Raw genomic sequence first — 47,232 nt, 5'->3', positions numbered from 1 at the left:
AACAGCAACCGTCCCAGTGGCGGTGGTGGTCATGGTGGTGGTGAGGGTGGCGGCGGCGGTGGTGAGGGTGGCGGTGACCCGGAGAACACCAACCGTCCCAGCGGCGGTGGTGGCCACGGCGGCGGTGACGGTGGGGGTGACGGAAACGACGGAGGCAGCCAGGAGAACATCGGTCGGCGTCCCGGCGGTGTCGGTGAGCCCGGCGGTGGTAACCGCATCATCGTCCAGGGCGGCCTGCCCGCCTCGGGCGAGAGTGACAGCGGTGATCACATCATTGTCCAGGGCGGCCTGCCCGCCTCCGGCCTCGGAAACGCCGCCACGCACCTGCCGGACTCCGGCCCCGCCGCGGAAGGCGACGCAGGCTTCGACGGCGGAACGTTCGCCAGCGGTTCCGGCGCGGGCTGAGCCAGCCAATGCTCTGCCATGTCTGCCGCGTCCACGTGCGACGCGACTTCCCGTACTGCCTTCACTGCGGCACCCCGCGCCGGGGTGCCGCACCGACGTCGTACGCCGCGCCCCAACTGCGCGGCCTCGACGACCCCACACGGCTCGTCCCGCTGACCGGCCCCGTCACCACGCTGGGCCGGGGCGAGGACAACGACGTGGTCCTGTCCGACACCAGCGTCTCGCGCCGCCACGCCCGCATCATCCGCACCGCTGAGGGCTTCCGGATCGAGGACCTGGACTCCTTCAACGGCACCTCCGTCGGCGGCGTCGACCTGCACGGCGGCACGGCCGGCCTCGCCGACGGCACCGAGCTGTCCATCGGCGACGTACGCCTGGTGTTTGAGCAGCCCCGCGACTCCCGGATCGGCTCGCGCACGATGGTCGTCGGCACCCAGCTGACCCAGCTGCCCACCGCCGGACAGGCCGGGCAGGAGGAGGCCCCCGAGGCGAACGGCCCGCTCACCGCGCGCCCCCGCCGCCGTTCCGGCTGGGCCCTCAAGCAGATCCCCACCGAACGCGGCACACCCCGCTGGGTGCTCAGCAGCACCCGCACCGGCCGCTATCTGGAACTGGACGAGCGCCAGGTCTTCCTGTGGCACGCCGTCGACGGCGAGAACACCGTACGGGACCTGCTGTTCGCCTACGCCGACCGCTACGGCGAACTCGCCCTGCCCCGCATCGAGTCCGCGCTGGCCGCGTTCGCGGACGCCGGGCTGCTGCGCGGCCTGCCCGGGCGGCCGGAGGAGGAGCGGCCGAAGGGCTGGCGGCGGGTGGGGCGTGCCGTGTACCGGGCGCTGCTGAAGCTGGAGGTGTCCGTCCCCGGCCTCGACCGGCTGGTGACCCGGCTCTACCAGGCTTTCGGCTGGCGGCTGTTCACCCGGACCGGGGTGCTGCTCGCCTGGCTGTCGGTGGCCGGCGGCCTCGTCGCGTTCTTCGCCGCGCAGGGCCGGCACCATCTGCTGGACTTCGGCGGGGCGGGCGTGTGGGGCCCGGTCCTGCTGGCCGCCGGATATGTGACGGTGCTGCTCATCCACGAACTCACGCACGCGCTGGCCGTGAAGTCGTACGGCCGCAAGGTCAGGCGCGGCGGGTTCCTGCTGATGATGGGCATGCCGTTCGCGTTCGTGGACACCAGCGACATGTGGTTCGGCTCCCGCTGGTCACGGGTCGTGGTGGCCCTGTCCGGGCCGCTGTCCACGGCGGCGCTGGCCGGCTGGTGTGCCACGGGCGCGGCCCTGCTGCCCGCCGGACCGGCCTCCGCCGTTCTCTACCACTTGGCCTTCGGCCTCTACCTGAACACTCTCTACAACTTCAACCCGCTGATGCCGCTGGACGGTTACCAGGCGCTGACCGACGCCCTGCGAGTGCCCCGGCTGCGCGAGGAGGCGAGCGCCTACTTCCGTACGGGCCTGTGGCGGGACCTGCGCGCGGGCAACCGGCCGGGCCCCCGTCAGGCCGGCCTGGCCGCCTACGGCCTCGCGGTCGTCGTGGGCACCTACGGCTTCCTCGGCCTCGCCCTGCTGGCCTGGCGCTCCCGCATCGGTGACCTGCTGGAGGGCCGGCTACCCGAGCCGTGGACCACGGTGATCGAGGCGGCCGTGGTCGCCCTGGTCGCCTTCCCTGTGTGGTCCGCGCCCGTGCGCTGGCTGCTGCGCCGGGTACGGCGCCGGCGGGACGCGAAGGCCGTACCGCAGGGCGCCGGGCTCCCCGCGCCGGTGGAGGGGACCGCATGACCCAGGACACGCACACCCCCGACGGCGGCTGGGCCGTACCCGGCTACGCGGCCGTCCGGACGCTCGGAGAGGGAGCCGGCGGCCGGGTCGTCCTCGCCCGGCACACCGCGACCGGCGTGCCCGTCGCCGTCAAGTACCTGAGCGAACGCCTGTGCGCGGACCGGGAGTTCCTGGCCCGCTTCCGCGCGGAGGCCCGGCTGCTCGGCGAGTTCCGGCACCCGTGCGTGGTGCGGCTGTACGAGTACGTCGAGGCACGCGCCGGTGCCGCGATCGTGATGGAGGCGGTGGACGGCGTCAGCCTGCGCCAACTGCTGCGCCGGCACGGGGCGACCGGCCCCGAGGCCGCGCTCGTCCTGCTCAAGGGCTCCTTGCTGGGGCTGGGCGCGGCCCACACGGCCGGGGTGGTGCACCGCGACTACAAGCCGGAGAACGTCCTGGTCCGCGCCGACGGCACCAGCGCGCTCGTCGACTTCGGCATCGCGGTGCGCAGCGGCCGGGAGACCGAGGCCACGGGCACGCCCGCCTATATGGCGCCGGAGCAGTGGAACGGCGAGCCCGCCGGCCCGGCGGCCGACGTCTACGCGGCGTCCGTGGTGTTCTTCGAGTCCCTGACCGGCCGGCGGCCGTTCCCCGGCGACGACGTGACCGCGCTGCGCCTGCAGCACCTGAACGCGCCAGCCCCGCTGGACGACGTACCCGCGCCGGTGCGTGCGCTGCTGCGCGCGGGCCTGGCGAAGGACCCGGCGGACCGGCCCGGCATCGAGACGTTCCTCGCCGACCTGGAACGGTCCGCCACGGAGGGCTACGGCGCCGGCTGGGAGGAGCGCGGCCGCCGTCGGCTGGCCGAACTCGCCGCGCTGCTCGCCCTGCTGTTCCCGTTCACCACGACCGCGACCCTTGAGGGCTCGGCCAGTGCGCTGACCCTGCTGGGCCGGCTGAAACGCGGGGGATGGAAGGTGGCGACCGGTGGGGTGGCCGCGCTGGTGGTCGTCGCGGGCGGAGCGACGTACGCGACGGGCCGCCCGCATGAGACATCGACGACGGTGGCGAGTTCAACCCCTTCGCCGGTCAACTCGCCGACGGAGCCGGGCACTTCACCTTCCGCATCCACCTCGCCGACCGTCGCCCCGCCGCCCACGGCCGACGCGCCGCCCTCCGTCACGCCCTCGGACAGCCCGTCTTCCTCGCCGCCGCCTTCGACCTCGCCGAGCCCGTCCACGGCGACGACCCCGACCGCCGAGCCGCCGGCCACCGCGTCCCCGAGCGCGGCCACCCCCGGCACGGTCACCCTCACCATCGGCTCCTGGCAGCGTGGCCAGAGACCCGGCACGCTCATCGCGGCGGTGACGGTCGAGACGACGGGCACCGGTCCGCTGACCGTCACCGCGAACTACTACGTCGACACACCCGCCGACGCGTACGGCTCCCAGTTCCAGCCCCTGTCCGGGAGCACGCGGTACGACCTGACCTTCGAGGCCGATTTCTCCAACCACCCGTGCCGGGGGACCTGGGACGTCACGCTCAGCAGCGACCCGGCGGCAGCGAACGGTCCCCAGACGGCCTCCCTGGACGCACCGCCGTGCTGACCACGCTCCCGAGGGACCCGAGAGCCACTCCCCGCCGCGACGAGAACGGATCGACATGACGACAGCCACCACAGTGGCCGACCGGCCCCTGTCCGGCTGGTCACGGCACACGCGCTACGGCACCTGGCACGCCCTGCTCCCCGCCCGGTCCGGCGAGCGCACCCTCGGCGCGCTGCGCATCGATCGAGCCCTGCTGGCGCCCGAGGGCACACGCGAGCGCCTGGCGGCCGTGGTGCTCGCCACGGCGAAGCTCAGGCTGCCCGGACTGCTCGGCACGGTCGACCTCGTGGCCGAGGCCGGTGAGGTGTGGCTGCTCACGGCCCGGCCACCGGCCCCCACCCTGGCCGACGTCCTGTCGTCGGCCAACGGTCCTCGCCCGGACGCGGGCAGCGTGGCCAGCATCCTCAACGAGACCGCGCAGACCCTCCTCGCCCTGCGCACGGCAGGCCTGACCCACGGCTCACTCGGCCCCGACACCGTGGTGATCGCCCCGGACGGGGTCGCCCTACTGGCCGAGGCGGAGCTGAGCATGGTGCTGGGCGACGCGGCCGCCGTACCGGTGTCGGGCGACACACCGCACGCCGAACGCCAGGCAGTCACCACCGCTGCCTGGGCCGCCCTGGCCCGCACCCTCGGTGCCGCCTGGACGCAGCCCGGAACCCCCGCGGCGGACCTGATCGCCCGCTGCTCCGCCGCCGCCGAGGCGCAGGGGCTGGCGGCGGCCCGGGCCGCCCTGGTGGCCGGACGCGCGGCGCTCCCGGCGGACTTCCTGCGCCGCACGGCGCTCCGCGCGGCGACGGCCGCGTCGACCCCGGAGTTCGCGCCGCCGAAGGCACCGGAACCGTCCCTCGCAGTGGCCCCCGGTCGCCCGGCTCCACGGACGGACACTCACCCGGCGCCGACCACAACCGACCCCGCCCCACTCCCCACCGCCCCCGAAAACCCAGCTGCCGCGCCCGACCGCCCGTCCCGCCCTTCAGGCACCGTCGGCCAACCCGCCACCGCGGCCCATGCCCACAGCTCCGCAGGCCCGGACCCGCGAGCCCCCCTGGTCGCCCCCGGACCTCACCCATCAGCCGTCGCCGACCAGCTCACCACCGTCGGCCGCGCTCACCGTTCCACCGCCCCGGACACCCAGGCGACCGTCCTCGGCAAGCGCAACCGTGTCACCTTGCCTCCGGTGGCGGCAGGGGAGGACTCCGGTGGGATCCTGCTCCGGTTCGGGCCCGGGGTCCCCGTGGAGGAGCAGGACGTCCTGCGTGCCCGATGGCGGACCGAGGCGGCGGTGCCGGCCTCCCCGCGCTCGCGGCGCGGACGACGGGGCTGGATCGTCACCACCGCCGTCGTCGCGATCGCCGCCGTCCTGCTCTGGCTGCTGCTGCGCCCGGCTCCCGCTCCCGAGGTCGTCGCCGTCCGGGTCCAGGCCCCCGCCGGGCCGTTGCACTGCGGTCAGACGGCCGACCTGATCGGTGTCGTCACCACCGACGGGCACGGCGGCCTCGTCACCTACCGGTGGCTGCGCGCGGACGGTCAGGACTCGGGCGAGCTGGTCCACACCGCCCACCGCGGTGAGCGCCGGGTCAGGGTGCACCTGCGCTGGACGGTCCGCGGTCCGGGCCGCTTCCGGGGGACCGCCCGCCTGAGGATCGCGCACCAGCCGGCCCCGATGGAGGCGGAGGCGAGCTTCACCTACGTCTGTCCTTGAGGCGTCTGTCTTTTGGGCGTCCGTCCTTGGGACGGTGTCGGGGTGAGCCGCGTCGCATCGGAGCGAGACAGGCTTGCTATGCAACGAGTTGCATAGAAGGATCGGCGGCATGGCACTCGAACACGCGATCCTGGTGTCGCTTTTGGAGAAGCCAGGATCCGGCTACGAGCTGGCCCGGCGCTTCGAGCGGTCCATCGGCTACTTCTGGACCGCGACCCACCAGCAGATCTATCGCGTGCTCAAGCGCATGGAGACCGACGGTTGGGTCGACGTCCGGGACGTCCCGCAGCAGGGCCGGCCGGACAAGAAGGAGTACTCCGTCGCCGACCTCGGCCGGGCCGCGCTGTCCTCCTGGCTGCAGGATCCGATCGAACCCGAGAGCGTCCGCCACGACCTGGCTGTGAAGATCCGCGGCGCCGCCTTCGACGATCCGGCCGCCCTTGTCCGCGAGGTGGAGCGACACCGCCAGGCGCACCGGGACCGGCTGGCGCACTATCTCGCAGGAGAGGCGCGCGACTTCACGGCGCCCGAAGCAAGCACGGCCGGTCCTAAGGCGCCGCTCGACGCGGAGCGAGAGCTGCAGCACGTCGTCCTGCGCGGCGGCATCGCGTACGAGCGGATGATGATCGACTGGCTGGACGACGTGCTCGCCACGCTGGCCCGGTTCGGTCCGGGCCGCTGATCGCCGCCGAATCCGCCGCCGGTCCGCACGATCCGGCCCGTCCAGCCGTCAGACCTCCCGTTACCCATCCCACCCGTCCACCAGCCGAAAGGCGTCATCCCATGGCCGACCAGCTGCTGTTCAACCCGCGCACCTACGACCCCGCGCACTTCGACCCCGAGACGCGCCGCCTGCTGCGTGCCACCGTCGACTGGTTCGAGGAACGCGGGAAGGGGCGGCTGATCGAGGACTACCGGACCCGCGCCTGGCTCGGCGACTTCCTCGCCTTCGCGGCGAAGGAGAACCTGTTCGCCACCTTTCTGACGCCGTCGTCCGCCGTGGGCGAGGGCGAACCGGACAAGCGGTGGGACACCGCCCGGATCGCCGCGCTCAACGAGATCCTGGGCTTCTACGGCCTCGACTACTGGTACGCCTGGCAGGTCACCATCCTCGGCCTCGGCCCGGTCTGGCAGAGCGACAACGCCGCCGCCCGCGCCCGCGCCGCCGAACTCCTCACCCAGGGAGAGGTGTTCGCGTTCGGCCTGTCCGAGAAGGCCCACGGCGCCGACATCTACTCCACCGACATGCTGCTCGCACCTGACGGCAACGGAGGCTTCCGCGCCACCGGCTCCAAGTACTACATCGGCAACGGCAACGCCGCCGGACTCGTCTCCGTCTTCGGCCGCCGCAGCGACGTCGAGGGCCCCGACGGCTACGTGTTCTTCGCCGCCGACAGCCGTCACCCGGCCTATCACCTGGTCAAGAACGTGGTCGACTCCTCGAAGTTCGTCAGCGAGTTCCGCCTGGAGGACTACCTGGTAGCGGCCGAGGACGTCCTGCACACCGGCCGCGCCGCCTTCGACGCCGCCCTCAACACCGTCAACGTCGGCAAGTTCAACCTGTGCACCGCCTCGATCGGCATCTGCGAGCACGCGATGTACGAGGCCGTCACCCACGCCCACAACCGCGTCCTCTACGGCCGTCCCGTCACCGGCTTCCCGCACGTGCGGCGCGAGCTGACCGACGCGTACGTCAGGCTCGTCGGCATGAAGTCGTTCAGCGACCGCGCCGTCGACTACTTCCGCTCCGCCGGGCCGGACGACCGCCGTTACCTTCTCTTCAACCCGATGACGAAGATGAAGGTGACCACGGAGGGCGAGAAGGTCATCGACCTGATGTGGGACGTCATCGCCGCCAAGGGCTTCGAGAAGGACAACTACTTCGCCCAGGCGGCTGTGGAGATCCGCGGCCTGCCGAAGCTGGAGGGCACGGTCCACGTCAACCTGGCGCTGATCCTGAAGTTCCTGCGCAGCCACCTCCTCGACCCGGCCGACTATCCCGCCGTGCCGACCCGCCTCGACGCGGCCGACGACGACTTCCTGTTCCGGCAGGGGCCGGCCCGCGGCCTCGGCTCGGTGCGCTTCCACGACTGGCGACCCGCCTTCGACGCGCACGCGCACCTGCCCAACGTGACCCGCTTCCGCGAACAGGCCGACGCACTCTGCGAGTTCGTCGCCACGGCCGCTCCCGACGCGGAGCAGAGCCGGGACCTCGACCTCGTCCTCGCGGTCGGCCAGCTCTTCGCCCTCGTCGTGCACGGACAGCTCGTCCTGGAGCAGGCCGCCCTGACCGGCCTCGACGAGGACGTGCTCGACGAACTCTTCGCCGTCCTCGTACGGGACTTCTCCGCGCACGCCGTTGAACTGCACGGCAAGGACTCGGCGACCGAACAGCAGCAGGAGTGGGCGCTGGCTTCGATCCGGCGGCCGGTCGTCGACGAGGCACGCACGGAGCGGGTCTGGCAGCGGGTCGAGGCGCTGTCCGGCGCGTACGAGATGGCCCCGTAGGCGCGCCGTACGCATCACCGGTGGCCGGGCCGCGCGGGCCCGGCCACCGGCCGGCAACGGTTCAGCGCCGTGAGGCGGAGCCGGTGACGCCCGTGGCCTGGTCGCGTCTGCGTACGCCCGTGACGCGCCGCGGCCGTGGGATCGTGCCCGGGATCAGGGATTCGATGGACGATCACGTGGCTCATGGTGTCGGCGCTCCGTGTCCGCTCAGCAAGCTGGGCTGGGCGGGGATGCGGGGGACGGAGCCGTAGCGGCGGGTACGGCGGGCGTACTGCTCGATCGCGTCCCACAGGGTGCGGCGGTCGACCTCGGGCCAGGGGGTGTCGAGGAAGAGCAGCTCGGCGTAGGTGGCCTGCCAGGGAAGGAAGTTGGAGGTGCGCTGGTCGCCACCGGTGCGCAGCAGCAGGTCGACGTCGGGCAGTTCGGGGACGTGCAAGTAGCGGGCGAAGGCGTGCTCGGAGACCGAGGCGGGGTCGATCCTTCCGGCGGCTGCTTCCTGGGCCAGTTTCGCCGCGGCCGCTGTGATCTCGGCGCGGCCGCCGTAGTTCACGCACACCGTCAGCGTCAGTCCGGTGCGGTCGCGGGTGGCCTGCTCGTCCTGGAGGAGTTGCTCGATGACATCGGCCGGCAGGCGGGAGCGGACTCCGGCCCAGCGCATACGGACGTCCAGAGCGTGGTCCACCAAGTGGCGCATGCTCTTGGGGATCTCGTACATCAGTGTCTGTAGTTCGTCGGCGGGGCGTTTCCAGTTCTCGGTGGAGAACGCGTACACCGTCAGGTGTTTCAGGCCGATCTCCAGGGCGCCGTGGACGACGTCGATCAGTGCTTCGGTGCCCGCGCGGTGGCCGTCGGTGCGCGGCAGGCCGCGGGCGGTGGCCCAGCGGCCGTTGCCGTCCATGACGATCGCGACGTGACGGGGCATGGCTTCGGGCGGGAGCTGGGGCGGTCGGGCGCCGGACGAGTGGGGAGGCGGAGGTGTGATCGCCCGCTGCTGGACAGCGCGTGCGCATGCCTCCTCGGCCTGGCCGGACCCTTCGGGTGCGTCGGCCGCTGCGGGTTGTGGCGGCGGGCTGGGCTGGATGGGCAAGGGGAACAGGGCCCAGGCCAGTGCGGCCTTCGTCCGCGCGGGCAGCAGCAGGCGCAGCCGCGCGTTCCGGGGCAGGACCGGGCGGCGGCGCAACAGGGCGGCGGGGGCGTCGGCGGCGGCCTTGAGGCGGAGCCGGTACAGGTCGGTGTAGGTACCGAGGGCGACAGCGACTGCGGGGTGCAGTACGGGTGGGAGCGGGGTGTGGTCCAGCCAGGTGCGGGCGCGGTCGGTCAGGCGGCGCACCAGCTCCTCGAACGCAGGGGTGGTGCGCCGGGCCAGCAGGTCCGCGCGGCGTACGCCGGCCTCGTCCAGGGCTTCCTGCGGCAGGGGTACGTGGCCGCGGCCCAGGTCGTCGGAGAGGTCGACGAGGGCGTCGGTGAGGTAGATCGCATCGACGGCGGTCTGCCACGCGATGGCCATGCCCGGCACGCTCGCGGCGATCGTTTCCGGTTCGGCGGACAGGCCCGCGGCCCGCATCAGCAGTGTGCCCGCGCGGAGCACGAGCGGGGTGTTGACCAGGCTGTTGTAGCGCCGCCATTCCTGCCAGGTGGCGAACTGCCGTCCGTGGACGTCCTGACGAAGTTCCTCGAACAGCGTGTGCAGGAACCCCGGCGGCAGGTTCCAGGTCAGCATGGTGTGGATCAGCGCCTGCCGTACCGGGTCGCTGCCGCGGCCCTCGCGCAGGTCCGCATCGAACGCCGAGATCCACGCCTCCAGCCGTCCGGCTCGCCAGGGATCGGCTCCTTCGGCGGTTCCGGGTGCGTCGGCCAGGTCGTCCACGGCCCGTACGGCGCCGTACAGCGCCCAGGTGGCGATCCGCAGCGGTGGCGGCAGCAGCAGTGAGACGGCGTACTCGATCTCGCCCGTCGCGCGGGTGGCGCGGCGGCACGCCTCGTAGCCGCGACGCAGGGCCGGATCGTGAATCCCGCTGCGCCGGTAGGCACCGGCAGGTGGCACTGCGGGGGAACGCACCTCAGGACTCCTCAGGGTTCGAAGGCGCCTGCCGGGGGATCCAGGCCAGGGCCAGGGCGCTGCCGACGGCGGTGAGCAGGAAGCCCAGCAGCAGGCCGCCGAGGTTGGCGGCGACCAGCGTGACCAGGGACAGCACGGCGGCCAGGACGCCGGAGAAGTAGCGCAGGGCCGGGTTGTGCCACGTCGTCACGCCGGATACGACGAACACGGCGCCCAGGGTCCATGAGGCGGCGCCCGCTGTGCCGGTGAACCGCAGGAATCCCAGCCCCACCCAGGAGACGCAGATCAACTCCAGCCCACCGAGTCCCAGCAGAAGCCCCGCCGCGAACGGGCGGTCCCGGCGCCACCTGCGCCACCGGGACCGCCAACCGGGTCGCATCGCCGTGGTCATCGGGTCGCTCCCGGCCCGCATCCGCCTTCTCCCCGGCGCAGCTCGATCGCGACACCCTGGGACGTGATCGTTCCGGCGGTGAAGGCATGCGGCTGCACGGTCACGCCGCTGCCGCTGACGTTCGCGGCGCCGACGGTGAACAGGCCCGTGGGCCGGTCCAGGGACACCCGCGGGGTGTTGAACTTCGCGCCGGAGAGACTCACCGACCGGGCTGTGGCCATGCCCGCCTCCACCGTCAGGTCGGTGGCGGAGGCTCGCTTGATACGCACGACGGCCGTCACCGCGCCGATGACCGGCAGGTGCGCGGTGGAGGTCACGCAGGCGTCGTCCACGGTGGCTTTCTCCATGTCCGTGGCCAGCGCCGGCAGCAGCCCGCCACGCCCTGAAGCACCCGGGGAGGCCGACACACCTGACCCTGACACCCGCGCGGCATGGACCGTGACCGGCACCTCCCCCGCGAACGCCACGGACACGGCTCCCGCGGCGCTCCCGGCCAGCAGGACACAGGCACCCACGAGCACAGGCGCCAGCGCCAGGGCGAATCGCAGGCCGCTGGTCCGGCCGCCAGGCGTCAGTGCGGAGGAGTCGTTGACGATCACGTGCAGCCCAACGACCGTCCCGGGCAGAAGTACCGACCCTCCTTCCATCGGTTGATCGCACCACCTCTGGTTGCCGTTGACCGGGGTGCTCGGCCGGTCGACCGCTTGGGGGGGGCAGGTCATGGGCATCGGGCCGGGGGAGATGACGATGCGGGCGTGCGGCCGGTAGCGGTGTGCCGGCACGGTGCCAGCTGCCAGCTGCCAACGGGCCGCGATGGTGGCCACGGCGGTGAGGAGCTGGTTCGTCGTCAGGGCGTCGCCGATGCACTTGCGTACCCCCGCGCCGAAGGCGGTGTGCCGTGATCCTCGCCTGGGCGTAGTCGCGGGCGTCGGTCACCAGCAACTGGTAGAGGAGTTCGGGTGAGTTGACCAGGTGGACGTCGGGTGTGAAGCTGGGCCCTCTCTGACTGATCGGATCACGTGAGCCGCACCCTCTTCACCCGCCTGGCCACCAACCGTGCCGTTCTCCGTATCGCCCCGTATGTGCTGCCGCCCTGCGACCTGTTCATCCATCGCCTGACCCGAGGACGGCTGCTGCCGAGCAAACTCGTCCTGGACACCATCGTGCTGGGCACCACAGGTCACCGCACCGGACGCCCACGCGCCACGCCTCTGGCCGCACATCGGGCCGCGGACGGCACCTGGCTGGTCGTCGGCAGCAACTTCGGCCGCCCCCACCACCCGGCCTGGAGCACCAACCTGCTCCACCACCCCCACGCCACCGTCACCGCCCAAGGACGCTCCTGGCAGGTTACGGCTCGCCGGCTCACTGCTTGCGAAAAGGAACGGCAACGCAACCGCATCCTGCTCGCCATCCCCTTCTACGACACCTACGCCGCCCGCACCAGCCGCGACATCCGGGTCTTCTGCCTCACCCCGATCACTGCCCCACATCGCCTTGCGGGCTGACCGGACTGTTGCCGCCCGGTTGGAGGGCTTGAGCCGGGCGTATTGGCCGGTGGTCTGGTGACCTGTTCGGTGATCCGGTGGACGTCGTCGGCGACGATGTTGCGGAGGTTGACCGCTGCTGCCTTGCCGTCCCAGGCATCCACCGCGCCACTGATACATCAGACTGATACGTCCGACGCCTCACCGACCATCCGCCCATCGCGACACCGCCCCTCATCCGAAAGGAATCCGATGACCCAGCCTTCCGCCGCTCCGACCGTCGAGCGGAACGATGCCGAGCGCCGGTACGAAATCCTGGTCGACGGCGAGCGCGCCGGACTGACCGCCTACCTCGACCACGGCGAACAGCGCGTCTTCTACCACACCGAGGTCGACGACGCCTTCGCCGGACAGGGACTGGCCTCCCGCCTGGTCCAGGAGGCGCTGACCGATGTGCGCCGGTCCGGCAAGCGGATCGTGCCTGTCTGCCCGTACGTGGCCAAGTTCCTGAAGAAGCATGAGGAGTTCGCCGACATCACCGACGTCGTGACCCCCGACGTCCTGAAGTGGCTGGACACCGAAGTGGGCTGACCGCCCGCCCCGCCGAGCCGGCCGCCCGGTCACCCGCGGTGCCCGGGGTTCAGAACGGGTAGTCGGCGATGTCCGGTCGGACGGTGAGCCACTGTGTCTCGGTGAAGGCCTCGACATTGGCGGCGGCTCCGCCGAACCGGGACCCGGTGCCGGAGGCCTTGACCCCGCCGAAGGGGGCGTTGGGCTCGTCGCTGACGGTCTGTTCGTTGATGTGGACCTTGCCGGAGTCGATCCGGTCGGCGAGCTTCATCGCCGTGCCGACGTCACCGAGGATGCCGACGGACAGCCCGTACTCGCTGTCGTTGACGATCCGCGCGGCCTCCTCCAGTGAGGAGAAGCCGATGACGGGTGCGACGGGCCCGAAGATCTCCTCGCGCCAGGCAGGCATGTCGGTGGTGAGGCCGGTCAGCACGGTGGCGCGGTACCCGGCGCCCACGATCTCACCGCCCGCGGCCAGTGTCGCGCCCGCCGCGACGCTGTCGGTGACGATCCCGTGCACCCGCTCCAGCTGCCGCCGGTCGATGAGCGGGCCCAGCGCCACGTCCTCCCGGGCGGGGTCGCCCACGGGCAGCGCCTCGGCCTTCGCCGTGAGCGCGGCGGTGTACTCGTCCAGGAGCGACTCGTGCACGATGTGACGGCCGGTCGTCATACAGATCTGCCCCTGGTGCAGATACGTGCCGAACGCACCGGCCGAGGCCGCCTTCTGCACGTCCGCCCCGGGCAGCACCACCAGGGCGTTGTTCCCGCCGAGTTCGAGATGGGCCCGCTTCAGCAGACGGCCGGCCCGCTCGCCGATCGCCCGTCCGACCGGCGTCGATCCGGTGAAGGAGATGACACGCACCTCGGGAGCCTCGACGAGCGCCTGGCCGACCGAGCCGCCGCCGGGCAGCAGATGGAGCACACCGGCGGGCAACCCCGCCTCCTCGAAGACCCGCGCGATGACGACACCACCGCTGACCGTGGTGCGCGGGTCCGGCTTGAGCAGAACGGCGTTGCCCAGCGCCAGCGCCGGCGCCACCGAGCGCAGGCCGAGGATGAGCGGGAAGTTGAACGGCGCGATCACGCTCACCACACCGGCCGGGCGGCGCCGGGCGAGCGACCAGCGCGCGTCCTCGGATGTGAGCACTTCACCCTGCGGGTGCGTCGGCAGCGCCGCGCATTCGAAGCACTCACCGCGCGCCAGCTGCAGCTCGAAAGCCGCCTTGGCCCGTACCGAGCCCGCCTCCCGGACCAGCCAGTCCTCGATCTCGGCGGCGTGCGCGGTGAACAGCTCGCCCGCGCGCCGCAGTACGGCCGCCCGCTCCTGCGGAGGAGCGGCCGCCCAGGACTGCTGCGCCTCGGCGGCGCGGGTGGCGGCGCGGCCCACGTCCTCGGCGGTGGCCAGGCCCACGGTGCCGAGCTGGGCACCGGTCGCCGGCTCCAGCACCGGCTGCTCGCGGGTGGCGTCCCGCCAGCCGTCGCTGAAGAGCTTCTTGCCCCAGACGACGCTGTCCAGAAGTGTCATGGGTTTCCCTTTTCCGTCACCTGTGACGGGTGAACTCTCTGCGGAGCGTCCCGAAGGGCACAGGCGTTCCTTTCCGACGTGACGCAGCACACAGTAGGGAGCGCGCGACCTGGTCACCTCTAGATGTTGGCGCGCCGCGACATAGGTCCATCGATATGAGCAGTTTCGACCCCGGCCTCGGGCCGGTGCGCGCCAGTGAAGGCCGAGTGGGTCTCGTCGTAGTAGTCGCGGCGTCCGGACCCAGAGTTCACCGTGGACGACGCGACGCTGACGGTTCTGGAACGATTCCGTCTCGTCACCGACCTTCGCCTCGCCGATCGACCGTCCGACGGTCGCGCACCAGGTCAGTCGATGCAGAACTCGTTGCCCTCGATGTCCTGCATCACGATGCACGAATCGTGGCCGTCATACAGTAGTTGCACGCGTACCGCGCCGAGCGGGATCAGCCGTGCACACTCGGCTTCGAGCGCGGCCAGGCGCTCTTCACCCACGAGCCCGGTGCCGACCCGCACATCAAGATGCACCCGATTCTTGACGACCTTGCCTTCGGGAACGCGCTGAAAGAACAGTCGCGGGCCCACACCTGAGGGATCACTGCATGCGAACCATGAACCCTGATCCTCAGGAGACTGGGAGCGGTCGAAGTCGTCCCACGTGGCGAACCCCTCCGGTGGCGGCGGTACGACGTACCCCAACACCTCGCACCAGAAACGAGCGACGCGCTCGGGTTCCGCGCAGTCGAAGGTGACTTGGAACTGCTTGATCGATGACATCGGCGCACCATAACAGGGGGGCCCTCTTGCTCATTCACCGGTGTGGATCCGCATGTTGTGGGGAGGGACCTCGGACTGGACGGCGTCAGTGGGTGGCTCCCTCGGTGACCCTCAGGTCGTGCTCCGCGGGGGTGTGGGCGACGGCGAGCAGCAGAGCGCGCAGTCCGTGGGCGACAGTGGCGGGTTCCAGGGTGGGGGCGGTGCCGTCGGTGACCTGTTCGGGCGCCCAGGGTACGTGCACGAAACCGCCTCTGACGTGCGGGAATTCGGTGGCGATGAGGTGGCCCAGGCCGTACGTGACGTGATTGCAGACGAACGTGCCGGCCGTGTTGGAGACGGCGGCCGGGACCCCGGCCGCGCGCAGGGCGGCGACGCACGCCTTCACGGGGAGGGTGGAGAAGTAGGCGGAGGGACCGCCCGGGACCACCGGTTCGTCGATGGGCTGGTTGCCGGCGTTGTCGGGGATGCGGGCGTCGTCGACGTTGATGCCGACGCGTTCGACGGTGACGCCGAGGCGGCCGCCCGCCTGGCCCAGACACAGGACGACGTCGGGGCTCGTCGCGCGGATGGACTCGCGCAGGCTGTCGATGGACTTGCCGAAGACACAGGGGAGTTCGGCGGCGGTGACGGTGAGCCCGGTGGGCGGCTCGGCGGCCACGAGGGAGGCCGCCTGCCAGGACGGGTTGATCTTCGCGCCGTCGAAGGGGGCGAAGCCGGTGATGAGCACGCGGGTCATGGCACTTCCTTCGCGAAAGCAGAGGCCGGTATCGGTCAGAACGCGAACAGTGCCATGATCACGGTGGAGCAGGCGAGCAGCGGGAGCGCCGTCGGGATCTGCGCCTTGATGGGGCCGTACTGGTCCTTCAGTTCGAGCAGGGTCGCCGGGACGATGTTGTAGTTGGCGGCCATCGGGGTGCACAGCGTTCCGGAGAATCCGGCCAGCATGCCGATCGCGAGGACGGCCGGCGGATTGCCGTGCATCCGCTCGACTAGGACGGGCCAGCCGATCGCCGCCGTCATCACGGGGAACGCGGCGAACGCGTTGCCCATGATCACGGTGAACAGGAACATGCCGACGCAGTAGGCGAGGACGGCGAGATACTTGGAGTGGTCCGGCAGGACGTCGTGCACGATCTTGCCGACCTGGGTGCCGACCCCGGCCAGCGCGAAGATAGAGCCGAGCACGGCGAGCAGTTGCGGCAGCAGCAGGGCCGAGCCCATCGCCTCCAGCATGGAACGCCCGGAGTGGAGCGGCACGGACAGCTTGCGCTCGCCGGTGACCAGCATGCCTACGACGAGGGCGACGAGGCAGCCGACGCCGAGTCCGAGGAGGGTGGCCTTGCCCGTCTCGAACAGGCCGGAGGTGTCCAGCACGGAGGCGCAGACGATGGCGACGAGCGGGATCGTCAGCGCGGGGATGAAGAGCGTGCTGCCGAGCCGGTCCGCTGAGGCCTCGCGTTCCTCGACGGTGCTGGTGACCGGAACACCCTTGCCGAGGAAGTTGAATCCGGCGAGCACGATCAGGGCGAGGACCGCGATGCCGAGCGGCTCGGCGGGCAGGGTCCAGCCGCCGTTCTTCGCGGTGGCGTTGGCGACACCGGTGCCGTAGGGGAAGGCGAGCCCGAGCAGGCCCCAGAAGGCGGCGGACGTCCATCGCTTGGGATTGCTGCGGTCGGCGGCCATCTGCACGGCCATGACGACGAAGACGAGACCCACCAGCCAGTAGAGCCATTCGACCTTGATCACTTGTCGGCCTCCTTCGGCAGCGGCAGGTCGTGTTCGGCGGCGGCGAGCGCCATGTCCCGCTGAAGTCCGCGGTCCAGGAGCAGCAGGCGGGCGCCGTGGATGAGGAACGCGCAGACGGCGAGCGGGATCGCCCACAGGGCCAGCTGGGTCGGCTCCAGGTTCTGGTGGTACGTCGAGTTGACGAAGCCGGTGATCAGCAGGATCGAGCCGATCGCGAGGAAACAGTCCTCGCCGAAGAAGAGGCCCACGGTGTCGGACGACGCGGCGTAGGAACGCACCTTCTCCCGGAGGCGCTCGGGCAGCGCCGCGCCCGTCGAGCGTTCGGCGGCGGCCTCGGCCATGGGAGCGACTAGGGGCCGTACCGTCTGCGCGGGACCGGCGATGCTGTTGAGGCCGAACGCCGCGGTGACCTGACGGACCAGCAGATAGACGGCGAGGAACCGGCCGGCGCTGAGGCCGCCGAGCCGGCCGATGAGCCGGCGCGCCTGCTCGCGCAGGCCGTAGCGCTCCAGCAGGCCGATCACGGGCAGGACGATGGCGAAGACGGTGACCGAGCGGCTGTCGGCGAAGGACCGGCCGAAGGCCGCGAGGACCTCCAGCGGGTTCATCCCGCCGGTCAGTCCGGTGTAGACACCGGCGACACCCACCACGAGGACGGGGTTTCGGCGCGTGACGAATCCGAGGATCACCACGACCACGCCGAGAAGAACGATCATGCGATGGCCTTAGGCGTGAGCGGGCGGGAGGCCCGGGCGGCGCGGATCCGGGAGTCCGGATCCGTGAGGGATGCAGGGACCCTAGGGGATCGTTCAACGATCGAACAAGAGGGCGGCCGGAAAATCCATCCCTTGTCGGATCGTTCAACAATCCATTACGTTCAGGGGGTGATCGACCTCAACGCGGACCTCGGTGAAGGCTTCGGTCGTTGGACCCTCACCGACGACGACTCCCTGCTCTCCGTCGTGACCAGTGCCAATGTCGCCTGCGGCTTCCACGCGGGCGACCCCTCGGTGATGCGCCGCGTCTGCGACCGCGCCGCCGAACGCGGAGTCCGGATCGGCGCTCAGGTGTCCTACCGCGACCTGGCCGGTTTCGGCCGCCGCGCCATGGACGTCCCCGGTGACGAGCTGGCGGCCGAGATCGCCTACCAGATCGGGGCGTTGCGGGTCTTCGCGCAGGCCGCCGGGGCCGAGGTGGCCTACGTCAAACCGCACGGCGCGCTCTACAACCGCACCGTGCACGACGACGAGCAGGCCGTTGCCGTGGCGGCCGGCGTGCGACTGGCCGGCGGCGCACTCCCGGTGCTCGGCCTGCCCGGATCGCGGCTGCTCACCGCCGCCGAGGAGGCGGGCCTCACCGCCGTACCGGAGGCCTTCGCGGACCGCGCCTACACCCCCGCCGGCACCCTCGTGCCGCGCCGTGAGCGGGGCGCCGTGGTGACCGACGACGACGCGGTGGTCCGGCGGGCGCTGGCGTTCGCGGTGGACGCGGCGGTCGAGGCCGTGGACGGTACGACCGTCCCCGTGGCCGCCCGCTCCCTGTGCCTCCACGGCGACACACCGGGCGCCGCCCGGCTCGCGACGCGGGTGCGCGAGGCCCTCGCGGCGGCCGGGGTCGAGGTCGGGGCCTTCACATGACGCGGAGCCGGTCCGTTCAGGTGCGCCCCGCCGGGCCGAACGCACTGCTCGTCGAGCTGCCGGACGCCGAGCGCACCGGAGCCTTCCACGCCGAACTCCTGCGGCGGCGCGCCGCGGGATCCCTGCCGGCGGTCGAGGAGATCGTCCCGGGCGCACGCACCGTACTCCTGGACGGCGTCATGCACCCGGAGGACCTCGCCCGCCGGATCGCCGACTGGGACACGCCCTCCCACGCCGCCGACGACGGGGGAGTGGTGGAGATCCCCGTGCGCTACGACGGACCGGACCTCGCCCATGTGGCCGCCCTGTGGGGCGTCGGCGCCGACGAGGTCGCCGCCCGGCACTCCTCCTACACCTACCGCGTCGCCTTCTGCGGATTCGCCCCCGGTTTCGGCTATCTCACAGGCCTGCCCGCCGAACTGCACGTGCCGCGCCGTGACACACCCCGCACCCGGGTCCCGGTCGGCGCGGTCGCGCTCGCCGGTCCCTACAGCGCGGTCTACCCGCGCGCCACGCCGGGCGGATGGCAGCTGATCGGCACCATGCCGGACCCGGCACCGCTGTGGGACCTCGGCCGGGAGGAACCGGCCCTCCTCACACCGGGTGCCCGGGTGCGGTTCGTGGCGAAGGACGGCACACCATGACCGCCAGGCTCACCGTCGTACGCTCCGGCGCCCTCACCACGGTCCAGGACCGCGGCAGGCGCGGCCATGCCCACCTGGGCGTCCCGCGCTCCGGCGCCCTGGACGCCCCCGCCATGCACCTGGCCAACCGGCTCCTCGGCAACGCCCCCGACGCCGCCGTCCTGGAGACCACCCTCACCGGCTGTGCCCTGCGCCCCGACCGCGGCCTGACCGTGGTGGTCGGCGGCGCGCCCTGCCCGGTGACGGTCGACGGCCGGCCGGCGCCCTGGGGCGTGCCCGTACGGGTGCCCGCGGGCGCCGTCCTGGACGCCGGCGGCGTGACGGCGGGCGTGCGCTCCTACGTCGCCGTCGCCGGCGGCCTCGCCGTCGAGCCGGTCCTCGGCAGCCGTTCGACGGACCTGCTCTCCGGACTCGGCCCGGCGCCCCTGCGCGACGGAGACGTCCTCCCCCTGGGCGGCGCCCCCACCCGGCAGCCGGCGCCACCCGAAGCCGCTCCCTGGCCCGCGCCGCCCACCGAACTGACCCTGCCGCTGCGCCTCGGCCCCCGCGCCGACTGGTTCACCCCCGCCGCGCTGCGCACCCTCACCTTGGCGACGTACCACGTCTCGCAGCACAGCAACCGCATCGGCCTGCGCACCGAAGGACCGCCGCTGGAGCGTGTGTCGAGCGGCGAGCTGCCCAGCGAGGGCATGCTCCTCGGTGCCGTGCAGGTGCCCCCGGACGGGCGTCCGGTGGTGTTCCTGCACGACCATCCGACCACCGGCGGCTACCCGGTGATCGGTGTCGTCGCCGGGTCCGCGCTGGCGTCGGCGGCCCAGGCGACGGCGGGCACGCCGATCCGCTTCACCCCGGGGTGACGCCCCGGGGTGGCGGCGGCGTGCCGGGCCTTCGGCGGTGGGCGATTCTGTAGGGGTGGGTCGTGTCCCGGTCCGCCGGATCGCGGCGGACTACGCCGTCTCGGGCCGACAGGCGGTGCGCGTGACGCCGGTCGCCGCGGCCGGCTTCTTCCTTTTCCGCTACGGCCTCGACCGCCCCGTGGCGGCCACCTACGCCCTGTTCGCCGCCGTGGCACTCGGCGGACTCGCCAGGATCCCCGGCACCGGGCGGCAGCGCGCCGCGACCGTGCTGCGACTGCTCCCGGTGTGCTGGCTGCTGGTCGTCGTCGGCACGTATCTGTCGGTGCGGACCTGGAGCGCCGTCGTCGGCATGCTCGCGGTCGGCTTCGCGCTGGCCTTCGCCGCCGTGGGCGGCCCGCGCCCGGCGGGGGCGGCGCCGGGACTGCAACTCCTCTACATACTTCCGTCGTTCCCGCCGTACGCCCCCGGGACGCTCGGCGAGCGCCTGGTCGGAACGACCACCGGACTGGTCTTCCTCATCGCCGCCGAGGCGCTGGTCCTTCCCGAGCCCAGCCCGCCGTCGTACCGGGAACGGGCCGCCCACGCCGCGCGCACCGCCGCGCACTGCGCGAGGGTGCTCGCGGCACCGCCGTACGGGCTGAGCGACCCGGACATCCACGCGGCCGGGGAGACGGGCCGGTCGCTGCGGTCCCTGATGGTGCCGGAGGCGGAACGCCCGGCCGGCCCGGGAGTGCGCGACCGCGCCCTCGCCCACACCGGTCTCGCCACACGCACCCTCCTCAGCCGCCTGGCCCAGCTGTCCGCCCCGCCGGCCGGGCGGCCGGGCACCGAGGTGACCGCCGTACTGCGGGCCGTGGCACGGCTGGCCACGGCGACCGCGACCTGCCTGGGGGCCGGGCGGTCGCCGGAGGCACCGTACGAGCAACTGGCCACGGCACGCGCACGGCTGTCGGCCGTGTCCGTGGGCCCCTTCGGGCATCCCGCACCCGGCACGGCCCGCCCACCGGACTTCGCGCCCGCTGTACTGCGCCGGCACGCCGCCGTGCTGGAGATCGCCGACGCCGCGCTCGCCATGGCCGCGGCGGCCGATCTGGCGGTACACGGCAGACACGCCGCGCTGGAGGTCTCGCAGAGCCGTTTCTGGTACGCCAGGACCTGGGCGCCGCTGCTGTGGTGGCACCGGTTGCGCGGCCATGCCGGGCGCCGGTCGGTGTTCTTCCAGAACGCGGCCCGCATCGCCCTGGCCCTGACCGCCGCCCGGCTCGTCGCGGGAGTGGACACGCTTCCCCATGGCTTCTGGGCCATGCTGGCGACGCTCACCCTGACCCGGACCACCATGGACGAGACCTGGCACACCATCCGCCTCGCCCTCGCGGGCACCCTGGCCGGGGCCCTCGTCACCGCCGCGGCACTGGGCCTGGCCGGACCCCACACCGCCGTCTACGCCGTCGCACTGCCGGTGTGGATGCTGTTCGCGTTCACGGTGGGGCCGGTCAAGGGCGTCGGCTGGGCGCAGGGACTGTTCACTGTGCTCGTGGCCCTGGTCTTCGCCCAGCTGTCCGCGCCGACGTGGCGGCTGGCCGAGGTCAGGATGCTGGACGTGCTCGTCGGCAGCGCGATCGGCGCCGTCTTCGGACTGCTGGCCTGGCCGCGTGGGGCCCACGACGAGCTGCGCCACTCGGCGGCGGAACTCCTGCGCAGGGCAGCCGAGATCGTGGTGGCGACCGGCGCCTCGGTGGCGGACGGCGGTGTACTGGTCGCACCGTCGGGGGTGCCCGGACACCGGTCCCTGCAGCGCGCTGTCGTCCTCGCCGAGTCCGCGTACGCCCAGTTCCAGAGCGAGCCGACGCCCTTCGGCGGCGCGCCGCGCGGGACCGTTCCGCGCACCGTGGACTGGCAGGCCGCCCTGATGGCCGGCCACCACACCCTGTGGGGTTCCGAGCGGCTGCTGACACCGCCGCTCGCCGGACTGGGGCCCGCCGCGGCCGAGTCGGTCAGCGGGCTGGGGGAGCGGGTGGCCGGGCGGATGCTGCTGGTCTCGGCCGCGCTGGATCCCGGAGCGGACACCCCGGCCGGGCGGATCCCGCTGATCGACACGGCCCTGGAGGGAGCGTTCACCGAGCCGCCGGGCGCTCCGCGTCTCTACTACGCGACGGTGTCGTGGCTGGAGTCGCTGATCACCGACCTGACCCGGATCGCAGGCGGCGGCACCGGGCCTGGGCGGGGGCTCCGCGCGCCGTGATCGCCGGGGTGCCGGCGGCGAGTGTCAGCAGGGGGGACCCCCGTTCGTCTCGGACGGGGTGAGGATGCGCCGTAGCCAGCGGGTGCGGGCGTCGCGGGCGTCCTGGCTGAGAGCGGCCCGTGGTGCGATGGTGTCGAAGCCGTGGAGGGTACCGGGCCACACGTGCATCGCTGATCACCGACCTGACCCGGATCGCAGGCGGCGGCACCGGGCCTGGGCGGGGGCTCCGCGCGCCGTGATCGCCGGGGTGCCGGCGGCGAGTGTCAGCAGGGGGGACCCCCGTTCGTCTCGGACGGGGTGAGGATGCGCCGTAGCCAGCGGGTGCGGGCGTCGCGGGCGTCCTGGCTGAGAGCGGCCCGTGGTGCGATGGTGTCGAAGCCGTGGAAGGCACCGGGCCACACGTGCAGTTCGGCCTGGCCCCCGGCCCGCCAGATCGCCTGGGCGTAGGCCACGCCCTCGTCCCGCAAGGTCTCGGCCGAACCGACCTCGATGTAGGCCGGCGGCAGTTCGGACAGCTCCGCGGCGCGGGCGGCAGCCGCGTAGGGAGGCAGGTCCGCGGCGCCGTACCGGTCGCCCAGCAGCGCCTGCCACGCGGTGGCGTTGGAGGTGCGGTCCCAGGTGTCGATGCCGGCCAACTGGTGGCTGGAGACGGTGTCGTTGCGGTCGTCGAGCATGGGGCACAGCAGCAGTTGCCCGATCGGCCGGGGCCCGCCGCGGTCACGGGTGAGCAGGGCGAGTGCCGCGGTGAGTCCGCCGCCGGCGCTCTTTCCCCCGAGGACGATGCGGCCGGCGTCGACGGCCAGCTCGGCCGCGTGCGCGGCCACCCAGCGGAGCCCGGCGTAACAGTCCTCCACCGCCGCGGGGTACGGCGCCGCGGGCGCCAGCCGGTACTCGACGGAGACAACCGCCAACTCCAGGGGACCGGCCCATTCACGCAGCAGCCGCGGAAGGACCGACCAGGCATTGCCCATGATCATTCCGCCGCCGTGCAGGTAGTACAGCAGGGGCAGCGGCCCGGCGGACCCGGCGGGCCGAGCGCTCACAAGCGTGACGTCCGGCCCGCCCTGCGGCCCCGGCACCCGCAGCTCCTCCACCTCGAAGCGCCCGTCGGCCCGGAGATCCCGCACCGTCGGCCTGGGTCGCATCGCCGCATCCCGCTCCTGCCGGGCGGCAAGGTTCTCCGCGGTGAACGGCTCCCGCGCCTCGTCCCCCAAACCCGCGAGCGCCGCCGCCAGTTCGGGGTCGAACGGAGGAGCGGCCCAACCCCTCGACACGGGGCCGGTCTCCAAGGGCACACCATCCGCGAGATCCATGCGGCCCAGTCAATCACCTGCCGCGCACGGGCCTCACTGCTCCCGCGGCCCGTACGGCGCACTGCTTGGCCGGAAGGCGTTGGGCCTGGTAGGCATGGCTTGTGCGATTCGAGAGTGTGCCCATGCCGGCGGGGGTCGAGGCGCGGCCCCGTGATGCTCGTGGATATCCCGTGCCGGCGATCACGCCATGGGAAGGCGAGGAGCCCCAGTTCGCGCTGACCGACTACGAACGCAGCGCCGAGTGCGCGCGGAAGCGTCTGTGCTCGGTGTGCAACCAGGGCATGCCGCAGGGGCCGGTGTGGCGCGTGGTGGGGGCCGCGGAGAGCGCGGCGATCGGGGAGGCGTTGGCCGCGGGACGGCCCTACCGCAATCTCGCGCCCACCCTCGAAGGGCCGGGGCACCGCGCGTGCATGCTGTACGCCTCCATGGTGTGCCCCTATCTGGCGCGGCCCAACGCCCGGCGCGGTATGTCGGCGGCGGAACCGGACGACATGACCTCCCATGTGGTGCGGGGCGCCGTCCGGGGCGGCCTGGGTGCCGTGGTGGGATTCGCCGAGTACGAGTACGCCGTCACCGGCAGCCGGGTGCTCTTCCGGTTCCTGGACGTCGTCGAGTTCCTGCCGCACGACACGGCCGACGCGCACCTGGACGAACTGCGGGCCGAGCTGGCCCGGACCGCGAAGTGACCCGCACTCCGCGCCCCGAACGCGCCCGGCCCGTCCCGTCCCGTCGTACGACGTCAGGGGCGGTACGCCGCCAGGCCGACCGTAGAGGTGACCTTGGTCGGGTGGCCCGTGCCGTCGGCCGGCAGGGTCACCGTGCCGGACGGGGTGCGCACCGCGAGGGTCTTGCCGTCGGGGGACCAGGCCGGCTCGGTGTAGTCGGTGGTGGCGTGCGGGGTGAGGTCCTTGATGTGGTTGCCGTGCATGAAGTCCTCGACGAGCACGTGGTCGTGGCCGGCGACCGAGCGCACGAAGACGACCTCCTCCTCGTTCGGGGACAGGGCCGGCTGGGCGCCCTGGGTGAGCTTGCCGCCCTGCTGGCGCAGGTAGTCGTCACGGATGTAGACGTCGCCGGTGTGGTCGTTGGCATAGACCGAGGTGCCGTAGTGGCCGCCCGCGTTCGGCCAGACGTTGCCGGTCTGCGGCAGCGCACTGCCCGGACCGGGCTCGCCGTACAGGGAGAGCGTCTTGGGCGTGCCGTGGACGGCCTTGGCGGAGATGTACTTCAGCCGGGAGACACCTCCCGCGCGCGCCGCGAAGATGAGGTTGTCCTTGGCGGGGACGCCGTTCTGGGTGTCCTTCGCGGTCACCTGCCAGGTCGGGTGGGACCAGTTCTGGTCGCCGGGGTTCTTGGCGACGACGACGCGGCCGCTGCCGTCCGGGCCCGCGATGTCCAGGTTTCCGGAGGCGTCGATGAAGGCGGCCTTGGTGCCGTCCGGGGACCAGGCGAGGTCCCGGACGGGCACCCCGAAGTTCACCCGATGTCCGCCGATCAGCACGTCCTTGCTGCCGTTGCTGATGGTCAGGGTGGCGTGCGAGGCGCTGGTGGCGGCCGAGGCGGCACCGGAGGCGCCGAGGAGTGCCGTGCCGGTGACGGCCGCGGCCACGGCGATGGCGGCCGCGATGGTGCGGGTACGCGTGGTCATGAAGTGATTCCCCCAGGAATATCGACAGGTCGGGTCGAGGTCAGAGCTGCTCCGCCGTCGCCCGGGTCGCTGAAGGCCACTCGACCGCCTGCCGCTCTGTTCGACTCCGAGCGTGACAGGCCCTGATCTTCGAACCGTCCGTTCAGCGTCACAGGCGAGTAACACAGTAGGGGAGGGCCGGGCTGGTGGTGAGCGCGAAGTGCCCGGGGGCTAAGGTCCCCCTGATCGTTGAGTCGATCCATGTGAAGCTCCTTCTGACCAAAGGACGTTGATGAGACGAAGATCCCTCACCGGGCCCGCCGCGGTCTTCATGTCCGCTGCCGCCCTGGCCGGGGCCCTGCTGGGCACCGCCCCGGCGGGTGCCGTCACCGGCCGGCCGGTGATCACCCTCGACAGTCCGCAGCCGGTGGCGCTGCCGGCCGCGCCCGCCACGGCGGACGTGTCCTTCGACTTTCAGACCAAGGCCAAGAACCTTCAGGCGGACGACGCCACCCTGACCGTGGACGCCCGGGGACTCTCGAAGATCGCCAAGGTCACGTTCTCGGACAACTGCACGGTCAAGGGCCTGGTGGCCACGTGCACGGAGATGTTCCTGTCCCAGTCCTCTCCGACCACCCACATGGGCGGCGACACCCGGCTGACCCTGACCCCGCTCAAGGGCGCCGCGCTCGGTGCCACAGGGACGTACCAGGTCACCGGCCGGTCCGCGCACGCGCAGATCGTGGGCGGCACGGGCAGGGTCGAGGTGGGAGGTCCCTCCTTCGGCCTCGACAAGCTCACCGACCACACCGGCCTGAAGGTCGGCAGCACCGTGAGCGAACCGGTCCGGTTCACCAACGTGGGCGACCGGCCGGCCAAGGGCGTCCAGACGGTCCTGGCTGTCTCACCCGGCCTGGACTTCGCCGACCACTACTCCAACTGCAAGTACTCCAGCGGCTCGATCCACATGGCGGAGTGCTATCCCAAGGGCGCCATCGCCCTCGGGGAGACGGCGGCCCTGGCGGCGCCGGTGCGGCTGCGGGTGAACTCCGCCGCGCTGTACACGTACCTCGACACGATGACCGCGCCCCTCGGCCAGCCGGGCTGGCCGAGCGACCAGGGCGTCAAGTGGACCTGGGGCAAGGGGCCCACGCTCCAGCTGAAGGTGGTCAAGGCGGGCCGGAATTCCTCGGTCCCGGCCGGTTCCGTCTCCCTGCCGCAGACGGGCGACACCACCGACTACCGGATCACCTCCCTCCAGGCGCACAACACGGCCGACTTCGGGGTCACCGGCGCGAGCGCACGGGCCGGGCAGGGCCAGAACGCGAAGTTCGCCTTCCGCCTGTCCGCCAACGGCCCGGCCATCCTGTACGACCGCAGCGGCGGGGAAGGAGTGCCCACCGTGTGGGTGACGCCTCCGGCCGGCACGACCGTCGTCGGTCATTCGGCCAACTGCGGTCCGTGGCAGGAGCACAATTCGACGGCGGCGGCCCACGGTCCGTACGTCTGCGGCCCGCCGGGCATCGAGCTGTCCAAGGGGCAGGTCACCGACTTCAGCCTGACCCTGCGGGCCGACGAAGTGGTCACGCACGCCAAGGGCAGCGTCCAGCTGGTCTGGGGCCCGGATCCGGCCCACTCCCACCGGCCCGCCTTCGACCCGGACAGCCGCAACGACTCCGCGACGCTCACGCTGAACTGAGCCGCGGCGGCCGCAGCGCCACGACGCACCGTCCCTGCCGAGTGACGTCCCGTCCGCCGTCCGTGAGATGCATGCCGATGCCGGGCACCTTCCGCCCGGTATCGGCCCGCACGTCGGTCAGGACCTGGATCGGTCAGGACATGGAACCGAGGCCGTCCAGTTCGCTGCCGATGGCATCCCGCAGCGCGTCGTGCTGCGGACCGAGCCCGAACCGCGCGTCCCTCCACCGGTCCTGCGGATACAGCCATACGGGCTTCCCCACCAACTCCGGCGCCTCCCACTCGAACCGCGGCCAGACGTGGGCATGCAGGAACGGGTCCGTGTTGCCGAGGATCTCCAGGTTCACCCGGCGGAAGGCGGGATCCAGGCGCCGGCAGGCCCGCTCCACCGCTTCACCGAGCCGGTCCATGTCGGACAGGAACGCCAGCCGCTTGGCCCTGGGCAGGTCGGTGAGCCGCTGCACGCCGGGCTCGTCCGCCATCAGGACCGAGTAGCCCGGCAGGAACTGCACGTCCCCGATCACCGCGAACCCCGCGTCCAGCCGCCGTAGCACGGTGGGGTTCTCGCCGCGCAGAGCAGCTCCGATGCGATCCGTCCGCCAGTCGTCACTCATGACTCCGACCCTATGACCTGCCCGTGCCAGAAGATCGACTGGGTCTGCGGCACCGCCGGACCGCCGCGGGCCCGGTCAGCGCGTCGGCATCGACAGGTCGATCGCCCGGTCCACGTCCTGCGGCCGGAGCACGCGCAGGATGCCTTCGAGCAGGTAGTAGTCGCCGTAGGGGAGGGAGATCTCGATGCCGTCCTCGGCCGGCCGGTTGCGGGTGCAGCGGGCCACGATCGCGTCCGCGCGGGTGGACTTCCTCGTGAGGCAGGTTTCCGACAGCGCGGTGAGGATCCGCAGGGCGACCTGCCGGTAGTCGGGCCTGCCGGTCGCGTCGGACAGGTCGAGCAGCCCGCACGCCATGACCGCACCCGCCGACGCGTCCTTGACGTCGTACGGCTGCTGCGGTGCGCGGTAGTCCCACACGGGGACGTGGTCCGGACTCAGCGCCTCCACCGCGAAGTCGGCGAGTCTGCGCGCCGTGGACAGGAACTGCTGGTCCGCGGTCCGGCGGTACATCGTGGTGAAGCCGTAGATACCCCAGGCCTGCCCGCGGGACCAGCAGGAGGCCGGGCTGTAGCCCTGGACGGTGTTCGGGCCTATCGGCGCGCCGGTCTCGGGGTCGAAGTCGAAGACATGGGGCGTCGAACCGTCCCGGCGGGGAAAGACCCGCTGGGCCGTCCTGGCATGCTCGACGGCGATGCGGAGGTACTTCTCGTCGCCCGTCTGCCGGCCGGCGAAGGCCAGCAGATCGAGATTCATGATCGTGTCCATGATGACCCGACCCGCGTTGTCCGGGTCGTTCAGCGCCCCCCACGCCCGGATGAAGTGGCCACGCGGGTTGTAGCGCTGGATCAGCGAGTCGGCTGCCTGGATGGCGCCCGCGCGCCAGCTGTCGTCGCCGGTCAGCCGCCATGCGGTGACCCAGGACGGGTAGAAGAGGAAGCCGAGATCGTGGGTGCTGGTGTCGGTCCGGCGCGGAGCGAGTCTGCGGGCGGAGTCGATCGCCAGCGTTCGGAACGTCTCGTCCTTGCTGTAGAGATACGCCATCCACAGGGTTCCGGGCCAGAACCCTCCCACCCAGTCGCCGTTCGGCGAAAAGACCCACTTCTCGAACTTCGTGCCGACGGGAAAGGCGCTCACTCCGGGCGCGACTGCGCGCAACTTCTCGACGGCGTAGTCGGCCGCCGCGCCGAGCGTACGCGCGGTCGTCGCCGAGCCCTGGGGGCCTTCGGAAGCCTCCGCGGCCTGCGGGGATGAGGCGGCGGTTGCCGTGGCGCCGGCTGCCACGGCGAGCACAGTACGCCGGGAAACGCTCATGGACGTGCCTCCAAGTGGGCCATACGGCAGGGGCATTGAGCGAGTCTGGCACGGGAGCGGTCTCGGCGTACACCCACGTGTGCGGAGTTCATGTATATGACTCGATGTGTATCTCCCCTCCCGTTGACGTTCCGCCAGATTGCCTATGACGTAAGGGGATTGGCTGGATTTACGGCTATCCACTCGGTGGATGTCTGTTGTCTTCCGTTTTCTGAGCGTTCAACTGGCTATCCCTGTGGGTGTCGTGTGCCATCCCTAGCCTCCTTGAGGCTCTTGAAAGAAGGGGTTCATGGACTCACTCCTCGCGATCCGGGCGCGCGGGATCACCAAGTGCTTCGGCGATGTCGTCGCACTCGACGGCATCGATCTGGATGTGGCGCAGGGACAGATCCACGGCCTGGTCGGGCCGAACGGTGCCGGCAAGACGACGCTCCTCGGGCTCATGCTCGGCCTGGCCGTGGCCGACAGCGGCCGGCTGGAGATCCTCGGCGCGCCGGTGGGCCGCACGTTCGCTGCTCCCGACGGCGTCGCCGGGTTCGTGGACGGGCCGGGGCTCTACCCCTGGCTCACCGCCAGGCAGAACCTCGCCGCGCTGGCCGCTCTGCGCGGTCAGGACGCGCGTACGGCGGGGGTCGACGACGCGCTGGAACAGGTCGGGCTCGCCGATGTCGTCGACGACCGGGCCCGCGGCTTCTCGCTGGGCATGCGGCAACGGCTAGGACTCGCCGCCGCCCTGCTGACCAAGCCCCGGCTGCTCGTGCTGGACGAGCCGTCCAACGGCCTCGACCCGGCCGGCAAGAAGCACGTACACGGGGTCCTCGCCCGGCTCGCTGCGGAGGGGACCGGTGTCGTGCTGTCGAGCCACCGTATGGACGACCTGGAGGCGTTGTGCTCCGAGGTCACCATCCTCGCCACCGGGCGGATCGTCTTCTCCGGTCCCCTGGGCAAGCTGGCCGCCGAGAACCGTGAACTCGACTACCGGCTGACCACCTCCGACCCGCACGCCGCCCGTCGGCTCGCGGCCGACGCGGCGGGCGTTCGCGTGGTCGACGACGCGGCGGGACGCCACGGCGTCGAGACGCTCGTCGTACGGGCGTTGGTGCCCGCCCTCGACGAACTGGTGGCGCGGCTGGTGCGGTCCGGCATCGCGTTGCGTGAACTCAGCCCCCTGGTGTCCCCGCTGGAGGCGGCGTTCCTCGCCCTCACCGAGCAGCAGGGCGCCGCCGTCCAGCCGCAGGAGGCCGGTCGATGACCGCATCCGGATCCGCGTCCGCGCCCACATCCGCGACCGTCGTCGCACCCGCACCCGCCCCCGCCCCGGCACCCCCCGCCGGCTCCGCCCGTGTCTCGGTTGCCCGGGGCTACCGCTTCGAACTGGTCAAGCTCGTCTCGCAGTGGCGGATCCGTCTGCTGGTCCTCGCCTGCTGGATCGTGCCGGCGCTCTTCGTCGCCGGAGTGAGCCAGCAGAGCACGCTGCCCGCCGACACCCTCTTCGGCCGGTGGATGCTCGCCACGGGCTGGGCCGGACCGCTGGTGATACTCGGCTTCTCGGGCACCTGGGCACTCCCGCTGCTGACCTCCGTGGTCGCCGGTGATGTGTTCGCCTCCGAGGACCGGCTCGGCACCTGGCGTCATCTGCTGGTGGCGATCCGCTCGCCGCGTCGGATCTTCGCGGCGAAGGCGCTGGCGAGTCTCACGGTGATCGTGCTGCTCGTGGCCGGACTCGCCGCATCGAGTACGGTCGGCGGGCTGCTGGCGATCGGCGACCGTCCGCTCGTCGGACTCGACGGCCACCTGCTCTCCCCGGGGGACGCCGCCGGCCGGGTCCTGCTCGCCTGGGCCTGCGTACTCGCCCCGACCTTCGCCCTCGCCGGGATCGGCCTCCTCGGCTCCGTCGTGCTGGGGCGGTCCCCGATGGGACTGCTGCTGCCGGCGGTCGTCGCGCTCGCGATGCAGCTCGCTCAGATGCTGCCGCTACCCGTCGCCGTCCGACTCGCCCTGCCCAGCTGGGCGTTCATCGCCTGGAACGGCCTGTTCACCAGCCCGGCGCGGCTCGGCCCCCTCGTCATCGGCATCGTGGTCAGCCTGGTGTGGGCCGTGACCGCGACGCTGATCGCCTATCTGCTGTTCCTGCGGCGCGACTTCACCGACCTGGCCGATGACGGATCGGCGCGTCGCGCCGTCACCGCGGGGCTCCTGCCGCTCGCCGGGCTGGTGGCCGTCACGGTCGGGGTCGTCGCGGCGGCGACCGGCGCGACCACGGGCTCCGGGATCCAGCAGGACAAGGTGGAGCACGCGCTCGCCAAGGAGTTCGCCCACCTCTATCGCATGCAGACCGCACAGCTCAACCGGCCCGCCGTCACCGAGGCACAGCTGAAGTCCACGGCGGCCTGCACCAAGGGTGACGTCAAGGAGGACGCCGAGGGCGCGGGCAACGACTGGCGCTGCGTCGTCACCTGGCATCTGCCCGGCGTCCAGGCCACGGGGCAGGCCGTCTACCAGCTCGACATCACCGCTGACGGGCGGTTCGTGGCCGATGGCGACGGACCGAAGGAAGTCAACGGCTACTTCCTGGTGCGCACCCCGACGGGAGACGCACCGAACCCGCTCTGGCAGTTCGACGGCGACGTCGACCTGCTTCCCGCCACCGCGAAGGGATGAGTCCATGCAGGTAACTCGCCGCCGTCGGCAAGTCGAGAAGGAGTACTTCGTCCTGCTCGGCAGACGTGTCGGCCGACGGGCGACGCTGGTCACGGCATGCATCACCACCGCCGCCCTGGCCACCGGCACCGCTGTCGCGGAAACGCGCCAGTTCGGCACCGACCAGGTCGGCCAGGTCACCGCCAGGGGCCAGGTCGTCTCCAGCGACCAGTACATCGCCCCGTACGGCAGCCGCCTCGTCATCGACGACGGCAAGATCATGTCATCGACGGTCAGCCCGGACGGCGGCCACCTCGCGGCCTCCGTAGCCGACGGTGACGCGGCGCTGGTCGTCGTGGACCTCAAGACCGGACAGGTGAAGCAGCGCGTCGGCACCAACGCGGCGGACGACCTGCGCATCAAGAGCGGTGCCGTCGGCCAGGAAGCCCCGGTGTACTCGCCCGACGGCTCACAGCTGTGGCTGGGCCAGGCCGACGGCTACACCAAGTTCACCGTGAACGCGGACGGCACCCTCGCCAACCCGACGACCGTCTCGATCCCGGCCGACGGCGTCAAGCACGCCCTCGTCGGCGCGGTGGTGTTCTCGGCCGACGGCTCCACCGTGTACTCCGCGGTCAACGGCCAGAACCGGGTGGTCGCCATCGACACCGTGACCGGCGCCGTCAAGCAGAGCTGGGCGGCGGGCAACGCCCCGCGCGGCATGGTTCGGGTCGGCGACAAGCTGTACGTCAGCAACGAGGGCGGGCGGGCGGCACAGCCCGGCGACACCACGATCAACTCCTACGGCACCCAGGTGCCGGCCGACCCGAAGACCGGCGCCACCACCACCGGCACCGTCAGCGTGATCGACCTGGCGGACCCGTCCGCCGCCGTCGGGACCATCGACGTCGGTCTGCACCCGACCGCCGTGTACGCCAAGGACGGGGCGGTGTTCGTCACCAACACCGCCGACAACAACGTGTCGGTCATCGACACCCGCAACGACAAGGTCGTACAGACCATCTCCACCGAGCCGTGGCCGGAGGCGTCGGTCGGCTACGAGCCGAACGCGGTGACGCTCACCGACGACGGGCATCTGCTGGTGACGCTGGGCCGCGCCAACGCGGTCGCCGTCTACCGGTACACCTCCGCGCAGGAGCCGGTCAGCTACGTCGGCCTGCTCCCGACGGACTACTTCCCCTCGGAGATCACCACCGTGGGCAGGACAGTGGTCGTCTCCAACACCCGTGGCATCGACGCGCGCCGCCCCGACAGCGCCGGTCACGGCACCCACGACACGACGTCGAGCCTCACGCAGTTCGCGCTGCCCGGCGACCGGGTCATCAGGTCCGAGACCCGCAAGGTCTTCCAGCAGAACGGCTGGACGGAGGACGCGGTCCAGCCGGCCGACAAGCACAGCAGGGCCAGGCCGACGGCGGTCCCGGTGCGGCTCGGAGACCCCTCGACGATCAAGCACGTCTTCCTCATCGTCAAGGAGAACCGGACCTACGACCAGGTCTACGGCGACATCCCGAGGGGCGACGGCGACCCGTCGCTGACGCAGTTCGGCGAGAACGTGACGCCGAACCAGCACGCGCTGGCCGAGCAGTTCGGGCTCTACGACAACACCTACGACATCGGCACGAACTCGGCCGAGGGCCACAACTGGCTGATGCAGGCCGACAACCCCGAGTACACCGAGTCCTCGGCGGGCGAGTACGCGCGCAGCTACGACACCGAGGACGACGCGCTCGGCCACCAGAAGACGGGCTTCCTGTGGAGCGGTGCGCAGGCGGCCGGCAACACCGTGCGGGACTTCGGCGAGTTCCAGCAGTTCCTGACCAAGCCGTCCGGCGCCAGCTGGCAGAACCTGTACTGCGACGCCAAGAACATGGACGCGACCGGGCAGGACACCGCCTACCCGCTGAACTCGTCCTCGCCGATACCGTCGCTCAACAGCGTGTCGGTGCCCGGCTTCCCGAAGTTCGACACCAGCGTCCCGGACGTCTACCGGGAGCAGATCTGGAAGCAGGACTTCGAGAAGAACGGTCCGGCGAACCTGAACATGTTCTGGCTCTCCAGCGACCACACCGGTGGTCCGGCGAGCCCCGCCGCCCAGGTCGCGGACAACGACCTCGCGACCGGCAGGATCGTCGACGAGATCTCGCACAGCAAGTACTGGAAGGACTCGGCGATCTTCGTCGTCGAGGACGACTCCCAGGCCGGCCTCGACCATGTCGACGGCCACCGTGCGCCGATCCAGATCATCAGCCCCTGGGCCCAGCACGACACGGTCGACAGCCACTACTACTCGCAGATCACCATGATCCGGACCATCGAGCAGATCCTCGGGATCCACCCGATGAACCAGAAGGACACCGCGGCCACCCCCATGCGCGGGGCCTTCACCCGGCACCCGGACTTCACGCCGTTCACGGCGCTGCCCAACCGGACCTCGCTCACCGACGGTCTGAGCACCCCGCCGTCCTGCGGCGTGGACACCCCGGCGAAGCAGGACGCCAAGGCGGCCATCGTGCCGGCGACGAAGGTGCCGGCGGACAAGCGGTCCCTCGCGGCCCAGTGGAACGCCTGGAAGGCGAAGCAGCGGCTGACCGGCCCCCGTGCCGTGCCCGACTACGCGAACCCGGCGCAGATGAACCACTTCACCTGGTACGAGACCCACAACTGGGCCACGCCGTACCCCGGTGAGAGCAGGATCTACGCCCCGGACGACGTACCGGGCGCATACCTCCCGTCCACGGAGAACGACGACTGACGCGGGCCGGCCCCGTCGAGGACCCCTGGTCGGCCACACGGCCCGCCAGGGGTCCTCGCCGTCTCCGGTCCGGTCCGGGGACCGTCAGTGCGTGCCGGGCTGGACGAGCGCCCCGAGGGCGCACATGAGCGAGGCGGCCGGACGCGTTGCCGTGGCGAGATGGCGGCGCCGCGTGCAGCGTGGAGACGGAGGGGGCCGGTCGACGGGGTGGGAGAGCCATAGGAGAGGTGGGACACATGGACAGGGATGCCTCCGAGCCCCGGGTGGTCGTCGGTGTCGACGGATCGTCGTCCTCGTACGAGGCCCTGCGCTGGGCCGTGCGGTACGCGGGCCTTGTCGGCGGCACCGTGGAGGCGGTCGCGGTGTGGGAGCTGCCCGGGCTGTACGGCTGGTCGGCGCCCGCCGTGGACATGGACGTCGACGAGGAAGAGACCCGGCAGCGGGTGCGGACGGAGCTGACCGACGTGCTCGGCGCGGACGCGGCCGACACGGTCCGCAGCCATGTGGTGCACGGCAACCCCGCCGACGTGCTGCTGCGGGCCGCCGAGGGGGCCGAGGTCCTGGTCGTCGGCAGCCGGGGCAGGGGCGGGTTCGCGGCCGCCCTGCTCGGCTCGGTCAGCCAGCATGTGTCACAGCATGCGCCCTGCCCGGTCGTGATCGTGCGCGCCCAGAAGCAGTGACTGATCCCGCCACCCCCGGTCCATGACATTCATGCATGCGTGCGCGCCCGCGTAGAGGGACGGGCTGGCGGTCAGCGGCCGGGGTCGTGTTCGGTGATCCAGCGCGCGGCGAGGAGGCCGGAGGCGGCGGTGAGGACGGCGGCGGCGATGACCGTGGCGTTCAGGCCGAGGGCGTCGGCGAGGATGCCCGCGACCAGGGCGCCGACGGCGTAGCCGATGTCGCGCCAGAAGCGGTAGGTGCCCAGCGCGTTTGCCCGCCAGGCCGGGTGCGCGTGATCGGAGACCGAGGCGATCAGGGCCGGGTAGACCATGGCCGTGCCGAGTCCGAGCGCGATGGCGGAGAGGACGCCCGCCAGCAGCGGGGTGTCCAGCAGGGCGAGGGCCAGGACGAACCCGGCGGCCTGGACGAGCATGCCGCTGACGATGAGGGGCTTGCGGCCGAGGCGGTCCGAGAGGTGGCCGGTGGGGATCTGGCCGAGGCCCCACAGGATGGGATACAGGCCCTTGATGAGACCGACCGCGGCGAGGCCAAGACCGTGGTCGGTGAACAGCAGGGGGAAGACACCCCAGGTGAGGCCGTCGTTGAGGTTGTTGACCAGGCCGGCCTGGCTGGCACCGCGCAGGGACCGGTGGTGCCAGGAGGTCCGGGCGAAGGTGGCGGCCGGCGTGGTGCTCTCGGTGGACGGCAGCGGCTTGGTGTGCTGGGACAGTTCGAGGGCGACATGCGCGGCGGTGTCGCGTACGACCAGGGCGAGGGCGAGCCCGGCGGCGACGAAGATCACGCCGATGAGTTCGGGGACGGGGCGGAGGCCGTAGGCCGTGGCGAGGTAGCCGGTGACCAGGGCGGTGGTGCCTACGGCGGTGTAGCCGGCCGCCTCGTTCAGGCCGGTGGCCAGTCCTCGGCGTGCGGGGCCGACCAGGTCGATCTTCATGTTGACGGTCATCGACCAGGTCAGGCCCTGGTTCAGGCCGAGCAGGACGTTGGCGGCGACGATCCAGCCCCAGGAGGGCGCCCACGCGAGGGCGAACGGCACGGGGATGCCGATGAACCAGCCGGTCACGAGGAGCTGCTTGCGGCGGAAGCGGGCCGTGAGCGCGCCGGCGGCGAGGTTGGTCAGGGCCTTGGTGAGACCGAAGGCGATGATGAAGGAGAAGACGGCCAGGTCATCGGTGAGGCGGAAGGTGCGGGCACCGATGAGCGGGACGGTGGTGCGTTCCAGGCCGACCAGGCCGCCGACGCAGATGTTGACGATGACGAGCAGCGTGAACTGCGGCCAGTTCTCCCGGAGCCCCAGCTGAACGGGCTTGGCCGCGGACACGGCCGTCGCGCTCACCGGGCGCCCTCGGTGAGATGCTCGCCGTGGGCGGCGGCGTAGTCGCCGGGGCTGCCGTTCAACACGGTGAGGCCGCTGTGGCCGGCGTGCTCCAGGACGCTGGCGGCGGTCATCGCGCGCTCCCCGTGCCCACAGGCTACGACCGCGCCTGCGGGGACCTCGGCGGCGTGGGCGGCGAGCGTCCCGAGTTCGAGGTGGAGGGCGCCGGGAACGTGCCCGGCGGCGTACTCGGCCTTCTGCCGGACGTCGACGTACGGGGCCGTCGGCGCCTGGTCGGGGGTGGCGAACGCGGTGGCCGAGATCGGGAGGCCGGCCTCCTGCCAGGCGGTCGTGCCGCCCGCGAGGCGGCCCGCGAGACGCTCGTAGCCGATCTTGTAGGCCTGCCAGACCAGCTCTGACACGTCCTGGTCGTCGCCGATGACGAAGGCGATGGGAGCCTCAGCGGGCAGGAGCCACCCCAGCCAGGTGGCGAACTGCGCGCGCAGGGGTATGGAGATCGATCCCGGTATGTGCCCGCAGGCGTACTGCGCCGCCGGACGGACGTCGACCACATGGCCGCCGTCGGCGAGCAGCGCACGCACCTGCCCGGTGTCCAGCGCCGGCAGCGACGGTGTCGCGGACAGGACGGCGGGGCCGCGCCGGTTCGCCCCGGCGAGCCGGTCGAAGTAGGCGGGGTAACTGCCGAGGCCCGCGATCAGGAGGGTCACGAAGGCCTCCTCGTCGGGTGCGGCGAGCAACGGGTTCGCCGCCTTCTCGGCGCCGATGGTGCTGGTGCGCTCGGCACCGGGCGGCACGGAGCAGAACGAGCCCGCGCCGTGGGTCGGCCACACCGCCGTCGGGTCCGGCAGCCGGGTGAGCCGCTTGAGGGAGCGGTACTGCGCGCGGGCCAGTTCCTCGGTGCGTCCGGCGCCGAGGAGATCGGTGCGGGCGGCCGAGTTCACGATCAGGGAGCCACCGGTGAACGCCCCGAGCGGGCGCTCGCCGTCCAGCAGCAGGAAGGACAGGTGCTCGTCGGTGTGCCCGGGGGTGGCCAGGGCGCGTAGCGTCAGCCCGCCGAGGTCGACCTCGTCGCCGTCCGCGAGGCCCCGGTGCGCGAAGGTACGCCGGCCGGCGGCCGAGGCCAGCACGGTGGCTCCGTGGTCGTGCCCGAGCTGGACGGCACCGGACAGGAAGTCGGCGTGCAGATGGGTGTCGGCCGCGAACGCGACGCGCAGCCCGCGCCGGCCGGCGGCGGCGTGCAGGGCGCGCAGGTCGCGGCTCGCGTCCACGGCCAGGGCGCGGTCGTCGCCCAGGTCGACGAGGTAGGCGCTGTTGCCCAGCCCCTCGTCCACCAGCGGGATCAGATGGTCGTCGGCGAAGCCCACGGCGGTTCCTCCCCAATGCGTCCCAGGTGTGATTTCTTCCTCTACAATATTCCATGGATTTATGGAGGATGCCATGGCGGAGACCACCACAACCGGCTCGAAGGCGCAGCTGTACGACGCGTTCGCGGCCAGCGGTAAGGCGCTGGCCAGCGGAAAACGCCTGGAACTGCTCGATCTGCTCGCTCAGGGCGAGCGGACCGTCGACGCCCTCGCGAAAGCGGCCGGGCTGAACCTGACGACCGCGTCGGCGCACCTGCAGACACTCAAGCAGGCCGGGTTCGTCGCCACCCGCCGGGAGGGCGTGCGCATCCACTACCGGCTCGCCGGGGACGATGTCGCCCTGCTGTTCGCGCTGCTGCGCAAGGTCGCGGAGACGCACCAGGCTGCCGTGCCGACCGCCCGCGACGCCTACCTCGGTGACGACGGAGCCGTGGAGGTCAGCCGCGAGGAACTCCACGCGCGCGCCGCGGCGGGAGATGTCACCGTGCTCGATGTGCGGCCGGCGGAGGAGTACCGGGCCGGGCACATCCCCGGCGCGCTCTCCATTCCGGTCGGCGAACTGGCCGACCGCATCGACGAGTTGCCCGAGGACGCCGAGATCGTCGTGTACTGCCGCGGTGAGTACTGCGTCCTCGCCTACGACGCCGTCCGCCTGCTGTCCGACCGAGGACGACGGGCCATCCGCCTCAGCGACGGCATGCTCGAATGGCGCCTTGCCGAGATGCCCGTGGACACGGCGGAGCCGACGTGACCGGCACGCTCCTGTCCCGGCCCGGGCCGCCCGCAGGGCCCGTCTACCTGGACTACAACGCCACCACACCGGTCGACCCGAGGGTTGCCCAGGCCATGCTCCCGTATCTGACCGACTTCTTCGGCAACCCCTCCAGCAGCCACCCCTACGGCACCGAACCCCGCCGGGCGCTCGCCGAGGCGCGCGCCCAGGTGGCCGCGCTGATCGGCGCGCGCCCGTCCGAGGTCGTCCTCACCTCCTCCGGCTCCGAGGCCGACCTGCTCGCTCTGCGCGGTGCGATGCTCGCGTCCGGTCGGACCCGTCCCCGTCTCATCACCCAGATCACCGAACACCCGGCGGTTCTGGAAACGGCCCGCGCCCTTGCACGCCTGCACGGCGCGCGCGTGACGGTGCTGCCGGTCGACGGTGACGGGCTGGTCGACCCGGCCGAGCTGGCCGCCGCCCTCACCGAGGACACGGTGCTGGTGTCGGTGATGGCCGCCAACAACGAAACCGGGGCCCTCCAGCCCATCGCCGAACTCTCCGCCCTCGCCCGCGCCCACGGCGCGCTGTTCCACTGCGACGCCGCCCAGGCCGCGGGGAAGATCCCCCTCGACGTACGGGCCCTGGGCGTGGACCTGCTGACGGTGGTCGGGCACAAGATGTACGCGCCCAAGGCCACGGCCGCGCTGTACGTACGCGAGGGCGTGCCGCTGGAGCCCGTCGTCTACGGCGGCGGTCAGGAACGCGGCCTGCGGGCCGGCACCGAGAACGTCGCCCTGGCCGTCGCGCTGGGGACCGCGGCGCGGCTGGCCGCCGAGGATCTCGCCGACGGCCGGGTGCGGCGGATCGCCGTACTGCGCGACGGCCTGCACCGGCGACTGACCGAGGGCCTGCCCGGCCGCGTCCGTCTCAACGGCCCGGCCGGGGACCGCCTGCCGAACACACTGAACGTCACCATCGACGGTGCACTCGGGCATGAACTCCTCGCCGCATGCCCCGAGATCGCCGCCTCGACCGGTGCGGCCTGCCACAGCGGCACCCACGAGCCGTCGCCCGTCCTGACCGCCATGGGCCTGCCGGCACAGCGGGCACTGGGCGCACTGCGCCTGTCACTGGGCCGCTGGAGCAGCGACAAGGACATCGAGACCGCGGCGGCCGCCCTGGTCCGCGCGGCTGCCGTCCGATGACCGACACCTCGGCGGCTGCTTCGGTGTCACCACAGCTTGTCGATCTGTCCGGGATACAACTCGATGCGGCTGTGCCGGAAGGACGCCTCGGTCCGGCGGGCGTCGGTCGAGAAGAAGTCGGCCATCGTGACCTTGTCGAAGCCGGGCCGGTCACTGGGAAAGGGATCCTCCGGTGTCCCGCCGATCAGTATGGCGCCGGGGAGCACCCGCCAGCCCGCGCTCTCGTAGAACCCCTGCAACACGCTGTCGCAGGTGAACAGACCCAGATCGAACCCGCCTGTGCTCATCGCCTCCCGGGCCGCCGCCACCAGGTGGCGGCCGTGTCCGTGCCCACGACTCTCCCGCCCCACCACGACGGTGCTCAGCCCTCCCGCGGCATAGCGCCGACCCGCGTGAACGATCTCCTTGGACAGGATGTCCAGAGCCGCCAGCACCTTCTCGTCCTCGTCGACGAGCAGCATCGACAACGGACGTAGCGCGGGATCGTGGGACGGGGCGTCGGCAGGGGCGAGTGACCCGGGCGGGGAAGGCCACGCCTGCTCCTGGAGTTCCCGCACCTGCACACGCAGCGGGAAGGGTGTGGCCTGCTCGGGAAAGGACAGAATACGCACGCGCCGATTCTCCTGATACGCCCGACGCGCGCAAGTGGTTTACCTGCAATGCCATTGACTTAGGGGTCTGGTGGGGGTGCGATGGCAGGTATGACCTGCAGGGTTTCGACTGGCCAGCAGGTGGGCTGGGACGGTCGCGGGCGGTCGGGGTTCCAGGACAGGAAGCGGGACATCTTCCGTTTGACCTGGCGGATGACGGTGCGCAGACGGCGGGGCTGTTTGATCTCCTCTTGGAGTTCACGTTCCGTCGTGGAGGGCTGGGGAGGGGGGAAAATCCCTGCTTGGTGAGGTGATGCTGCGGCGTGCTGCCCGCAGAGCGGCGGCGAAGGACAGCCGGTCGGGATCGAGAGGCTCGCTGCGGTTCATGGCCGCCGCGTGCATCAGCACTCTCAGCCCGGTGTAGACGGCCAGGTGTGCATAGACCTCCTGGAACACCAGGTCCGGGATCTTGCTCGGCAGCACGGTGCGGGTACCGATCTGAGTGGTTTTCAGCTCGGCCAGGGTGTTCTCCACTTCCCAGCGCTCGCCGTAGAGCGCGGCGAGTTCGGCTGCAGGCGCCCGGGCAGGGTCCATCAGCGTGGTGATCAGGCGGTATGTCTCACCGGGCTTGCGGCCTGGCACGTCCAGTGTGTACTCGATGACGCGCACGCTTATGTCCTGCGGCGCACGGACACTGCGGCCCCGGCCGCCGTGGACCGTGGAGATCCAGGAGCCGTCCGGGAGGGCCTCCTCGACAGGGAGTTTCCAGATGCCGGGGATGCGCCACAGCAGATCGGCGCCGGTGGCCGCCATCACCTGCCACAGATATGCGCCGGGCAGACCACGGTCACCCAGCACGAGCATCCCCGGCCCGAGGGACGGAGCCAGGCCCTCGACCAGGACTCGCTCCTTGACCCTGTAGGAGTCGGCGACCGCGTCCACGATTACGTGTGTGCCGGCTTCGACCAGCACCGCGAGCCGGACCAGCGGATAGCCGGTCGGCCCCTTGTCCGGCCTGGCCCGCAGCCGCCCCAGCGCCGCTTCGTTCGCGGCGGTGTCCGCCACCGCAAGCGTGGTGCCGTCGACGGCCATCACCCGCAGTCCCCGCCAGAAAGCACCCGGCGTCCGCTCGTCCGCCACCGCCGCACCTGCATGCACCAGCAGTTCCCGGAATGGCTCAACGCCCAACTTCCGGCGGGCCCGGAAGACCGCGGCCTTGTCCGGCACCCGCCACGGTCCCCAGCCGTGCTCGACTCGGGCCGGCTGCGCGAGCAGGCGTAACACCTCACGATAGGGCTCAGGGCAGAACAAAGCCCTGGCCAGCATGAAGTACACCATCAGCCGTGGCGGAAGCAGCCGCTGACGCACCTCACGGGGCTGACTCTTCCCGAGCACAGCATCCACCAACTCCGGTGGAAACACCGCCGTGAGATCCCCAAGCGCCACACGATCGACCAGCCGAGCAGCCACGGAACACCACCCCTGGTATCCGTTGAACCGCCAACGCAGCCCAAAGTCAACGGCATTGGGTTTACCTGCCGGGCTATGTCTCGCGTATCGGGTGCAGTTGGGCGAACTCGTCGGCGAGCATGCCCATCACGACGACATCGCGGTGCCGGCCGGCGAGGAACACCCGGTCCCGTAGCAGGCCCTCCTCGACGAATCCGAGACGTCGGTGCAGGGCCAACGACGCCTCGTTGTGCGCGAAGATCCGTGCCTCGCACTTGTGAAAGCGCCGCTCGGCGAACATGAAACACAACAGGAGCACCACTGCCTGCGCGGCATAGCCGTTGCGTCGATGATCAGCGCCGATCGTCACGCCGTACTCGAACCAGCCCGCACGGGCGTCGGCGTGGTGGGAGCCGACGGCACCGACCAGTTCGCCCGTGTCGACGGCCTCGACGGCGAGCTGGAAGCAGTCACCGTCGGGTGCGGCCACGGCCTGCGCCCTGGCCCAGGCGCGGAAGCCCTCCGCGGAGCGCGGCGGGTTCAGCAGGTCCCCCAGGTTCTCCTCGTCCTCGGCGAACCGCATGAACCCGGCCCAGTCGTCGGGCTCGATACCGCGCAGGCGTATCCGCTCGCCCTTCCAGAACGATGCCATCACGCCATCCGATCATGACCCAGGACGCGACGTCCAGGGCCCCCGCTGTCCGGTTACGGCTTGCGGGCGAGGCCGCCGTGTTCGGCGACGATCTCCGGCGCGGGCGAACCAGGTTCCGGACGCCACTGCGTGACCGAGACGACACCGGGCTCGATGAGTTCCAAGCCGTCGAAGAACGCGGTGATCTCGTCCACGGTGCGCAGGTTGTACGGAACGGCACCGCTGTCGTTGTAGGCGTCCTGGGCCCGCTCGAAGACGGGGTCGATGCCGCGGGAACCGTCGTTGACGGAGAGGTGACTGCCCGACGGCAGGGCGTCCATCAGACGAGTGACGATGGAGCGGGCCTGGGCGTGGTCGGCGACATGTCCCAGGATGTTGCTGAGGATCAGGGCGGTGGGGCGGCCGAAGTCCAGTGTCTCGGCGGCGGCCGCGAGGATCCGGTCCGGATCCGTCACGTCCGCGTCGATGTAGGCGGTCGCGCCCTCGGGGGAGGAGTAGAGCAGGGCGCGGGCGTGGGCCAGGACCATGGGGTCGTTGTCGACGTAGACGATCCGCGCCTCGGGAGCGAGCCGCTGGGCGACCTCATGCGTGTTGTCGGCGGTCGGCAGTCCCGTGCCGATGTCCAGGAACTGCCGGATGCCCGCCTCGCGGACCAGATACGCGATGTTGCGGTGCAGAAAGGCACGGCTGCCGCGGGCGATCGTGACGATGCCGGGGAAGACGGCCGTGTACGCGTCGCCGGCCTGCTCGTCGACGGGGTAGTTGTCCTTGCCGCCGAGCCAGTAGTTCCAGATGCGGGCGGAGTGCGGCACCGACGTGTCGATCTTCTGGTGCGTCGGCGGTTCGGATCTCGTCGCGGGGTCGGTCATGAGTCGCTGTCCGTCTTCTCAGTCGTGGCGTGGATCATTCATGGCACAACTTACGCCCGAAAGCCCGCCGTTCGCCCATGGGTGACGGTGAACGGCTCGCAGGGGTTCTCCTCCGTACGTCTCTTTCTGTGTACGCCTGGAGGCGTAGCGAGATCGCCCGGCAGATGGATCCGCAACCCACGCTGACACGAAATTGTCGTCTGGTCCTGTAAGTTGACAGAAAGGAACGCCCATCGTGCGGATAGGACGCATGGCGCCCTTGCTCACCGTGGGGGTCGCGGCGGCCGTGGTCGCCACTCTCGCCCCGGTGGCGCAGGCATCCGCGGCGGAACCGCTGAAGAAATTCGCGGACCAGAAGCCGACATGGCACCGCTGCGACGCCTCGCAGCCCGCCGCCTTACAGTGCGCGACGATCAGAGTCCCGCTCGACTACAACCACCCCGGCGCCAAGACGATCCAGCTGGCCATCTCCCGTATGAAGACCAGCGTCCCGGGCAAGCGGCACGGCGTGATCCTCTTCAATCCCGGTGGTCCGGGCGGCGAGGGCCTGGACATGCCGGTCATGATGAAGGGCGCGTTGCCCAAGAAGGTTCTGGACCAGTACGACCTCATCGGGTTCGACCCGCGTGGTGTGGGCCGCAGCAGCCCCGTCACCTGCGGTCTCACGGGCACGGAACAGAACTTCCAACACGCCTACAAGCCGGAGACGTTCAGCCGCGACGTCAAGTGGGCCCGCACCGTCGCCGACAAGTGCCGTGCCAGGAACGGCGACAAGCTCCCGTACATCACCACGCGCAACACCGCCCGTGACATGGACGTCATCCGCACCGTTCTGGGCGAGAAGAAGATCAGCTACCTGGGCTACTCCTACGGGACGTACCTGGGCGCCGTTTACGCGCAGATGTTCCCCCAGCGGACCGACCGCTGGGTGCTGGACAGCGCGGTCGACCCCGCACGGGCGTGGCGCGGCATGATCCAGGTCTGGGCGGAGGGCACCGAGCCCGCGTTCACCCGCTGGACGGAGTGGACCGCGCAGCGCGACCGCACCTACAAGCTCGGCAACACCCCGGCCAAGGTGAAGAAGACGTTCTGGGACCTCATCGCCCGGGCCGACCGCTCTCCCATCGACGAGGGTGGCCAGAAGCTCACCGGCGACGACATCCGTGCCGCCCTGCGCGCCGAGTTCTTCAGCCCCAAGGGTGCGGCCCAGTCGGTCGTGGAACTCGAGCGTGCCGCCGACGGCCATGCGGTCTCCGGTCGCTCCCTCGCACCGGAGCACCAGCAGGGATCGGGCAGCGCTTCGGCTTTCGCCGCGCGGACACCGGCCGACAACGGCACGGCCGCCTTCTGGGCCGTGGTCTGCGGCGACACCGCGGCCTGGCCGCGCGACCCCGAGCAGTACCGGCATGACGCGATCCGGGACAAGGCCAGGTACCCGATCTACGGCGACATGGGGTCCAACATCATGCCCTGTGCGTTCTGGAACAAGCCGGCCGAAGCCGTGACCGCCGTGGACAACAAGGTGGGCGTGCTCACCGTCCAGAACCAGTGGGACTCCCAGACGCCCCTGGTCAGCGGCCTGGGCATGCACCGCGCCCTGAAGGGCTCGCGCATGGTCTACGTCCAGGGCGGCGAGGGCCACGGCGTCTACTCCGACGACCCGGGCGCCTGCGCCAACATCACGGTGAACGCCTACCTGAGCACCGGAGAGCTTCCGGCGAAGGATGTCACCTGCAAGGTGTCCGGCCGCCAGAGCCCCGGCGTGAACCAGCAGATCGCCCCGGCACCGCAGCACACACCGCAAGCGCCCCGCTTCTGACGCAGTCGGGTGAACCCCCAGGTCAGGCCTGGGGGTTCAGTGCTGTCCGGCCGGTGGACCCGCGCAGTGCCGCGGACGGGCAAGGCGCCCGTGTTTCCCACCGCCCGAGCCGCCAGGGTCAGTTGATCTGGAACGTCGCCTCGACCGGGTAGTGGTCGCTGGGAGCGTTGGTGTCGAGCTGGCCGTTGGTCCAGCCGGACTGCGGGTCGAAGTCCACCTTGACGGTGGACATCGCGGCCGGTATCGGACGCCCCGGCGCGTTCAGATACCCGAGGTAGTCGAGGTCGTCCCGGTAGTCCTTGGGGAAGGACTCGACGCCGGACATGTACTGACACCAGGCGGAGACCGGGCAGTCCATGGTCCGCAGCGTCTGGTTCGGGTCGGTGGCCGGGGTGCCGAGCACGCCGTTCACCGCGCTCTGGGCGTTGGCGTAGTCGCCGCGCGACTGGCCGCCGTAGTACTCCACGTTCATGTCGCCGCCGATGAGCACCGGCGCACTCGAACCGACGACGCCGTCGGCCCAGGAGCGGATCTCCCTGAGCTGGGCGAGCCGGGTGGACTGGGTCGTGTCGGTGGAGGTGTCGGACTCGTCGGCCTGCAGATGGGTGCCGACGACCCAGCTCTTCACGCCGCCCTTGTCGATCTGCACCAGCGCGGCACCCTTGTTGGCGTGGTAGTCCCAGGTGCCGTAGGTGGAGTTGCTGAAGACATGGGCGTACTGCGCGGTGATCGGGTACTTGGACAGGATCATCGTGCCGCCGTTGATGACGAACCACGAGTTGGAACAGTCACCGCTGATGCCCGTCCAGCCGCCGCCGGAACAGGTCTGGCCGACGACGGGGGTGTGGTACGGGTAGAGGTCGGCGAGCTTGCCGGTGATGTCGGCGGTCGAGGTGTTGTTGAAGTTCTCGTCCAGCACCACGACGTCCGCGCTGTGCTTGCGGATGATCGACTCGATGGTCGGGGTGCGCTCGGCGGCCTTCTCGTTCTGGGTGCTGTCGACGATCGCGGTGCCGAGATCGACGTTCCATGCGAACACCGAGAGGTCGGTGCCGGTGCCCGCGCTCGCGGTGGGGGCCGCGTAGCCGCTGAGGCCGAGCAGCGTGGCTGCCGCTGCGGAGGTGAGGGCGGTACCGGTACGACGCGAGAACATGCGCTCTCCTGGTGGCAGTGGGGACAGTCCCGACGCGCGATCGGCGTCGGGTCGCGTACATGACAGACTGACTGTAGGGGCTCGCCGGTACGGCCGAGGGAACATCGATCGATCTGTCCATGGAGAAAAGATGTATGGACAAGTTCGCCCGGCCGCGAGCGGATCCCACGCTTAATGTGGGGGTGTGGGCAAGGGCGTGGTGACGCTGTTCCTGTGCGGTGATGTCATGCTCGGGCGCGGCGTCGACCAGATCCTCCCGCAGCCCGGAAGTCCGGTGCTGCGCGAGGACTACGTCACGGACGCCCGGTCGTACGTCGAACTGGCCGAGGCGGTCAGCGGCCCCATCCCCGCGCCGGTCGACCCCGCCTGGCCGTGGGGCGAGGCGCTGCGGGTGCTGGAGCGGGCCGCCCCGGACGCCCGGATCGTGAATCTGGAGACGGCTGTCACCCGCAGTGACGCGTTCGCACCGGGCAAGGCGGTGCACTACCGGATGCACCCGGCCAACCTGCCCGCCCTGACCGTGGCCCGGCCCGATGTGTGCGTGCTGGCCAACAACCATGTGCTGGACTTCGGCCGGCCGGGACTGGCGGAAACCCTCGATTCGCTCGCGGACGCGGGAGTGCGGACCGCGGGCGCGGGGCGCGACGCCGAGGAGGCCCACGCGCTCGCGGAAGTCCGTGCCGGACCCGGTTCCCGCGTCCTGGTCCTCGCCCTGGGAGCCCTGTCCAGCGGCATCCCGCCCGACTGGGCCGCGACCACCCACCTGCCCGGCGTCGCCTACGTCCGCGAGGTGTCGCAGGCGGCAGCAGAGGCCGCCCTCCAGCGGGTACGACGGGCGAAGCGACCGGGCGACATCGTGGTCGTGTCGGTGCACTGGGGCTCCAACTGGGGCTACCTCGTCCCCCGCGACCAGAAGCGTTTCGCCCGCGCCCTGGTCGACGGCGGCGTCGACATCGTCCACGGGCACTCCTCCCATCATCCCCGCGCCGTGGAGGTGTACCGGGGCCGGCTGATCCTCTACGGCTGCGGCGACTTCATCGACGACTACGAGGGCATCTCGGGCTACGCGGAGTACCGCGACGACCTCCGGCTCGGCTACCTCGTCTCGGTGGCGGCGGACACCGGATGCCTCACCGGCCTGCGGATGTTCCCCCTGCAGGCGCGCCGGATGCGGCTGGAGAACGCGGCGGACCAGGACCGCGCATGGCTGCGAGCGACCCTCGACCGGATCAGCCGCGGCGTGCGCGTCGACGTGGCGGCCGACGGCATGCTCGGCCTCGTGCCCGGCTGGTGACCTGGAGCCGGGCACGGTCAGGGTCGCTGCCCGTGGCGGCGATCCCTCCACCGCCGGATGTCACGCGGTGCAGTAGTGGTATAGCCGGAGAGTCGCGGGTACCCGTCCGTTTGGCAGACGCTTCCTGAGAGGTCGTTTTCATCTGCAGTGTGGTAATGCATCCATGTTTGTGCGGGGCAGTGGTCTGGTGTTGATGAGGGTGCTGAGTCGGTCGTGTTT

The 47,232-nt window shown here is 71.4% G+C and carries 40 protein-coding genes and 1 pseudogene; 22 read left to right on the top strand and 19 right to left on the bottom strand.

Annotation, left to right across the window (positions count from 1 at the left end):
- From AB0L75_RS19155 to AB0L75_RS19130, 6 genes and pseudogenes are all read left to right on the top strand, one after another.
- Positions 1–405, top strand: a pseudogene (locus AB0L75_RS19155) (hypothetical protein); the annotation flags it as partial.
- Between the two features lie 35 nt (positions 406–440).
- Positions 441–2,180 carry an FHA domain-containing protein gene (locus AB0L75_RS19150; protein WP_365182212.1) on the top strand — a complete coding sequence of 580 codons (1,740 nt, stop codon included), beginning with the start codon at positions 441–443 and terminating at the stop codon, positions 2,178–2,180.
- Positions 2,177–3,766 (top strand): serine/threonine-protein kinase, encoded by a 1,590-nt coding sequence (locus tag AB0L75_RS19145; protein WP_365182211.1) that lies wholly within the window; start codon positions 2,177–2,179, stop codon positions 3,764–3,766. Before AB0L75_RS19150 ends, AB0L75_RS19145 begins: the two co-directional genes overlap by 4 nt.
- Positions 3,767–3,821: 55 nt before the next feature.
- Positions 3,822–5,471 (top strand): hypothetical protein, encoded by a 1,650-nt coding sequence (locus tag AB0L75_RS19140; RefSeq protein ID WP_365182210.1) that lies wholly within the window; start codon positions 3,822–3,824, stop codon positions 5,469–5,471.
- Between the two features lie 109 nt (positions 5,472–5,580).
- The gene (locus tag AB0L75_RS19135; protein WP_365182208.1) at positions 5,581–6,153 is read left to right on the top strand and encodes a PadR family transcriptional regulator; all 573 of its coding nucleotides are present in this window, start codon (positions 5,581–5,583) and stop codon (positions 6,151–6,153) included.
- Between the two features lie 101 nt (positions 6,154–6,254).
- The gene (locus tag AB0L75_RS19130) at positions 6,255–7,979 is read left to right on the top strand and encodes an acyl-CoA dehydrogenase family protein (RefSeq protein ID WP_365182206.1); all 1,725 of its coding nucleotides are present in this window, start codon (positions 6,255–6,257) and stop codon (positions 7,977–7,979) included.
- Positions 7,980–8,160: 181 nt separating this feature from the next.
- Here the strand turns inward: AB0L75_RS19130 and uppS are convergent, their stop codons facing one another.
- The 3 genes from uppS to AB0L75_RS19115 are packed head-to-tail and all read right to left on the bottom strand — an operon-like array spanning position 8,161 to position 11,253.
- Positions 8,161–10,038, bottom strand: a complete 1,878-nt coding sequence (uppS, locus tag AB0L75_RS19125; protein WP_365182205.1) for a polyprenyl diphosphate synthase — start codon at positions 10,036–10,038, stop codon at positions 8,161–8,163.
- Position 10,039: 1 nt separating this feature from the next.
- Positions 10,040–10,429: a DUF6114 domain-containing protein gene (locus tag AB0L75_RS19120; RefSeq protein ID WP_365182203.1), complete on the bottom strand. Its 390-nt coding sequence runs from the start codon at positions 10,427–10,429 to the stop codon at positions 10,040–10,042.
- On the bottom strand, positions 10,426–11,253 hold the full coding sequence (locus tag AB0L75_RS19115) for a DUF6230 family protein (RefSeq protein ID WP_365182201.1): 828 nt from the start codon (positions 11,251–11,253) through the stop codon (positions 10,426–10,428). Before AB0L75_RS19115 ends, AB0L75_RS19120 begins: the two co-directional genes overlap by 4 nt.
- 195 nt (positions 11,254–11,448) lie before the next feature.
- On the opposite strand from AB0L75_RS19115, the gene AB0L75_RS19110 reads away from it, so the two are divergent.
- Both AB0L75_RS19110 and AB0L75_RS19105 read left to right on the top strand, forming a co-directional pair.
- The gene (locus AB0L75_RS19110) at positions 11,449–11,937 is read left to right on the top strand and encodes a nitroreductase/quinone reductase family protein (protein ID WP_365182199.1); all 489 of its coding nucleotides are present in this window, start codon (positions 11,449–11,451) and stop codon (positions 11,935–11,937) included.
- A 231-nt stretch (positions 11,938–12,168) separates the two neighbouring features.
- Positions 12,169–12,507, top strand: coding sequence for a GNAT family N-acetyltransferase (locus tag AB0L75_RS19105; protein ID WP_365182198.1), 339 nt, complete (start codon positions 12,169–12,171; stop codon positions 12,505–12,507).
- Between the two features lie 49 nt (positions 12,508–12,556).
- On the opposite strand, the gene AB0L75_RS19100 is transcribed toward AB0L75_RS19105, so the two are convergent.
- The 5 genes from AB0L75_RS19100 to AB0L75_RS19080 all read right to left on the bottom strand — a co-directional run bounded on the left by AB0L75_RS19100 (position 12,557) and on the right by AB0L75_RS19080 (position 17,246).
- Positions 12,557–14,011, bottom strand: a complete 1,455-nt coding sequence (locus AB0L75_RS19100) for a benzaldehyde dehydrogenase (RefSeq protein ID WP_365182196.1) — start codon at positions 14,009–14,011, stop codon at positions 12,557–12,559.
- 344 nt (positions 14,012–14,355) lie between these two features.
- The gene (locus AB0L75_RS19095; protein WP_365182195.1) at positions 14,356–14,784 is read right to left on the bottom strand and encodes a VOC family protein; all 429 of its coding nucleotides are present in this window, start codon (positions 14,782–14,784) and stop codon (positions 14,356–14,358) included.
- Between the two features lie 85 nt (positions 14,785–14,869).
- Positions 14,870–15,520, bottom strand: a complete 651-nt coding sequence (gene pcp / locus AB0L75_RS19090; RefSeq protein ID WP_365182193.1) for a pyroglutamyl-peptidase I — start codon at positions 15,518–15,520, stop codon at positions 14,870–14,872.
- A gap of 35 nt (positions 15,521–15,555) precedes the next feature.
- Positions 15,556–16,530, bottom strand: a complete 975-nt coding sequence (locus AB0L75_RS19085; protein WP_365182191.1) for a DUF979 domain-containing protein — start codon at positions 16,528–16,530, stop codon at positions 15,556–15,558.
- Positions 16,527–17,246 (bottom strand): DUF969 domain-containing protein, encoded by a 720-nt coding sequence (locus tag AB0L75_RS19080; protein ID WP_365182189.1) that lies wholly within the window; start codon positions 17,244–17,246, stop codon positions 16,527–16,529. The genes AB0L75_RS19085 and AB0L75_RS19080 overlap by 4 nt, the downstream gene beginning before the upstream one ends.
- A gap of 168 nt (positions 17,247–17,414) precedes the next feature.
- Here AB0L75_RS19080 and AB0L75_RS19075 point away from each other — a divergent pair, with 168 nt between their 5' ends.
- From AB0L75_RS19075 to AB0L75_RS19060, 4 genes are read left to right on the top strand one after another with little or no spacing between them, the layout of a single operon-like run.
- Positions 17,415–18,167: a 5-oxoprolinase subunit PxpA gene (locus AB0L75_RS19075; RefSeq protein ID WP_365182187.1), complete on the top strand. Its 753-nt coding sequence runs from the start codon at positions 17,415–17,417 to the stop codon at positions 18,165–18,167.
- Positions 18,164–18,811, top strand: coding sequence for an allophanate hydrolase subunit 1 (locus AB0L75_RS19070; RefSeq protein WP_365182186.1), 648 nt, complete (start codon positions 18,164–18,166; stop codon positions 18,809–18,811). The genes AB0L75_RS19075 and AB0L75_RS19070 overlap by 4 nt, the downstream gene beginning before the upstream one ends.
- Positions 18,808–19,668 carry a biotin-dependent carboxyltransferase family protein gene (locus AB0L75_RS19065; protein ID WP_365182184.1) on the top strand — a complete coding sequence of 287 codons (861 nt, stop codon included), beginning with the start codon at positions 18,808–18,810 and terminating at the stop codon, positions 19,666–19,668. The genes AB0L75_RS19070 and AB0L75_RS19065 overlap by 4 nt, the downstream gene beginning before the upstream one ends.
- Positions 19,669–19,723: 55 nt before the next feature.
- Complete coding sequence (locus tag AB0L75_RS19060) at positions 19,724–21,910, top strand: FUSC family protein (protein WP_365182182.1); 2,187 nt, start codon at positions 19,724–19,726, stop codon at positions 21,908–21,910.
- 263 nt (positions 21,911–22,173) lie between these two features.
- Here AB0L75_RS19060 and AB0L75_RS19055 read toward each other — a convergent pair whose 3' ends face one another.
- Positions 22,174–23,223, bottom strand: a complete 1,050-nt coding sequence (locus tag AB0L75_RS19055; RefSeq protein ID WP_365182180.1) for an alpha/beta hydrolase — start codon at positions 23,221–23,223, stop codon at positions 22,174–22,176.
- Positions 23,224–23,393: 170 nt separating this feature from the next.
- Here AB0L75_RS19055 and AB0L75_RS19050 point away from each other — a divergent pair, with 170 nt between their 5' ends.
- The gene (locus AB0L75_RS19050; RefSeq protein ID WP_365182179.1) at positions 23,394–23,909 is read left to right on the top strand and encodes a hypothetical protein; all 516 of its coding nucleotides are present in this window, start codon (positions 23,394–23,396) and stop codon (positions 23,907–23,909) included.
- Positions 23,910–23,962: 53 nt separating this feature from the next.
- Here AB0L75_RS19050 and AB0L75_RS19045 read toward each other — a convergent pair whose 3' ends face one another.
- On the bottom strand, positions 23,963–24,871 hold the full coding sequence (locus AB0L75_RS19045; protein ID WP_365182177.1) for a hypothetical protein: 909 nt from the start codon (positions 24,869–24,871) through the stop codon (positions 23,963–23,965).
- Positions 24,872–25,142: 271 nt separating this feature from the next.
- Here AB0L75_RS19045 and AB0L75_RS19040 point away from each other — a divergent pair, with 271 nt between their 5' ends.
- Positions 25,143–26,549 carry a hypothetical protein gene (locus AB0L75_RS19040; protein WP_365182175.1) on the top strand — a complete coding sequence of 469 codons (1,407 nt, stop codon included), beginning with the start codon at positions 25,143–25,145 and terminating at the stop codon, positions 26,547–26,549.
- A 133-nt stretch (positions 26,550–26,682) separates the two neighbouring features.
- Here the strand turns inward: AB0L75_RS19040 and AB0L75_RS19035 are convergent, their stop codons facing one another.
- Both AB0L75_RS19035 and AB0L75_RS19030 read right to left on the bottom strand, forming a co-directional pair.
- Complete coding sequence (locus AB0L75_RS19035) at positions 26,683–27,162, bottom strand: diadenosine tetraphosphate hydrolase (protein WP_365182173.1); 480 nt, start codon at positions 27,160–27,162, stop codon at positions 26,683–26,685.
- A 75-nt stretch (positions 27,163–27,237) separates the two neighbouring features.
- Positions 27,238–28,473 (bottom strand): glycoside hydrolase family 88 protein, encoded by a 1,236-nt coding sequence (locus AB0L75_RS19030; protein ID WP_365182171.1) that lies wholly within the window; start codon positions 28,471–28,473, stop codon positions 27,238–27,240.
- 289 nt (positions 28,474–28,762) lie between these two features.
- Here AB0L75_RS19030 and AB0L75_RS19025 point away from each other — a divergent pair, with 289 nt between their 5' ends.
- From AB0L75_RS19025 to AB0L75_RS19010, 4 genes are all read left to right on the top strand, one after another.
- Positions 28,763–29,725: an ABC transporter ATP-binding protein gene (locus tag AB0L75_RS19025; protein WP_365182169.1), complete on the top strand. Its 963-nt coding sequence runs from the start codon at positions 28,763–28,765 to the stop codon at positions 29,723–29,725.
- Positions 29,722–31,134, top strand: a complete 1,413-nt coding sequence (locus tag AB0L75_RS19020) for an ABC transporter permease (protein WP_365182167.1) — start codon at positions 29,722–29,724, stop codon at positions 31,132–31,134. Before AB0L75_RS19025 ends, AB0L75_RS19020 begins: the two co-directional genes overlap by 4 nt.
- Positions 31,135–31,138: 4 nt before the next feature.
- Positions 31,139–33,889: an alkaline phosphatase family protein gene (locus AB0L75_RS19015; RefSeq protein WP_365182165.1), complete on the top strand. Its 2,751-nt coding sequence runs from the start codon at positions 31,139–31,141 to the stop codon at positions 33,887–33,889.
- Between the two features lie 236 nt (positions 33,890–34,125).
- Complete coding sequence (locus AB0L75_RS19010) at positions 34,126–34,569, top strand: universal stress protein (RefSeq protein WP_365182163.1); 444 nt, start codon at positions 34,126–34,128, stop codon at positions 34,567–34,569.
- A 71-nt stretch (positions 34,570–34,640) separates the two neighbouring features.
- Here the strand turns inward: AB0L75_RS19010 and AB0L75_RS19005 are convergent, their stop codons facing one another.
- Together AB0L75_RS19005 and AB0L75_RS19000 are read right to left on the bottom strand one after the other, a co-directional pair.
- A complete protein-coding gene (locus tag AB0L75_RS19005) occupies positions 34,641–35,903 on the bottom strand; it encodes an MFS transporter (protein ID WP_365182161.1) in 1,263 nt (420 codons plus the stop codon).
- A complete protein-coding gene (locus AB0L75_RS19000) occupies positions 35,900–37,267 on the bottom strand; it encodes an MBL fold metallo-hydrolase (protein WP_365182159.1) in 1,368 nt (455 codons plus the stop codon). The genes AB0L75_RS19005 and AB0L75_RS19000 overlap by 4 nt, the downstream gene beginning before the upstream one ends.
- A gap of 73 nt (positions 37,268–37,340) precedes the next feature.
- Here AB0L75_RS19000 and AB0L75_RS18995 point away from each other — a divergent pair, with 73 nt between their 5' ends.
- Positions 37,341–38,018: a metalloregulator ArsR/SmtB family transcription factor gene (locus AB0L75_RS18995; protein ID WP_365182157.1), complete on the top strand. Its 678-nt coding sequence runs from the start codon at positions 37,341–37,343 to the stop codon at positions 38,016–38,018.
- Complete coding sequence (locus tag AB0L75_RS18990; RefSeq protein WP_365182155.1) at positions 38,015–39,187, top strand: cysteine desulfurase family protein; 1,173 nt, start codon at positions 38,015–38,017, stop codon at positions 39,185–39,187. The genes AB0L75_RS18995 and AB0L75_RS18990 overlap by 4 nt, the downstream gene beginning before the upstream one ends.
- Before the next feature lie 26 nt (positions 39,188–39,213).
- Here AB0L75_RS18990 and AB0L75_RS18985 read toward each other — a convergent pair whose 3' ends face one another.
- From AB0L75_RS18985 to AB0L75_RS18970, 4 genes are all read right to left on the bottom strand, one after another.
- Positions 39,214–39,798: a GNAT family N-acetyltransferase gene (locus AB0L75_RS18985; protein ID WP_365182153.1), complete on the bottom strand. Its 585-nt coding sequence runs from the start codon at positions 39,796–39,798 to the stop codon at positions 39,214–39,216.
- A 237-nt stretch (positions 39,799–40,035) separates the two neighbouring features.
- Positions 40,036–41,223, bottom strand: coding sequence for an IS4 family transposase (locus AB0L75_RS18980; protein ID WP_365182575.1), 1,188 nt, complete (start codon positions 41,221–41,223; stop codon positions 40,036–40,038).
- Between the two features lie 97 nt (positions 41,224–41,320).
- Positions 41,321–41,878, bottom strand: a complete 558-nt coding sequence (locus tag AB0L75_RS18975) for a GNAT family protein (RefSeq protein ID WP_365182151.1) — start codon at positions 41,876–41,878, stop codon at positions 41,321–41,323.
- A gap of 53 nt (positions 41,879–41,931) precedes the next feature.
- The gene (locus tag AB0L75_RS18970; protein WP_365182149.1) at positions 41,932–42,747 is read right to left on the bottom strand and encodes an SAM-dependent methyltransferase; all 816 of its coding nucleotides are present in this window, start codon (positions 42,745–42,747) and stop codon (positions 41,932–41,934) included.
- Positions 42,748–42,997: 250 nt separating this feature from the next.
- On the opposite strand from AB0L75_RS18970, the gene AB0L75_RS18965 reads away from it, so the two are divergent.
- Positions 42,998–44,566: an alpha/beta hydrolase gene (locus AB0L75_RS18965; RefSeq protein ID WP_365182573.1), complete on the top strand. Its 1,569-nt coding sequence runs from the start codon at positions 42,998–43,000 to the stop codon at positions 44,564–44,566.
- A 118-nt stretch (positions 44,567–44,684) separates the two neighbouring features.
- Here the strand turns inward: AB0L75_RS18965 and AB0L75_RS18960 are convergent, their stop codons facing one another.
- The gene (locus AB0L75_RS18960) at positions 44,685–45,719 is read right to left on the bottom strand and encodes a sphingomyelin phosphodiesterase (protein WP_365182147.1); all 1,035 of its coding nucleotides are present in this window, start codon (positions 45,717–45,719) and stop codon (positions 44,685–44,687) included.
- 184 nt (positions 45,720–45,903) lie between these two features.
- On the opposite strand from AB0L75_RS18960, the gene AB0L75_RS18955 reads away from it, so the two are divergent.
- The gene (locus AB0L75_RS18955) at positions 45,904–47,013 is read left to right on the top strand and encodes a CapA family protein (protein WP_365182146.1); all 1,110 of its coding nucleotides are present in this window, start codon (positions 45,904–45,906) and stop codon (positions 47,011–47,013) included.
- The last annotated feature ends 219 nt before the right edge of the window (positions 47,014–47,232 follow it).

The organism is Streptomyces sp. NPDC052101, from assembly GCF_040680235.1.
Classification (GTDB): Bacteria; Actinomycetota; Actinomycetes; order Streptomycetales; family Streptomycetaceae; genus Streptomyces.
Note: the sequence above shows the minus strand (reverse complement) of the source record. Positions and strands in the feature narration are given on the sequence as shown.

Coding starts and splice junctions, on each gene's coding strand:
- AB0L75_RS19145 (WP_365182211.1), top strand. CDS start 2,177: ATGACCCAGGACACGCACACCCCCGACGGCGGCTGGGCCGTACCCGGC.
- AB0L75_RS19140 (WP_365182210.1), top strand. CDS start 3,822: ATGACGACAGCCACCACAGTGGCCGACCGGCCCCTGTCCGGCTGGTCA.
- AB0L75_RS19135 (WP_365182208.1), top strand. CDS start 5,581: ATGGCACTCGAACACGCGATCCTGGTGTCGCTTTTGGAGAAGCCAGGA.
- AB0L75_RS19130 (WP_365182206.1), top strand. CDS start 6,255: ATGGCCGACCAGCTGCTGTTCAACCCGCGCACCTACGACCCCGCGCAC.
- AB0L75_RS19120 (WP_365182203.1), bottom strand. CDS start 10,429: ATGACCACGGCGATGCGACCCGGTTGGCGGTCCCGGTGGCGCAGGTGG.
- AB0L75_RS19105 (WP_365182198.1), top strand. CDS start 12,169: ATGACCCAGCCTTCCGCCGCTCCGACCGTCGAGCGGAACGATGCCGAG.
- AB0L75_RS19100 (WP_365182196.1), bottom strand. CDS start 14,011: ATGACACTTCTGGACAGCGTCGTCTGGGGCAAGAAGCTCTTCAGCGAC.
- AB0L75_RS19095 (WP_365182195.1), bottom strand. CDS start 14,784: ATGTCATCGATCAAGCAGTTCCAAGTCACCTTCGACTGCGCGGAACCC.
- pcp (WP_365182193.1), bottom strand. CDS start 15,520: ATGACCCGCGTGCTCATCACCGGCTTCGCCCCCTTCGACGGCGCGAAG.
- AB0L75_RS19080 (WP_365182189.1), bottom strand. CDS start 17,246: ATGATCGTTCTTCTCGGCGTGGTCGTGGTGATCCTCGGATTCGTCACG.
- AB0L75_RS19070 (WP_365182186.1), top strand. CDS start 18,164: ATGACGCGGAGCCGGTCCGTTCAGGTGCGCCCCGCCGGGCCGAACGCA.
- AB0L75_RS19065 (WP_365182184.1), top strand. CDS start 18,808: ATGACCGCCAGGCTCACCGTCGTACGCTCCGGCGCCCTCACCACGGTC.
- AB0L75_RS19055 (WP_365182180.1), bottom strand. CDS start 23,223: ATGGATCTCGCGGATGGTGTGCCCTTGGAGACCGGCCCCGTGTCGAGG.
- AB0L75_RS19045 (WP_365182177.1), bottom strand. CDS start 24,871: ATGACCACGCGTACCCGCACCATCGCGGCCGCCATCGCCGTGGCCGCG.
- AB0L75_RS19040 (WP_365182175.1), top strand. CDS start 25,143: ATGAGACGAAGATCCCTCACCGGGCCCGCCGCGGTCTTCATGTCCGCT.
- AB0L75_RS19035 (WP_365182173.1), bottom strand. CDS start 27,162: ATGAGTGACGACTGGCGGACGGATCGCATCGGAGCTGCTCTGCGCGGC.
- AB0L75_RS19030 (WP_365182171.1), bottom strand. CDS start 28,473: ATGAGCGTTTCCCGGCGTACTGTGCTCGCCGTGGCAGCCGGCGCCACG.
- AB0L75_RS19025 (WP_365182169.1), top strand. CDS start 28,763: ATGGACTCACTCCTCGCGATCCGGGCGCGCGGGATCACCAAGTGCTTC.
- AB0L75_RS19020 (WP_365182167.1), top strand. CDS start 29,722: ATGACCGCATCCGGATCCGCGTCCGCGCCCACATCCGCGACCGTCGTC.
- AB0L75_RS19015 (WP_365182165.1), top strand. CDS start 31,139: ATGCAGGTAACTCGCCGCCGTCGGCAAGTCGAGAAGGAGTACTTCGTC.
- AB0L75_RS19010 (WP_365182163.1), top strand. CDS start 34,126: ATGGACAGGGATGCCTCCGAGCCCCGGGTGGTCGTCGGTGTCGACGGA.
- AB0L75_RS18995 (WP_365182157.1), top strand. CDS start 37,341: ATGGCGGAGACCACCACAACCGGCTCGAAGGCGCAGCTGTACGACGCG.
- AB0L75_RS18975 (WP_365182151.1), bottom strand. CDS start 41,878: ATGGCATCGTTCTGGAAGGGCGAGCGGATACGCCTGCGCGGTATCGAG.
- AB0L75_RS18970 (WP_365182149.1), bottom strand. CDS start 42,747: ATGACCGACCCCGCGACGAGATCCGAACCGCCGACGCACCAGAAGATC.
- AB0L75_RS18965 (WP_365182573.1), top strand. CDS start 42,998: ATGGCGCCCTTGCTCACCGTGGGGGTCGCGGCGGCCGTGGTCGCCACT.
- AB0L75_RS18960 (WP_365182147.1), bottom strand. CDS start 45,719: ATGTTCTCGCGTCGTACCGGTACCGCCCTCACCTCCGCAGCGGCAGCC.